The following is a 57,024-nucleotide window of genomic DNA, read 5'->3' on the forward strand; positions in this document are numbered from 1 at the left end:
AGGCCTCGGGATGACTGGCTACGACGATGCCCCAGACACCTCCGAATGGCTCGCGCAGCAGCAGCGCCCGGAGCGGCCAGGAGACTGGCTCACCCAGTGGCTCAACGCCCGGTCCGTCGCCGCCGTCGCCGCCCGCCAAGGCGACCGGGACCGCATGCGGCACTTCATCTCCACCACACTGGACGACGACGCAGGCGAGGCAGCCAACCTGAACTACTGGGCGTACTGGATCGGCGAGAACACACACCTCCAGCTCTCGGACGACTTCATCGCCACACCCAGCACCGGCGCCTGGCACGGACACAAGCTGCTCCAGCACCTCGTCAACGGCCTCGCACCCCACCAAGGCTTCTTCGACCTGAACATCCACACCCTCTGGGCCCTGTTTGCCGCGCGCCCCACTCTCCTGCGTGCGACTTCCACCACAGGGCGCGCACTGCGAGACCGGCTACCCGTGCTGTTGGATAGCACTGAGCCCTCGACCCGCGCGCGTCGAGAGCTGGAAGGCATCCGGTACGCGATCCGCCTCGCCGAGGCGTGAAGGAGAGACATAGTGGCTGACGACCTGTCCGCGGTGGCCCGCTTCCTCTTCGAAGCTGGCACGCTCAAAAACACGCGCCGCACGGGCTGGTGGATGGCTGGCGTCAACAACCCGGAGAGCGTTGCCGAACACTCCTGGCGAACGTCCCTGATTGCGTCGATCATTGCGAAGCTGGAAGGCGCCGACCCGGCAAGGGCGGCCTTCCTCGCCGTCTGGCACGACACCCAGGAGACCCGCACCGGGGACGTGAACCATCTCGGAAAGAAGTACGCGGACAGTGCGGATCCGGTGGCTGTGACAGCCGACCAGACAACAGGCATGCCCGAAGTGCTCGCGTCAGCGATCCGGGATCTGGTTGCCGAGTACGAGGCCAAAGACTCGCCCGAGGCGATCTGCGCGCGCGACGCTGACAAGCTGGAGTGCATGCTGCAAGGCATCGAGTACAAGGCTCAGGGCTACGAGAACGCCCAGCGGTGGATCGACAACAGCCGGGCGCGGCTCACGACAGAGACGGGGCAGCGTCTGGCGGACGAATTGCTGGGGCAAGGCCCACTTGACTGGCTGCGGGCTGCCCTTGGTGAGAAGGCCTGAGCCCGGACGCACGAAGGCGCCCCCCGCCCGTAGGCGAGAGGGGGCGCTGTCGCTCAGGAGCACGGTCTGGCGGGCGACCGGTGTCGCGCCGTGCAGGCAGAGCGTGTTGGCGGCCCCGTCGAGGGTGTGCCGTGTCGCGTACAGGGCGTCGATGAACTCGACATCACCTCGGCACTCACCACCGAGCCCACCCCTCGGCCGCCCCGGAAACCGAGACCCGCTACGACGACACCAGCAACCTCGCGTACGCCCGGATGCTGGCGCTCATCGCCAGGCGCACGCTCACAGCGATTCGCGAACACCGCACAGCGCGGGGCCTGCGGCAGCTGCCACAGGGAGCGGTCGTCGGCCGACCGGGCCTGCCGTCGCCGGCCCCCGCGCCTGGCCGGTGAAGCGGGCGGTCGGCGCGCGGAGCTCCCGGTCGATCCGGCGGTCGCGGACGACGCCCCACAGGGACGGGGCCAGCAGCAGGGCGGCGATGAGGAAGACGACGGTGAAGTCCAGGAACGTGTTCATGGGTCCACTCTCGGCGGAGCGAGGAAAACCGGACAGTGGCAGGACTGTCATGAAGAGACTAATTACTGCCACACTGACGTCATGCTGAAGAACGTGGCCGTGGCCCTCGTCGACGGAGTGGCGCCCTTCGAGTTCGGGATCTTCTGCGAGGTCTTCGGGCTCGACCGCAGCGCGCAGGGGCTGCCGGTGTACGACTTCGCCGTGTGCGCGGCCGAGGAAGGCACGCTGACCATGGCCGACGTCGGCTTCGCCATCGCACCCGCGCACGGCCTGGAGCGACTGGAGGAGGCGGACCTGATCTGCCTGCCCGCCGACCGGCAGGCGCCCGTACGGGAGTACCCTGAGCCGTTCCTCGACGCGCTGCGGCGGGCCGTGGACCGGGGCGCGCGGGTGCTCAGCGTGTGCAGCGGGGCCTTCGTGCTCGGGGCGGCCGGGCTGCTCGACGGCCGGCGCTGCACCACGCACTGGATGCACGCCCCGGCCCTGGCGCGCCGGTTCCCGCGGGCCGCCGTCGACCCCGACGTGCTCTACGTGGACGAAGGCCCGGTGATCACCTCCGCGGGCACGGCTTCGGGCATCGACGCCTGCCTGCACATCGTCCGCCAGGAACACGGCGCCGAGGTGGCCAACACCATCGCCCGGCGGATGGTCGTACCGCCCCACCGGGACGGCGGTCAGGCCCAGTTCATCCAGCGGCCGCTGCCGCGCACGGCGTGCGACACGGTGGGCGAGGTGATCGGGTGGATGGCCCGCCACCTGGAGGAGGAGATCAGCGTCGAGCAGCTCGCGGAGCGCGCGCACATGTCACCGCGCACCTTCGCCCGCCGCTTCCTCCAGGAGACCGGGACCACGCCGTACCAGTGGGTCCTGCGGCAACGGGTGCTCCTGGCGCAGGAGCTGCTGGAGGCCACGGACGATACGGTCGACGCGATCGCGGGCCGCACCGGCTTCGGCACCGCGGCGGTCCTGCGCCGCCACTTCCTGCGGACCCTGGGGACAACGCCGAACTCCTTCAGGCGTGCGTTCCGGGGCCCACAGGCCGCCGCCTAGTCACCACTCGCTCAGGCGTTCGGGACGGTCTCGTAGCGCGGGGTGCCCTCTTCCATCTGGCGCAGGGCGTCCTTGCGCTCGCGCTTGGAGAGGCGGTCGATGTACAGGTAGCCGTACAGGTGGTCCGTCTCGTGCTGGAGGCAGCGCGCGAAGAAACCGGTGCCCCGCACCTTGATCGGGTTGCCCTGCGCGTCCTGGCCGGTCACCTCGGCGTAGTCGGGGCGGGCCAGCGAGGCGTACGCCGTCGGGACCGACAGGCAGCCCTCGTTCGAGTCGTCGAGCACGCGCGAGTCGGCCGGCAGCTCCACCAGCTTCGGGTTGACGACGACACCGGTGTGGCGCACACCGTCGTCGTCCGGGCAGTCGTAGACGAAGACCTTGGCGTCCACGCCGATCTGGTTCGCGGCCAACCCCACGCCCTCGGCGGCCTTCTGGCTGGCGAACATGTCGTCGATCAGCTGTGCCAGCTCGTCACCGAACTCGGTGACGTCCTTGCACTCCCGGTGCAGCACCGGGTTGCCGACGACGGTGATCGGGCGGGCGGTGCCGCGCTCACGGTGGGCGAGCTCGCGCTCGGCACAGTCCTCCGTGTCCACGACGTACCCGTCGTTCACGATCTCGACAACCTCGTTCTCCTGCTGCGCCATGTCCGCCGTATGCCTTCCGTAAGTACCGGTCACCGGTGGTCACCAATGGCCACCGATGTGCCCGTACAGCCTACGGCCCCGGTTCAGCAGACTTCTTCGAGATCGCGCCACTCACGGCTGTCCGGGCTGTCCGCGACCCAGCCGTCCAGCAGCCCGCGCACCAGTCCTGCCGGGGCGGCGATCCCGCACTCCCGTTCGGGCACCCACAGGGATCCGGAACCGGTCGTACGGTGGCCCAGCGGCCCGGGATGCCCCGGTTCGCTGTGGTCGTGGGGGTCCAGGTGCTCCCCGTCGCCCTCGTCGCTCGGCATCGCGCTCTCCGAGCAGGTCCGGCACAGCAGCCGCACCGACGAGGACCAGTCCTCGGCGGCGAACCCGGCATCCGAAGCCAGCTGCTCCAGCGCGTTGCGGTCCGCCTCGGTGGCCGCCTCCAGGAGCACCACCCAGGTCGGCACCGGCGACGGCGCCCACAGCTCGATCTCGTCGAAGACGGGGTACGAGGGCCCGGCCGCGGTGACCCGCTCGCCGTGCGGGACCCCGTCGTGCAGGACGACCTCGCCCCAGCGCCGCCCGGACGAGGGCAGCGGGATCGACAGGACCTCCATACGGGCCGGGTCCAGCCGCCGGCCCCACACCACCTCGGCCTCGCCCTCGGGCGACAGCCGCACGGCGGCGCTGCCGAGCTCCATGCCGACCGGCTCGCCGTTTCCGCCGGCCCCGCTCTGGGGGTCTCCCGGCACCTTCAGCCCGTAGGCCTGCCAGGCGCGATGGGCCAGCGGCCAGTCCTGGAGCGCGGTCGCGGCGATCCCGACGTTCCACCAGTCCGGGGCGCCGGTCTCGCGGTCCAGCAGGGCCACCGCGCGCAGCCCGGCGGCCCGCGCCTGCTCCCAGTCGTGCCGGAACTTGTGGAGCAGGGCCAGGTTGAACCAGGACTCGGACAGCCAGGGCTCCAGGTCCGCCGCTCTGGTCAGGAGCGCGCCCGCGTCCTCGTACCGCCCGTCGCCGATCAGCGTGAACGCGCGGTCGGTGGCCTGCCGCCACGAGGCGGAGGGCCGATGCCGTACCTTCCCGAAGATCCTCACGATTCCCGCCTGCCGGTCCAACGGTGCAGCCTTGCGGACACCCTTACGGACACTCTGACACTCTCACTGGCATCCAACCATGCCCACTCGGACGGCCGCTCATTACCCATGGGTTACCCAGGTGGGGCCGGAACGACTCTGCCGTGTCCGCCCCTGGCCAGAACCCTCGCCAAAGACTCCACGACCGCCGGCTGGTAGTCGTGCCCGGTGCCCAGGCGGAGCTGTTCCAGGGCGGCCAGTGAGCCGCCCGGGTGACGGGTCCCGCCCACCAGGTCGTCGTACGCGTTGACCGCGCGCACGATGCGTGCGGCGACGGGCTGCTGCCGGTACGGGTCGGCCTGGCGCTCGACGACGACCGCGACCTCCGCCGGAACCCCGGTCTGCCGGGCCACCTCCCCGCCGAGCTCGGCGATCCGGCGGGCCTCGGCCTCGGGCAGCTCGGCGGTGGCTCCGGCCGGGACCGGGTCGATGAGGGAGAGCTGGCCGATGTCGTGCATCAGGGCGGCGTACTCCAGTACCGCGAGCTCCCGCTCCGACAGGCCCAGGTCCCGGCCGACGGCGCAGCTCAGGGCGGCTACCCGGCGGGAGTGGCCGGGCCGGGTGTATCCGGCGATCTCGGTGGCCCGGGCGAGCGAGGTGATGGTCTGGCGGTAGGTGGTGCGGATCGCGGCGATCCGGTGGAAGGACATCTGGGTGAGCAGCAGGGGCACGCTGAACACGGGCAGGGCCCAGAGTCCCGCGACGGCGACGCCGAGCGCCATGACCACGCCGGTGGCGCAGATCGCGAAGCCGATGCCGAGCTGGGCGCGCAGCTCGTCGCGCAGCAGGGGCCCGTACGGCCAGCCCGTGCGGGCTCCGGCCAGCGCGGCGGCGAGCACGGCGTCGCACAGGGCGGTGAGGCCGAGCAGGAGGAGCGGGAAGACGGCGAGGTACGGGCCCTGCCCGACCCAGCCCTCCAGCCGCCCGGAGTTGTAGAGCGGCTGGAAGCAGACGGCCGCGAAGCCGACGGTCAGCACCCGGCGCGCCACATGGTCGAGGGCGGGGCCGCGGCCGCGGGCGATGTGCGGGACGATCCCGACGAGGGCGGCCGCGACGACGACGGCCACGATCTGGAGGACCCCGTGGTGCGTGGGGTGCCCGGCGTTCGGGCCGAGCAGGGCGTACGCGAGGGCCCCGGCGGAGCCCAGCGGCGCCGGCCGGCGGTCGTGGAGGTCATTGAGGTCATCGCGCCGGGCCAGGCCCCCGATGGTGATCAGCATGCCGAAGGCCAGCGCGACACCCGCCTCGACGACCCCGTTCCACAGGGTGTGCCCCAGCCCCGCCAGGGCAAGCACCCCGGCGGCCCCCCGCACTCCCCATACGGCCGAGCGCCTCACGCGCTGTCCGCACCGCGACCGGCGCCACGGGGCCGCGCACCCATCCGCCCATCCGGCGGCCCCGCCCCGTCCCCTTCGCCCCCGGCCCGGCCCGAAGACCCCAGGCCACCCGCCGCGTCCCCGCCGTTACCCGGCGCCGCTGCCCCGCCCTGCCCGTCCTGGCTGGACGCCGAGGGCACCGGCCCGACCCCTCCGGCGTGCCCGGACGGCGGAGATACCGCTGCGGCCCGCCCGGCGTGCCCGGACGGCGCGGATACGGGTGCCGCCCGCCGGGCCGCGCCCGTCTCCCGGCCCTGGGACGGGAGGGCGGGCAGCGCCGGCCCGGGTGTCCCGCCCGGCAGGGCAACCGCACCGGCGGGGACCGCCCGGACCGTGTCCGCCCCTGCGCCGCCGGCAACGGCACCGGCGGGGATGACCTGGACGTCGTCGTCCGAGGTCACCACCGGGTGCCAGCCCTGCCGCCCGATGGCGTCCACCAGCGCGTGCACCATCACCGGGTCGAAGTGCGCCCCCGCACACCGTTCCAGCTCGGCCAGAGCGGTCGGCACCGGCCGGGCCCGGCTGTACGAGCGGGTCGAGGTCATCGCGTCGAACGCGTCCGCCACCGCCACCACCCGGGCCAGCACCGGAATCTGCTCCCCGGTCAGCCCGTACGGATAGCCGGTGCCGTCGACCCGCTCGTGGTGGTGCAGGATCGCGGACCGGGCCTCCCCGAGGAAGCCGATGCCGCGCACCATCTCGTGCCCGTACTCGGGGTGCAGTTCGATGATCCGCCGCTCCTCGGGGGTGAGCGGCCCGTCCTTGCGGAGCAGCCGGGTCGGGACGCCGAGCTTCCCGACGTCATGCAGGATCCCGGCGATGCGGACGACTTCCAGCCGGTCCTCCGGCATGCCCAGCTCGCGGGCGATCATCGCGGAGGCCTGGCCGACCCGCTCGCTGTGCCCGCGGGTGTAGCGGTCCTTGATGTCGACGGCCTGGACGAGGGCGCGGATGGTGGCCTGATGGGCGGCGCGCTCACGGTGGTACTGGGCGAAGACCCAGCAGGAGATGTACATCGGCAGCAGCACGAGCAGCGCGGCCGGCGGCCCGTACGGGCTGCGCCACATGACGGCCATCATCAGCCCGGCGAGGCCGTGCACGCAGTGCGGGACGAGGGACCGGGTCAGCAGTCCGCGCCAGGCGGTGCCGGCGGGCCGGCGTTCGGCGGTCACCAGGATGCCCCCGTCGAGCGCGGTGAGCACCAGGCAGAAGGCGACGGCGGCGACCGCCGCGGGGAACATCACGTACGGGAAGTCGGCGACCCAGGCCGAGGGATCCGGCGCCCCGGTCCCGGCCGGGGAACGGCCACCCAGCGCGGCCGGGCCGCGCAGCAGTCCGTACACCTGCCCCGCCGCCCAGGCGGCCATCGCCTGCTGCGCCGCGTGCCACACCCGCCGCACCCACGCGGGCCGCTGGACCACCGTCCCGGCGAGCCCCCCGGCCACCGCCACGAGCGCGGCGGCGGCGGGCGGCAGCAGGAAGACGGCGGCCAGCAGCACGGGGAAGAAGGAGCCGATGCCCTCGGGCACCCGGCTGCCCAGCAGCGGGCAGGCCTTGACCAGCTCGCAGCCGAGGTAGAGCACGGCGAGCAGAAAAACGACCAGCCAGGGGGTCCCGGGATGCGCGAGGGCGGGGGCGGTACACGCGCATGCGGCAATGACGGCGCACAGGATGTAGCCGCGCGCCCCCGGCGGAAGTTCCCGCATGGCGCTCTCCTCCCCCGGTGCCGTGCAAGCCAGGTACCGATTCAAACCAGTACCGAATGGGGAGAGTAATTGGGGGCCATGGAGAAGTGGGCCACATTTGCACATTGGCCCATGCAGACGCCCCCGGATTAGCACCTTCGAGTGAACGAAGTGCCCTTCCGGGGGCGGCTGTTCAGATCTGCCTGTTGATCAACTGGTGGCGGGACCCGCGGCGATATCCGTGATGTCGTGATCGGGCACGGCCTGTCCCGACCGGATCAGTTCGATCCGCCCCATCACCTTGGACCGCAGATCGGTCGGTACGTCGTCCGACCCGCAGCAGCGCTTCACCAGCTTCTTCACGGCCTGTTCCAGGCCGTACTTCTCAAGACAGGGATTGCACTCGCCGAAGTGCGTCTCGAACTTCGTGCAGTCGCTGTCCGGCATCTCGTGGTCGAGGAACTCATAAAGGTGGTCCAGGACCTCAGAGCACTCCGTCTCGTGCGGCTCTCCGCAGCTCATGAGCCCGAGCCTTTCCGGTCGTTCGACTCTCCCGCGCCGGCGGGGACGAGCCCGCGCTCACGGGCATAGTCCTCCAGCATTCCGCGGAGTTGACGGCGGCCACGGTGCAGTCGCGACATGACTGTACCGATGGGTGTACCCATGATGTCCGCGATCTCCTTGTACGCAAAGCCCTCTACGTCGGCAAGATAGACCGCGATGCGGAACTCCTCCGGAATGGCCTGAAGCGCTTCCTTCACATCCGAATCGGGCAGGTGGTCGAGCGCCTGCGATTCGGCGGAACGCAAACCGGTCGACATGTGCGATTCGGCGCGTGCCAGCTGCCAGTCCTCGATCTCCTCCGCGGCGCTGCGCTGCGGCTCGCGCTGCTTCTTGCGGTAGGAGTTGATGAAGGTATTGGTGAGGATGCGGTACAGCCACGCCTTCAGGTTGGTGCCCTCGCGGAACTGGTGGAAGGACGCGTATGCCTTCGCATACGTCTCCTGGACCAGGTCCTCGGCGTCGGCCGGATTGCGCGTCATGCGCAGCGCGGCCGAGTACATCTGGTCGAGGTAGCCGAGGGCGTCCCTCTCGAAGCGCGCGTTGCGCTCCGGGGTCGTCTCCTCCGCGTGGCCTTCGTCGGTCCCAGCGACAGGACCCACCTCCTCCGACTGCGTGGCGACTCCGAAAGCGGACCCGCTCGAATCGGAGAATAGTCGACCATCCCGGCCCCCCGCCGCCTGAAGCGGGCTGCGCTTGGGCGCGGGCAGAACCGTCCAGTCCAGGTCAGCGGCCTGCAGACGGTTCTGGCTGATGACCTGGGTCATGCGCTCCCTCTCCTCCGACGATTTCCCGTTCGTACCGACATCCGGGTCAACAGAAGCGCAGGGCGGCGCATTCCCGGGCGTGGCACGGGTTTTCACCATTCCCGGCGGGTCTGCCCGGCGGGGGTGAGGCGGATCACCCCGCACTATGTCAGGTCGCACCGGCGGCGAGGCGCCCGGGCGAGGCCCCGTACCGGACCGAGGCCGGACCCGGAGCGAGCCCGGACCGGGGCTCAAGCACTCCTGAAGCTCCCACGCCTCACCCTTACGCGGCACACCTCACGCCGCACATCTCACACCTCACACCTCAAGCCGCTCCAGCCACTCCCCCGCCGTATCCGTGATCACCGCGAGGGCCTCCTCCTGGGTCAGGCCGGCCTTCTTGGGCACCGCGAAGCCGTGGTCCCCGTAGGGCACCTCCACCAGCTCGTACGGATGCTCCGCGCCCGGCGGCGGGAACTCCTCGGGGCGTCCGAACGGATCCCGGCCGCCCTGCAGCACCAGGGCGGGCCGGCCGGCGCCCAGCAGTTCCTCGGCGCGGCTCTTCTCGGGCCTGCCCGGCGGGTGCAGCGGGAAGGACAGCGCCAGCACCCCGGCCGCGCCCAGCTCGGCGGCGGTCCGGCAGGCCACCCGGGCCCCGGCGCTGCGCCCGCCCGCCACCACGGGCAGCCCGGGCTTCGCCAGCGCCGGCCACAGTGCCCGCCAGCCCTCGTCCAGCACCTTCGGTGCGGCGGCGACCTTCTTGCCCGCCACCCGCCAGGGCTGTTCCACCAGCGCCACGGTGATCCCGCGGGCGGGCAGGGCGGCGGCCAGCGCCTGGAGGTCCCGGGCCTCGATCCCGCCCCCGGCTCCGTGGCTCAGGGCGAGAACGAGCCTGGCCTCGCGGGCGGTGTGCCAGGTGATGCGGGCCTCGCCCGCCGGGGTGTCGACGCTCTCGGTACGCGTGGGGCTCATGGCCTCCATCCTGCACGGGTCAGAAGAGCGTGCACTCTTCCGGCGCGGCCAGCTCGTCCAGCAGTTCCGGCCCGTTGTTGCGTACGTTGCTCACCGCGGTGGACACCGGGTAGGCGCGCATCAGGCCGCCCGGCGGGGCCGCCAGCAGGTCCCGCACCTCCTCGGCATCGGTCCGGGCGGGGTCCAGCCAGGCGTCCCACTTGTCCGGGGTCAGCATGAGCGGCATCCGCGGGTGGATGTCGGACAGCGAGCGCGGCCCCTCGGCGGGTGCCACGCCCAGCGGCGTGGTCTCGGCCTCGGTGGTGATCACCGAGCAGGTGACCCACCAGGCGAGCGGGTGCTCGTCGGGCAGGGTCCGGTCGCGCCAGAACTCGTAGATCCCGGCCATGGCGAAGACGGAGCCGTCGGCGGGGAGCACGAAGTAGGGCTGCTTGCGGGCCCGCTTCTTCTTGCCCTCGACCTCCAGCTGCCGTTCGTCGTGGGCGGTGACCCACTCGTAGTAGCCGTCGGCGGGGATGATGCAGCGGCGCTGCGCGAAGGGGCGGCGGAAGGACGGCTTCTCGGCGAGGGTCTCGGACCGGGCGTTGATCATCCGGGCGGCGCCCTCGGGGCTCTTGGCCCAGGACGGCACGAGTCCCCACTTCAGCAGGCGCAGCTGTCGAACCGGACGCCGGTCGGGCGCGTCTTTCACGGGACGGTCGAGGACGACGCGGACCTCTTTCGTCGGCGCCACGTTGAAGTCGGGGGCCAGGGTCTCCTCGGGCTCCCACTTCTCGACACCGAAGAGCCGGACCAGATCCTCGGGGCTCCGGCTCGCTGCATACCTTCCGCACATGACTGTCACACTGCCATGTCACCCGACTAGCACCGCAAGGAGTCCGCCACTCTATGGACAGCACCACGACGGCCGGCCTGTGGGACCGGCTCACCGGCATACAGACCCCGCCCGAGGTGTGGCTGGTGATCGTGACGGGTGTGGCCGCGCTGGCGGCCGTCGGGCCCCGCCCGCTGTGGCGGCTGTCCCGCAACGCGGTGACCATCGCGCACGAGGGCGGCCACGGGCTGCTGGCCCTGCTGACCGGACGGCGGCTCGACGGAATCCGGCTGCACTCGGACACCAGCGGGGTGACCGTCAGCAGCGGCAAGCCGACCGGACCGGGGATGATCCTGACCGCGGCCGCCGGGTACACGGCCCCCTCGCTGCTCGGGCTCGGCGGGGCCGCGCTGCTGTCGGCCCACCGGATCACACTGCTGCTCTGGGCTGCGACCGCCCTGCTGGTGGCGATGCTGGTGATGATCCGGAACGCGTACGGGCTGCTGACGGTCGTACTGACCGGCGGAACGTTTGTTCTGGTGTCGTGGACCACTCCGGCCGAGGTGCAGGCGGTGTTCGCGTACTCGGTGGTGTGGTTCCTGCTGCTGGGCGGCGTCCGGCCGGTCTTCGAACTCCAGGCCAAGCGGCGGCACGGCGGAGCACCGGATTCCGACGCGGACCAGCTGGGCCGGCTCACCCATGTGCACCCGATCGTCTGGCTGTTCCTCTTCCACGCCGTCGCGCTGTGCTCCCTGATCGGCGGCGGACGCTGGCTTCTCGGCCTCTGAGACGGGAACGCGATCAAGATCTGGGTCCAGGCGGAGCCACTAAAGTGGGGGCCATGACCGAGACCCCCGCGCTCCACACCCTCTGGCCCGCTCCAACCGCGGACGGGGCCGTCCACGCCACCGTCACCGTGCCCGGGTCCAAATCGGTCACCAACCGCGCCCTGGTGCTGGCCGCCCTGGCCGCCGAGCCGGGCTGGGTCCGCCGCCCGCTGCGCTCCCGCGACTCCCAGCTGATGTCGGACGCGCTGCGCGCGATCGGCGTCGGCATCGAGGAGACGGTCTCCTCCAGCTCGGCCGGCGACGGGGAGAGCGGCGAGGCCTGGCGGATCATCCCCGCCGCCCTGCACGGCCCGGCCACCGTCGACGTCGGCAACGCGGGCACGGTCATGCGCTTCCTGCCGCCCGTCGCGACCCTCGCCTCCGGCGACATCCGCTTCGACGGCGACCCGCGCTCCTACGAGCGCCCCCTCGGCCAGGTCATCAACGCCCTGCGCACCCTCGGCGCCCGGATCGACGACGACAGCCGGGGCGCGCTGCCCATGACCGTCCACGGCGGCGGGGCCCTGGAGGGCGGCACGGTCGAGATCGACGCCACCAACTCCTCGCAGTTCGTCTCCGCGCTGCTGCTCTCCGCCCCGCGCTTCAACCAGGGCGTCGAGGTCCGGCACGTGGGCACCAACCTGCCGTCGATGCCGCACATCCGGATGACGGTGGAGATGCTGCGCGCGGCGGGCGCCCAGGTCGACACCCCCGAGGCCGGCGGCGAGAAGAACGTGTGGCGGGTCGCGCCCGGCGCGCTCCTCGGCCGCGACATGGTCGTGGAGCCGGACCTGTCGAACGCCCAGCCCTTCCTGGCCGCGGCCCTGATCACCGGCGGCACGGTCACCATCCCGGACTGGCCGCGCCGCACCACGCAGCCCGGTGACGCGCTGCGCCGGATCTTCACCGAGATGGGCGGCTCCTGCGAGCTGACCGACGCCGGCCTGGTCTTCACCGGCACCGGGAAGATCCACGGCATCGACGTGGACCTCGGCGAGGTCGGCGAGCTGACCCCGGGCATCGCGGCGGTCGCGGCGCTGGCCGACTCGGAGTCGGTCCTGCGCGGCGTCCAGCACCTGCGGATGCACGAGACGGACCGGCTGGCCGCGCTGACCAAGGAGATCAACGAGCTCGGCGGCGACGTCACCGAGACCGCCGACGGCCTGCACATCCGCCCGCGCCCGCTGCACGGCGGCGTGTTCCACACGTACGACGACCACCGGATGGCCACCGCGGGCGCGGTGATCGGCCTGGCCGTGGAGGGCGTACGGATCGAGAACGTGGGGACCACCGCGAAGACCCTGCCGGACTTCCCCAAGATGTGGGCCGACATGCTCGGCCAAGCGTCACCGGGAGCGGGAGCGTAGGGGCCCCGGCATGCGCAGATACGGCAAGCACACCGACGAGGACGACATCCGCCAGCGGCCCAACCCCAAGGGCAACCGGCCGCGGACCAGCATCCGGCCCAAGCACGAGGACGCGGCCGAGGGCTTCGTCCTGACCGTCGACCGCGGCCGGCTGACCTGCCTGGTCGAGAACCGCACGGTGCACGCCATGAAGGCGCGCGAGCTGGGCCGCAAGGCGGCGGTGGTCGGCGACCGGGTCTGGATCGTGGGCGACCTGACCGGCAAGAAGGACACCCTCGCCCGGATCGTGCGGATCGAGGAGCGCAAGTCCGTGCTGCGCCGCACCGCCGACGACGACGACCCGTACGAGCGCGTGGTCGTCGCCAACGCCGACCAGCTGGCCATCGTGACGGCGCTCGCCGATCCGGAGCCGCGCCCCCGCATGATCGACCGCTGCCTGGTGGCCGCGTACGACGCCGGGCTGGAGCCGTTGCTGGTGCTCACCAAGTCCGATCTCACCTCCGCCGACAAGATCCTGGAGATCTACTCGACGCTGGGCGTGAACTACGTGGTCACCAACCGGGAGGAGCTGGCGACGGGCGACGCGGCCGAGCGGGTGCGCGAGCGCCTCAACGGCCGGATCACCGCCTTCGTCGGGCACTCCGGCGTCGGTAAGACCACTCTGGTGAACTCCCTGGTCGCCGAGGGCCGCCAGCGCGCCACCGGCCATGTCAACGCGGTGACCGGCCGCGGCCGGCACACCACCACCTCGGCGCTCGCCCTTCCACTGCCCTCGGGTGACGGCTGGGTCATCGACACCCCGGGCGTGCGCTCCTTCGGCCTGCACCACGTGGACCCCTCCCGGGTGATCCTCGCCTTCCCGGACCTCGTACCGGGTACGGAGGAGTGCCCGCGCGCGTGCAGCCACGACGAGCCGGACTGCGCGCTCGACAAGTGGGTGGAGGACGGCCACGCGGACCCGGCGCGGCTGTATTCGCTGCGGCGGCTGCTGGAGACGCGGGAGCGCCGCGAAGGCGACTGATCGCCCGGTGGGGTGTGGCAGGGTTTGCCAGCCGGCCCGTCTGGATAAATGGATAGGCGCACCACGTGGCGCGCAGGCTCAGGCCCAGACTCCGGCCGGAACCGTGTCACATGACACGGGGAGGCATTCGACATGGCGTGGCTGCTCGTCGTCGTCGCGGGAATCCTGGAGACCGGTTTCGCGGTGTGCCTCAAGCTGTCCCACGGGTTCACCCGGATGTGGCCGACGGTCGCCTTCGCCTGCTTCGCACTCGGCAGCTTCGGCCTGCTGACGCTGGCCCTCAAGAAGCTGGACGTGGGTCCGGCGTACGCGGTGTGGACGGGGATCGGGGCCGCCGGCACCGCCATCTACGGCATGATCTTCCTCGGCGATCTGGTGTCCACCCTCAAGCTCATCTCGATCTCGCTGGTGATCCTCGGGGTCATCGGCCTCCAGCTGTCCGGTTCGGCGCACTGAGCAGGCCGAGCAGCTCGCCGAGTCCGGGCTCTTCCCCGGGGACGATCACGTACGACAGGGCCAGCCGTACGACGAGTTCGCAGCCGTCCGCCGGGCCGTCGCCGGGGCCGAGCGCGGCCGCCGCCCGGTCGCGCACCGCGCGGGCCAGCTCACCGGGCCCGGAGAGGCCGCCCCCCGGGCCGGCCGTCCGACGCGGCGGGACGGGTAGGCGCACGTCCCAACACCCCGTCAGCAGCGCCCGTACGAGGGGACGCGCGCGGGCCGCCCGTACGGTCCACTCGGCGACCGCCGCCAGCCGGACCGTGCTCCCGGCCGGGGATCCGAGGGCCCGGTCGACCCCGGCGAGGTACCAGTCGGCCTCCCGCCGGATCAGGGCCCGGCCCAGGCCCGCCTTGCCGCCGAACTCGTTGTAGAGGGTCTGCCGGGACACTCCGGCGGCCGCGGCGACATCCACCATGCGCACCGCCGGCCACGGGCGGGCCGAGAGCGCCGCTCCTGCCGCCTCCAGCAAGGACTCCCGGGCTGCCGGCATCGTCGTCGCCTCCCCTTCGCCTCCCCGCGTGGCCCCCTCGCCAGAGTTGACGGGCCGACAGGTCCTGTCAAGGGCGCCTGCCCGGCCGCACTGTGGACCTCGTTCGCAGGGGTGCCCGAGTCTCGATACTGTTCGGCCATGCCCGAGTATGACGATGATCTCCGCCTCGCCCTTGAGCTCGCCGACGCGGCGGACGCCGCCACGATGCAGCGCTTCCGCGCCCTTGACCTGAAGGTCGAGACCAAGCCGGACATGACCCCGGTGAGCGAGGCCGACAAGGCGGCCGAGGAGATCATCCGGGCCGGGATCCAGGCCGCGCGGCCCGGGGACGCGATCCTGGGCGAGGAGTACGGACTCAAGGGCGACGGCCCGCGCCGTTGGGTCGTGGACCCGATCGACGGTACGAAGAACTACGTGCGCGGGGTCCCCGTCTGGGCGACGCTGATCTCCCTGATGGCGGAGGGCACGGACGGCGTGTTCCGTCCCGTGGTCGGGGTCGTCTCCGCGCCGGCGCTCGGCCGCCGCTGGTGGGCTGCGCAGGGCGGGGGCGCGTACGCGGGTGGCGCGCTCGGCGAAGCCACCCCGATCGGCGTGTCGAAGGTCGCGACCCTGGGTGACGCCTCCTTCGCGTACTCCTCGCTGAGCGGCTGGGAGGAGCAGGGCCGGCTCCCCGGGTTCCTGGATCTGACCCGGCAGTGCTGGCGTACTCGGGGCTATGGCGACTTCTGGCCGTACATGATGGTCGCGGAGGGCTCGCTGGACCTGTGCGCCGAGCCGGAGCTGAACCTGTGGGACATGGCGGCCATCGCGGTCGTGGTCCAGGAGGCGGGAGGCCGCTTCACCAGCCTGGACGGGGTGGACGGCGTGCACGGCGGGAACGCGGCGGCCTCGAACGGGCCGCTGCACGAGGAGATGCTGGGGTACCTGGCCCCGCGCTCCTAGGGGGTCTTCGCGTGCTTATGTGCCGAGCGCGCCCTCTTGTTGACCCTCCGTGTCCGTGGGAATCTGAGACTCCCCTGCTTGTGCGCTTGTGAAGTCCTTCTCTAAGTGCAGTCAGGGGACTCACCCCAGGAGGTGGCTCTCTTCATGCTCGTCCGCGACGCCATGAGCACCGTGATCCTCACCCTCGGACCCGCACACACCCTCCGTCAGGCCGCCTGCCTGATGTCCGGCCGGCGCGTCGGCGCGGCCGTCGTCCTCGACCCCGAACACAGCGGAATCGGCATCCTGACCGAGCGCGACATCCTGAACTCGATCGGCGCGGGACACGATCCCGACCGGGAGACCGTGGGTGCGCACACCACGAACAACGTGGTGTTCTGCACCCCTGACGCCACCGTGCAGGAAGCCGCCGAGGCCATGGCCCACGGCGGTTTCCGGCATCTGATCGTGCTGGAGCACGGCGGCCCGGTGGGCATCGTGTCCGTCCGCGACGTCATCCGCTGCTGGGCGCCCGCCCGGCGCAGCGCCGTACCGGCATGAGACGACGCCGGGCCGGCACCCCGAGGGGGTACCGGCCCGGCGTCTTCCTACGACAAGCGCTCCGGTCAGCCGCGAAGGGCCTGGACCGCGGCTTCCAGCCGCTTGCCGAAGTCGCCGTCCGCCTGGCGGAAGTTGTTGATCGCGCGCTCGGCGATGTCGTCACGGGAGACCTTGGCGATGAAGCCGGCCAGGTTCTCGATCAGACGGGACTTCTCGTCGTCCGACATGAGGCGGTAGAGGTTGCCCGCCTGGACGAAGTCGTTGTCCTCGCGGTGGATGGGCGCGGCGTGGTTGCCCGTGCCGCCGGTCACCGAGGTGGACTGCCACAGCGGACGGTCCGTCTGGTGCGGGCCGCCGAAGCTGTTCGGCTCGTAGTTCTTCGCACCCTTGTGGCGGCCGTCGTACAGGAAGCCGTCACGGGAGTTGGTGCGCGCCTCGGTGGCGTGCGGGCGGTTCACCGGCAGGTGGTCGGCGTTGATGCCGACGCGGTAGCGGTGGGCGTCGCCGTACGCGAAGAGACGGCCCTGGAGCATCTTGTCCGGGGACGGACCGATGCCGGGGACGAAGTGCGCCGGGGAGAAGATCGACTGCTCGACCTCGGCGAAGATGTTCTCCGGGTTGCGGTTGAGCTCCAGCTTGCCGATCTCGATCGGCGGGTAGTCCTCGTGCGGCCACACCTTGGTGAGGTCGAACGGGTTGAAGCGGTACTCCGCCGCCTCGGCCGCCGGCATGATCTGGACCTGCACGGTCCAGCTCGGGAACTCGCCGCGCTCGATGGACTCGCGCAGGTCGCGCTGGTGGGAGTCCGGGTCCTCACCGGCGAGGAGGTTGGCCTCGGCCTGGGTGAGGGTCTTGATGCCCTGGTCGGTCTTGAAGTGGTACTTGACCCAGAAGACCTCGCCGGCCTCGTTGTTCCACTGGAACGTGTGCGAGCCGTAGCCGTTCATGTGGCGGTAGGACGCCGGGATGCCGCGGTCACCGAAGAGCCAGGTCACCTGGTGGGTCGACTCGGGGCTCAGGCCCCAGAAGTCCCACACGTTGTCGGCTTCCTGCGAGCCCGAGTACGGGTCGCGCTTCTGGGTGTGGATGAAGTCCGGGAACTTGATGGCGTCCTTGATGAAGAACACCGGGGTGTTGTTGCCGACGAGGTCGTAGTTGCCCTCTTCGGTGTAGAACTTCAGCGCCCAGCCGCGGGGGTCGCGCACCGCGTCGGCCGCACCGAGGTTGCCCGCGACGGTGGAGAAGCGCAGGAACGTTTCGGTCTGCTTGCCGACCTCGGACAGGAACTTCGCCCGGGTCCACTGCGAGACGTCCCGGGTCAGCATGAAGGTGCCGTACGCACCGGCGCCGCGGGCGTGCACCACGCGCTCCGGGATGCGCTCGCGGTTGAAGTGCGCGAGCTTCTCCAGGAGGAGCTGGTCCTGGACGAGAACGGGCCCGCCAACGCCAGCGGTCTCGCTGTTCTGGTTGTCGGCGACCGGAGCTCCGGCCTCCGTGGTGAGCGGTCCCTGCGTCACGTGCGCCTCCTGCGTCATCCCTGCAAGTCCTGTCCTTGGCGTTTGCCGAGACCGATCCTACGATGGACTTTGTCTAAGTCAAGTAAGAATCCAAGTCAACACTGGTTCGGGATCTACACCGGATCGTCTCGCTGTTAGGCTGGCATCTATGAGTGACCTGCTGGAACGACTTCGCGGACGCGGATGGCGCATGACCGCACAGCGGCGTGTCGTGGCCGAGGTGCTCGACGGTGACCACGTGCACCTGACGGCCGACGAGGTGCATGCGCGTGCTGTGGCCAAGCTGCCGGAGATCTCCCGGGCGACGGTCTACAACACACTGGGCGAGCTCGTGACCCTCGGCGAAGTCCTTGAGGTGTCCACGGACCGCCGCGCCAAGCGCTACGACCCGAACGCGCACCGCCCGCACCAGCACCTGGTCTGCGCCCAGTGCGGCGCGATCCGCGACGTCCACCCGGCGGGCAACCCGCTGGCCGACCTCCCCGACTCGGAGCGCTTCGGCTTCACGGTCTCGGGGGTCGAGGTGACGTACCGCGGCGTCTGCCCGAACTGCGTCGGCGCCTAGCCGCCACATGTAAGGAGAGGGCCCCCGGAGCCAGCGGCTCCGGGGGCCCTCTCACGTGTGGCGGCTTTCGATCTCCCGGCGTCTTGGCAACCGGAAACGACTCAGGGCCCGGATCCATTGGATCCGGGCCCTGAGTCATTCAGTAGCGGGGACAGGATTTGAACCTGCGACCTCTGGGTTATGAGCCCAGCGAGCTACCGAGCTGCTCCACCCCGCGTCGGTAAACACGACTTTACGTGAGGCCACCCGGCAGATGCAAATCGGTTAACCGGCCAGTCCACGGTGCAGCAGCGCGGTGATGCCGTCGACCACCTCGGCGTCATCCAGCCCGGCCCCGCCGGTCATGGCCGCGTAGCCGCCCCGCCGACCAACCCCAGCCCCGCAGCACAACTCCAGCCCCGCCGGCCAACCCCAGCCCCGCCGGCGTTTGAGGCGCGGGGGTTCCGGGGGCTGGCCCCCGGCAGCGGCGCGGCACCCGCAGGCCCACCCGTCCACCCCCCGGCCAGGGATCAAGCCGAGAGTTCCTCCGCAAGCGCGTCCCGGAGCCGCGCCGCCCGCTCCGAAACCTCCGCCGGCCCCAACTCCATGGCCCGCACGCACCACTTCTGCCCCTCGGCCAGGTCCCCGTGACGAGCGGCCAGCAGGCCCAGCCGCAGCGCCGCCCGGCCGTGGCCGGCCACCGCCGCCCGGGTCCACCACAGCGCCGCCTCGGGCTCGTTCCCCTCCCTCGCCAGCAGCAGCCCCAGGTTGAAGGCGCCGTTGCGGGATCCGGCCTCCGCCGCCTCCCGGTACCACCGCGCCGCCACCGCCAGGTCACCCCGGGCCGCGGCCAGCATCCCGACCCGTACCTGCGCACGGCGGTGCCCCTGCTCCGCCGCCCGCTCGTACCACTCCTCGCTCTCGGTCCGCGCGGCGCCACCCACCGGCTCACCCAGCGCCACCGGCTCCGGCGGCGGGGCCAGCGACTCCAGCAGCGAGGCCAGCCGGAACGCCGCCTCCGCGCTGCCGCCGCCCGCCGCGCACCGCAGGTGCCGCTCGGCCGCCCGCTCCTCGCCGTCCCGCACCAGCGCGATGCCGACCTGGAGCGCCGCGTCCGTGTGCCCGGCCGACGCCGCCCGCTCGTACCACTTCAGTGCGGTGCGGTCCTCGTCCCGGCTGGCGAACAGGATCCCGAGGTTGAACGCGGCGTCCACGCTCCCCGCCTCGGCCGCCTTCGAGAACCACGGCTCCGCACCCGCCGCGTCCCCGACCTGGAGCAGCAGGATCGCCAGCGCGTTGGCCGCCTCGCGGTGTCCCGCGTACGCGGCCCGCCGGTACCACTGCTCGGCCTGCGCGGTCCGCTCCTGTGCTGCGCACAGCAGGGCGAGGTTGTACGCCCCGTTCTGGTCGCCCGCGTCCATCGCGGCCCGGTACCAGCGCTCCGCCGTCTGGGTCTCGCCCCGCGCGGCATGCAGCGCGCCCAGCGCGTTCGCGGCGTTGCCGTCGCCGTCCTGCGCCGCCCGGTGCCACCACGCGGCCGCGCTGTCCTCGTCCCCCGCGTCGCGCAGCAGGAAGCCGAGCGCGCACGCTGCCCGGGCCTCCCCCTGCTTGGCGGAGGTCAGGTACCAGCGCCCCGCCTCCTTCAGCTCCCCGCGCGCCTCCAGCAGGGCGCCCAGGTGCAGCGCCGCCCGCCGGTGGCCGCGCGCGGCGGCCTGCCGGTACCACTGCTCGGCCTCGGCCGGGTCACCCTTGCGCAGGTGTCGCGCCAGCCGGTACGCCGCCTCGCGGTGGCCCTGTTCCGCGGCAGCCCGGAACCACCGCTCCACTCCCTTGTCCCCGCGGTGCTCCAGCAGGTCGGCCAGCCCGTACGCGCCCAGCGCATGGCCGGATTCCGCCGCCTGGCGCAGCCAGTACTCGGCGGCGGGCTCGTCACCGCGCTCGCGGTAGTGGCGCCCCAGGGCGTGCGCGGCCGGCGCGGAACCGGCCACGGCGGCGACCCGCCACCAGCCGGCCGCCTCGTCGGGGTAGCCGCGCTGGTGCAGGAGTACGCCCAGGTTGTTCGCGGCGGCGCGGTCCCCTTCCCCTGTGGCCCCGCGCAGGTACGGCTCGGCCCCCGCCAGGTCGCCACGGCGCAGCAGCAGGGCGCCGAGCACGCTCATGGCGCCCGGGTCCCCCTTGTCGGCGGCCACCCGGTGCCGCGCCTCCAGCTCGGCGTCGCTCGCCGCGTCGGTCTCGACGAAGGCTTCATCCGCGAAATCCGCATCGGTCAGTGCGGTCTGCGCGTTCACGACCTGAGCCGCCTCATTGGCTTCCGTGCCCGATTCGGCCGTCGCCCTCACAAACCGCCCTGTCTCCAGCAGAGTTGACCTGTCCCCCATAAATCCCATCGTCGCATCACCTGCTACCCGCGTACACCTGGTATGTCGCAGCCAGTGAGGTCACTACAGCGTTTTGTCGACATGCCCACAGGGAGACAAGTCAAACACGCTCCCGCCTGAACTCACCCGTCCCAGCTACACGCGCCCGCCCCGGACATGACGAAGGCCCGGATCCCATGGATCCGGGCCTTCATCTTCAGTAGCGGGGACAGGATTTGAACCTGCGACCTCTGGGTTATGAGCCCAGCGAGCTACCGAGCTGCTCCACCCCGCGTCGGTGAAACCACAGTATCACGACGCGGGAGGGGGCCTTTACCGATTAACCGGCCGGCTTGGGAGCCGTCAGCTTCGCCTCCGCGTCGATCGCCCGCTTCAGCGCCGCCTTCATCTCGTCCTGGGCCTTGCCGAATGCCGCCCAGTCGCCGGCCTTCAGCGCCTTGTCGGCCTCCTCGACGGCCTTCGCGGCATCCGCGAGCGCCGCCTTGACCGTCGGGTCCTGACTGGTCGGCGGCGTGGTGGTGCCCTCGCCCGGCGGCTGGGTGGTCGGCGGCACGGGCGTGGTCGGCGCCTCGGCCCCGAACACCACGTTCAACGCCTTCTCCAGGGTGTCCTCGAAGGCCGTCTGGCCGCCATAGGTCACCAGCACCTTGCGCAGCAGCGGGTACTTCAGCCCGGAACTGCGCACGTACACCGGCTCCACATAGAGCATCCCGCCGTCGAGCGGCACCGCGAGCAGGTTTCCGTACTCGACCTCGGAGTCGCCGCCGCGCAGCAGGCGGATCGACTCAGCGATCTTCGGTTCGGACTGGAACTTGCTCTGCACCTGCCCCGGTCCGTCGACCGGCTTGCTGGTCGGGAGTTTCAGGATGCTGATCTTGCCGTAGTCCGGGGTGCCCGGATCGGCGTTGACCGCCATGAAGGCACTCAGGTTGGGCCGCTCGTTCGGCGTGAACGTCGTCGTGAGCGAGAAGACCTGGTCCTTCTCCTTCTGGTCCGGCATCTTCATCGACAGGTAGTACGGCGGAACCGCCGTGCCGGCCTTGGTCGTCGGGTCGTCCGGGACGGCCCAGGCCTCACTGCCGCTGAGGAAGGTCTGCGGGTCCGTGACGTGGTACCGGGTCAGCAGTTCGCGCTGGACCTTGAAGAGGTCCTGCGGGTAGCGCAGGTGCTCCATGAGCGCCTTGGGGATCTCACTCTTGGTCTTGACCGTGCCGGGGAACGCCTTCATCCAGGTCTTCAGGACGGGGTCCTTGGTGTCCCACTGGTACAGGTTGACCGTGCCGTCGTACGCGTCGACGGTCGCCTTCACCGAGTTGCGGATGTAGTTGACCTGGTTCTCCTGCGCCACCACCGCGCGCTGGCTGTTGGTCAGCGAGTCCGCGGTGCTCTGGCCCAGCGTGGTGCGCGAGGCGTACGGGTAGCCGTTCGTCGTCGTGTACGCGTCGACGATCCACTTGATCCGGCCTTCCACCACCGCCGGATACGGGGCCCCGTCGATGGTCAGCCACGGCGCGACGGCCTCGACGCGCTGCTTGGGCGTGCGGTTGTAGAGGATCCGCGAGCCGTCGCCGATGGCGCCCGAGTACAGGATCTGCGGCTCGCTGAAGGCGAGCGCGTAGGCGGCCCGGTTGATCGGGCTGTCGAGATTGACGCCGGAGTCGCCCTTGTAGCTCGTCTCCTTCTCGCCCTTGTCGTCGGAGTAGTCGAGCTCCTTCTGCGGCCCGCCGACGATCGAGTACTGCCTCGTCTTCTCGCCGTAGTAGACGCGCTGCTCGAAGTCAGTGCCGAACATCCCCTTGGAGGGCAGGTCGGACTGGGTGAAGTCCGGCGCCCCCTGGTCACCGACGGTGGTGCCCTTGGCAGCGACCACGCCATAGCCGTGCGTGTACTTGAAGTGGTCGTTGATCCAGTTGTTCTTCGGGATGCCGCCGATGTTCAGCTCGCGCAGGCCGATGACCGTGTCCTGGCCCTTGTACCGGTCCACGGCGAGCGTGGACGGGAAGGCGTAGTAGCCCTTGACCTGCTGGAGCTGCTGGAAGGCCGGGGAGACGATGTTCGGGTCGAGGAGGCGGACGCTGGCGGTGGTGTCGGCCACCTGCCTCAGCTTCGTCTTGTCCTGCGTCTGCGGAACGCCCGGGTAGTCCTTGACCTCGGATCCCGCGATCCCGTACGCGTCACGCGTCGCCTTGATGTTCTTCTCGACGTACGGGGATTCCTTGGCCTGCTCGTTCGGCTGGACCTGGAACTTCTGCACGATCGCCGGATACAGCCCGCCGATGAGGATCGCCGAGAGCACCATCAGGCCGAAGCCGATGACCGGCAGCTGCCAGGTACGGCGCCACAGCGTCGCGAAGAACAGCGCGGCGCAGATCGCGGCGATGGCGACGAGGATCGTCTTGGCCGGCAGGTACGCGTTGGCGTCGACGTACCGCAGGCCCGTCCAGTTGTCCGCGGCCTTGAAGTCGCTGGACTTCACTGCGAGGCCGTACCGGTCCAGCCAGTACGCGATGGCCTTGAAGGTGACGAAGAGGCCGAGCAGCACCGACAGGTGCCCGGTCGCCGCGGCGGTGGCACGGGCGCCGGGGCTGGTCACGCGCAGCCCGCCGTACAGGTAGTGCACGACGACCGCGGCGATCACGGACAGCACGGCCGCGGCGAAGCCGAAGCCGAGCAGGAAGCGGTACCAGGGCAGGTCGAAGGTGTAGAAGGACACATCCATGTTGAACTGGGGATCCTTCGTGCCGAAGGACACCCCGTTCACATACATCAGCCAGGTCTTCCACTGGCCGGCCGCCGAGGCGCCCGCGATCAGGCCCACGAGCGAGGCGATCCCCAGGAGCAGCCACTTCTTGTACGGGGCGACGCTCATCCGGTAGCGGTCGAGGCTCTGCTGCTCCATCGACATCGCGCTGAGCGGCGGCCGCAGTCGGTACGCCAGCCAGATGTTGAACCCGACGGCACCCGCCATCAGCAGGCCGAAGATGGCGAAGAGGCCGATCTTGGTCCACAGGGTGGTGGTGAAGACGACGGAGTATTTGACCGACCGGAACCAGAGCCAGTCCGTCCAGAAGCCGGCGAACATGACGAACGCCATGGCCAGGACGGCCAGGACCCCCAAGGTCATCAGAAGAGTGCGGGCTCGCCGGGACGGGCGGCCGACTCTCATCCGTGGCCCCGAAGGGCCTCCGCCGCGGTCCGGCATCTGGAAAGCCAAGGTGCGCACCTCGAAAGTCGCTGTGTCTGGTGATACTGGAAATTTTCAAAAGCTGGGCCCCGATCGTAGAGCCCACTCATGCAACTTACTGAGGCTTTAGTCAGTTCCCGGTATCCGGTGGAAAGGAGGCAGGATGTTGTCCATGTCCAACCTTTCGCCTTCCCCCGGCGGCACCCCCATGGCGGCCAGCCCGCTGACGCGTGCCTGCCTCGAAATCGACGAGTACGCGGCCGGCCTCGGCTGGGACCAGCCCGCGCGGCTGTTCGCGCTCGTCGACACCGCCAAGCTCCGCAAGCAGGAGCCGCGCCTCGCCGGCCAGCTCGGCCTCGACCAGGACGACGCCGGCAAGTCCTCCCTCACCCCGATCGAGCAGGACGAGCTGCCTGCCGGTACCGCCCTCGACAAGTTCCTGGGCACCGTCGCCTGGCCCGACGCGGTCGTCGGCTGCGCGCTGACGGTGGAGCGGCTGATGCTGCCGCCATCCGCGGAGGCCTCCGTACCGGAGGGGCTCAGCGACAAGCAGCTGGCGAAGTGGGTCGCCGGGCACCCGGAGCGGCAGGAGGTACGGCTGACCGTGGCCGTCCTGCGCGACGGGTCGCGCGAGTCGGCCGTAAGGCTTCGCGAGAAGGACTCCTCGACCGAGGTCCTCACCGGCGGGGGCCTGGTGCCCGGGCTGGCGGAGGCGCTGGCCGCGACCTTCTCGTAGCAGGCTGGCGGGCGGGACCGGTCAGGGCTTGTCGCAGCGCGGCAGCCCGGCCGTGTCCCCCTTGCTGATCTTCTGCAGCGCCTTCGTGGCGTCGTCGATGGTGGAGACCTTCACCAGGGTCAGGCCGTCGGGCACGTGGGAGGCGGCGGAGCCGCAGTTCTCGGCCGGGGTCAGGAAGTACCGGGCGCCGGCCTGGCGGGCGCCGATGGTCTTCATCTGGATCCCGCCGATCGGGCCGACCTTGCCCGCGTCGTCGATGGTGCCGGTGCCCGCGACGAACTTCCCGCCGGTCAGGTCCTCCGGGGTGAGCTTGTCGACGATGCCGAGGGCGAACATCAGGCCCGCGCTCGGGCCGCCGACGTCGGCGAGCTTGATGTCGATCGTGAACGGGAAGGTGTGGTCGGTGCCGGCCCGGATGCCGACGATGGCGTGACCGTCGCCCTCCGCCTTGCCCGCGGTGATCGTGACCTTCTCAGGGTTGCCCGGCTCCCGGTGCGCGCGCTCGGCCGCGGCCGCCTCGGCGGCGGGCACCACGGTGAACTCGACCGGCTCGCCGGGCTTGTGCTTGGTGACCAGCTTCGCGACGTCGCCGGGCTCCTTCACCGCAGTGCCGTCCACGGCCTGGATCACGTCCCCGGCGTGCAGCTTGCCCTCGGCGGGGCTGGCCTTGACGACGGAGGAGACCACGACGCGGGCGGTGACCGGGATGCCGAGCTGCTGGAGGGCCGCCACCTTGGCGCTCTCCTGCGACTGGCTGAACTCCTCGGCGTTCTCCTGCGTGGATTCCTTGTCCGTCTTGCCGTTCGGGTACAGGTTCTCGTGCGGCACGACGATGTTGTCGTCGGCCAGCCAGCCGTACGCCGCCTCCAGCAGGTTCATGTCGTAGTCGGCGCCCGTGACGCGGACCGTCGTCATGTTGAGGTGACCGCTGGTGGGGTACGTCTTGTGCCCCGAGATGCTGAGGACGGGCTCGCCGCGCGAGTCCCCGAGCGTGTTCACCGTCGGGCCGGGACTCATCTCGGAGTACGGGACCTTGATGAACACCCCTGCGCAGAGCAGCGCGAACAGCGTGAGGGTGGAGGCGAGCATCGTCGCAGTGCGGCGTGGCATGGATCGACAGTACGGGACGGCTCTGACGGGCGGCCGCTGGGGCCGGTCCGTACGGGGTCCGTCCTGGTCGCGGGGCTGGTGCTCGCGGGGCGGGTGTCGCGGAAGTACTCGCCGGAGGGGGCTCGCGGGACGCCTCAGACGGCGTCGGAACCGGAGTGCGCCTCCGCCTTTGCCCTGGTCCGGTCGGCGTTGTCCATGGCCTCGCGGAATCTCGCGTAGCCGGCCAGCTCGGATATGTCACCGGAGGTACGGTCGCGCGCTGCCCAGCTGCCCCATATCGCCGCTCCGATGGCGGCGAAGAGCGGAATCAGCAACCACGCCAGAGACGCCATGGGCGTGCCTCCCTACCCCGAAGTACGTGTCGTTGGTGGCTTCAACGCTCCTGCCCGGGAGGGGGTTACGCAAATCGGGGGCGTGTTGCGCGGCCGAACGGGTGTGACGTTACCCCGTGTGATCCGCCGGGGTTTCAGCAGGCCCCGACCCACTCCTCGCTGCCGTCCGAGAACGTCTGGTGCTTCCAAATCGGGACCTCGTGCTTGAGGTCGTCGATCAGCATCCGGCAGGCCTCGAAGGCCTCGCCCCGGTGCGGGCAGGAGACGGCGACGACGACCGCGAGGTCCCCTACGGCCAGGTCGCCGACGCGGTGCACGGCGGCCAGGGCGCGGACGGGGTACTTCGCCACGACGCGCTCGGCGACGCGGCGCATCTCGTCCTGCGCGGTGGGATGACAGGAGTAGCCGAGCGAATCGACGTCCGCCCCGCTGTCGTGGTTGCGCACCGTGCCGACGAAGAGCGTCGTACCGCCCGTCGCGTCGTCGCCGACGGCCTGGAAGACCTCGTCGATCGAGAGCGGGGTTTCACGGATCTCGAGGAGCCGGATCGGGTCCGAAGCGGCCTGCTCGCCGGGGTGGTCGAAGTGCGGTGCCATGCTGCCATCGTGCACCACCACTCCGACATCGCGGAATAGCCGATTCGACCGGCTGTGCGACCCCGGAGTATGGAGCCTCCTACAGGAATCGCAGGCCGGACCGCCTCCACCGCCTCCATCCGGAGCCCGAAGCCCTCGGCGGAGGCGGTGGCGGTGGCGGTGGCGGTGGCGGTGGCTGCCGTCAGATGCCGCGGCGCCTGCGGGCCCGGCGGACCGCGGCGGCGGCGCCGAGCAGGGCGACCGTCGCGCCCGCGGCGCCGGCGGCCGTGGCGGCGTCCTTGCGGCCCAGGCGGCGGCCCGCGACCGTGTGGCGGCCCGCGACCTCCTGGAGGAGCTCCGCCAGCACCTCCTCGTTGGTCCAGCGGGGCCGCCAGCCCGCCGCGTGCAGCCCGCTGACGCTGACCACCCACGGGTGCATCGTGTACGCGAGGTCCCCGGCGGGGGACGGGGTCAGGCCGATCCGGTGCAGCCGCGCCGCGGCCCCCAGGGCGACGGCCGACGGGAGCTCCATGCGGCGGATGCCGCTCAGCTCCTCGACCTCCTCCTGCTCCAGCCAGCCCTCGCAGCCCACCGCGAGCTCGCCCTCGACCTTCTCCAGGGCCGCGTACTCCAGGGCGCTGACCAGGTCCTCCACGTGGCAGAACTGCCACTTGGGCCGGGATCCGGCCACCACCAGCAGGCGCGGGGACTCGAAGTACCGGGTCAGCGCGGTGTCCGTGCCGCCGACCAGGACCGCCGGGCGGATCACCGTGACGTTCAGGCCCGGGTGCGCCCGCGGCGCCCGGCGTCCCAGCCGCTCGATCTCCAGGAGGTCGGCCAGCCCGGTCGCCTCGGCGGTCGCGCGGAGCTCGGAGTCCTCCGACAGCGGGATGTCGTTGTCGGGCAGGGCCCCGTAGACCATCGCCGAGGTGCAGAGAACGACCCGGTGTACCCCGGCCGCCGCGGCGGCGGTGAGCACGGTCTGGGTGCCGCGCACGTTGTACGCCGTACGGGCCGCCGGGTCCGTCTCCAGGTCGAGGTCCAGCGCGAGGTGGACCACGACGTCCGCGCCGCGCAGCTTCTCGGCGATCGCGGGGTCCCGTACGTCGAGGACGTGCCACTGGGCGTCCGCGCAGTCGCCCCGCCGCTCGTCGATCGCGATGACCGCCTTGACCTCGTCGGAGGCGGCCAGACGGCTCACCAGGGCGGCGCCTACGCCCGCCGCGGCGCCGGTCACGGCGATCACGGGGCCTCGCACGGCCGGGTTTCGCGGCTGGCGAACGCCGTCGGCACTGTGGGCGCTGTCACCGTGCTCAGGGCGGTTTTCCGAGCTGTGCTTGTCCAAAGCGTGCGGATCTGGGGAACTCACCAGGCGTCTCCAGCGGTTGTCTTCAGTAGGGACGCGCCGTGACGCGTACCTACCAGGTGATGTCCATCCTGCCGCAGCCCCGGAGTCGGCGGAGCACCGAGCCCGGAAGCGGGTGTGGTGTCTACGCTGGGTGGTGTTGTCGGACCATTGCCCGTCGGCTCCCGCCGGCGGCCCTACGAGCCGAGGAAACCCGTGAGCGACACCCCATTCGGATTCGGCCTTCCGCCGGAGGAGCCGGAGAACGGCGACGAGGGCAAGAAGAAGGGCAATCAGGGCGGTCAGGGCGGCCCGAATCCGTTCGGGTTCCCGGGCATGGGCCTGCCGGGCGGCGCCGGGGGCCCCGGCGGCGCGGACAATCCCTTCGCAGCGATGTTCGGTTCGATGAACCCCAATGACCTCGGTGCGGCCTTCCAGCAGCTCGGCCAGATGCTCAGCTACGAGGGCGGTCCCGTGAACTGGGACATGGCCAAGGACATCGCCCGCCAGACCGTCGCCCAGGGCACGGCGGACGGCGTTAAGGACGCCAGCGTCGGCCTCGCCGAGAAGTCCGCCGTCGAAGAGGCCGTGCGCCTCGCCGACCACTGGCTGGACGGAGTCACCTCGCTGCCCTCGGGCGCCGCGACGGCCGTGGCGTGGAGCCGCGCCGAGTGGGTCGAGGCCACCCTCCCGGTGTGGAAGGAGCTCGTGGACCCGGTCGCGGAGCGGGTCGGCGCGGCGATGGGCAGCGTGCTGCCCGAGGAGATGCAGGCCATGGCGGGCCCGCTGCTCGGCATGATGCGTTCCATGGGCGGGGCCATGTTCGGCCAGCAGATCGGCCAGGCCGTGGGCGTGCTCGCGGGCGAGGTCGTGGGCTCGACCGACATCGGGCTGCCGCTGGGCCCGGCCGGCAAGGCCGCGCTGCTTCCGCTGAACATCGAGAGCTTCGGCAAGGACCTGGGCGTCTCCTCGGACGAGGTGCGGCTGTACCTGGCGTTGCGCGAGGCGGCCCACGCCCGGCTGTTCGCGCATGTGCCGTGGCTGCGCTCGCATCTGTTCGGCGCCGTCGAGGGCTACGCCCGCGGCATCAAGGTCGACACCTCGAAGCTGGAGGACGTGGTCGGCCAGCTCGATCCGTCGAACCCGGAGCAGCTCCAGGAAGCCCTTCAGGGCGGCATGTTCCAGCCGCAGGACACCCCGGAGCAGAAGGCCGCCCTGGCCCGCCTGGAGACGGCGCTCGCGCTGGTCGAGGGCTGGGTCGACGCGGTCGTGCACGAGGCGGCCAAGCCCCGGCTGACCTCTGCGGACGCCATGCGCGAGACCATGCGGCGGCGCCGTGCCTCGGGCGGCCCGGCGGAGCAGACCTTCGCGACCCTGATCGGGCTGGAGCTGCGCCCGCGCAGGCTGCGCGATGCCTCGCGGCTGTGGGCCTCGCTGACCGACGCACGCGGAGTGGACGGCCGGGACGGGCTCTGGGAGCACCCGGACATGCTGCCGACGGCCTCCGACCTGGACGACCCGGACGGGTTCGTGCACCGCGAGCAGCTGGACTTCTCCGAGATCGACAAGATGCTCGGCGAGGCCGCCGAGAAGCGTGACCAGCGCGAGCGGGGCGGCGACCAGGGCGAGGGCGAAGAGAAGAAGTGAGTCTGCACGAAGACGCCGTCCTCGTTCTGAAGGGGTACGAGGGGCAGGACGCGCAGCAGAGCGAGCTGCGGGACGTTTACCTGGAGCACCTGGCCGCGCATCCGGACGGGGTCTACAAGCCCTGCCAAGCCGGGCACATCACCGGCAGCGCGCTGGTGGTCGACCCGGCGCGGGGCCGCGTACTGCTGACCCTGCACAAGAAGCTGGGCATGTGGCTTCAGATGGGCGGGCACTGCGAGCCCGGTGACGCCACGCTCGCCGAGGCCGCGCTGCGCGAGGCCGTGGAGGAGTCGGGGATCCCGTCCGGTCTGACCCTGCTGCCGGGAGGGCCGGTACGGCTGGACCGGCATCCGATCCCGGCGCCGTGCAACTGGCACCTGGACGTCCAGTACGCGGCGCTGGCTCCGGCCGGCGCGGTGGCGGAGATCAGCGAGGAGTCGCTGGACCTGCGCTGGTTCCCGTACGAGGAGGTGGCGGCGGTGGCCGACACGTCGGTCGTGCGGCTGATGGAGGCGACCCGGGCGCGGCTCTGACGCACGGGAAATGACGGAAGGGGCGGTCCCGCGGGGCCGCCCCTTCCGGTTACCTCGTTCCCGGCTGGTTCCGGGATTCCCGGCTAGAGCTAGACCAGGATTCCCGGCTGGTTCCGGGATTCCCTGCTAGTTCCAGGCGTTGTTCTGGTTCTGGGCGTGGGAGCCGTGCTGGCCCATGCCGTACTGCGCGGCCATGCCCTGCCCCAGCTGGGCGTTCTGCGGCGGCAGCACCTCACTGGGCTGCACCAGCGCGAAGCCGGTGCCGAGGAAGCTGAGCTCCCAGCCCTCGCCGGTGTTCCCGCGCCGCCGCCAGACGCCGGTGGAGTGCGTCTGGGCCTGCATCTGCACCCGCAGCGAGGTGGACCAGGCGACGATGGCGTCCGCGTCGGCGTTGACGTACTTGTCGGGCGTGACCTGCATCATCAGCGGCTGCCCGGAGGTCATCAGCGCGACCTTGCCGCGGCCGCTGATGTTGAGCTGGTACTTGCCGGTCCCGGAGACTCCGTACTGGCTGTCCACCGCGATGGCCTCGGTGTGCAGGGTGGAGTCCAGGGCCAGGACGTAGCTGCTGTCGACGGTGAGACCGTCCTGGTCCACGTCCACGACGTGCACGTACTGGGCGAGGTTGGCCAGGTAGACCGTGCCCTGCCCGGAGCAGCGCATCAGGTCGAGGCCCTCGCCGGTGCGGGCGCGGGCGGTGCGCTGGGTGGTGCTCTGGTACTCGCCGTCGAAGTCGATGATCCCCTGGTAGGCGACCATGGCGCCCTTGCGGGCGAGTACGTCGTCGGAGCCGCTCAGCGAGACCCGCAGCAGCTGCGGGTTCTGGACGGCGTACCGCTCCTGGGACTGCGCCTCGGCGTGGGCGAAAAGTGCGCTCTGCATGATGTGTCCGCTCCCCCTCAGCCCCGGGCCCGAAGGCGGTCGGTGCTGTCCTCGCTGGGCTGTACGACGACGATGCCCTGACCGGAGAAGGCCATCTGGTAGGCCTCCCCGCTGCCCCGGCCGATCATCGACGAGGCCTTGAAGCTGCGCTTCCCCTTGACCTTGAGGTTCGGGGACCACGCGACGAGCGCGTCCGGGTCGACGTACGTCTCGTCCTCGCCGCGGCCGCAGTCGACCACGATCGGGGTGCCGCGGGAGGTGATCGCGACCCAGCCGGTGCCGGCGACCTGGACGTTGAACAGTCCCTGGCCGGCGAACTTGGCCATGCCCTTGACCCGTTCGACGCCCCACTGGAGGTGGGCGTCGAAGGCGAGCAGGTTGGTTCCGTTGACGGAGAGGGCGTCGTTGTTGAGGTTGACCACAACGACGTCCGCGCCGTAGTCGGCGAGGTAGAGCAGGCCGTCGCCGGTGCACTTCATCAGCGGGGCGCCCTCGCCGGTGAGCCACTGCGAGGCCATCTGGCGGACGGCGGGCGGGTTGGGCTCGTACTGGACGAAGCCCTCGTACGCGACCATCGAGCCGGTGCGCGCGAAGAGGTCCTGGCCGCTCTGCATGGCGACCTTGAGCATCGCCCGGCCGTGGTTCTCCATGCGGGCCGTGACGGGGGTCGGGGCGTAGCCCGCGAGCTGCTGGTTCATTGCGTTCATGGCATTCATGTGGGGCTCCCTCAGACCTCGTACGGCTGGACGACGATGAAGTTGCCGGGAGCGCCGCGGAACTGGAGGTTCACGGTCTCCCCGCTGTGGCCGGGGTAGGCGTTGCGCCGCAGCCGGACCTGGCTGGAGATGATCACCTGCGAGGCGGACGACCACGCGACGATGGCGTTGCTGTCGGCGAAGGTGGTCGGGGTGACGGGCAGGACGACGGGGACGCCGTGCGTCTTGACGATGACCGTGCCCGAGCCCTGGAACTGCATGGTGAACAGGGCGCCGCCGGGGATGCCGTGGCCCTCGATGCGGCGGACCTCGTGCTGGAGGGACTCGTCGAAGGCGAGCACGCTCTCGGCGGAGACGCAGATTCCGTCGCCCTGGAGCTCGATGGCGTGCAGGTGGGCGCCGTTCTCCGCGAGGAAGACCTGGCCGCGGCCGGTGCAGCGCATGAGCTGCATCTCCTGGCCGGTGGCGTTGCCGACGATGCGGCCGGCGAAGCCCGCGCCCTTGTAGCTGAAGTCGACCTTGCCCTGGTACAGGACCATGCTGCCCTGGCGGGCGAGGACGGGCTGGCCGCCCATCGACAGGTCGACGCGCATGAGCTGCTGGTTCTGCGGGGTCCAGCGGGCCCCAGTGGGGGCTTCCTTGTACGGCTGGAGCGCGGCGGCGAGGCCTGCGCCCTGGGCCGGCTGCGGGTACCCGGGCTGCTGGGTCTGGGGGTATCCGGGCTGCGGGGCCTGGGGGTACCCGGGCTGCTGGCCGTAGCCGGCGGGCGGCTGCTGGCCGGGGACCTGGCCGTACGAGGGCTGCTGGCCGTACGGGGCCGGGGCCGGCGGGGGGACCTGGCCGGGGTACTGACCGGGTGCCTGGCCCGGGTGCTGGCCGGGGACCTGGCCGTACGAGGGCTGTGGCGGCTGGCCGTACGGGGCGGGGGCCGGGGCGGGCGGGGCCAGGGGGGCGCCGAGGGGCGCCGCCATGGTGGGAGCGGCGTGGACCGGCTGCTGGGGCGCGGCGGGCTGCTGGTACGGGGCCGGGGCGGGTGCCGGGGCCGGGGCCTGCGCCGGTGCGCCGAAGGACGGCGCGGGGGCCGGGGCGGCGGCCTGGGGCGGCGGGGCGAACCCGGGCGAGGCGGCGGCCTGGGCCTGGGCCTGCGGCTGCGGCGCCTCCTCCTCGGCGACCTCGCCGCCGAAGTTCTTCAGCAGCGCGGCGAGCCCGCCGTCGAAGCCCTGGCCGACGGCGGCGAAGCGCCATACGTCCTTGAGGTAGAAGTCGCCGATCATCAGCGCGCGCTCGGTGCTGAACTCCGAGCCCGTGAAGGCGTAGCGGACGACTTCTTCGCCGCCGGCCACGATCCGGATGTAGCCCGGGCCGATCTGCGACATCTGTCCGGCGCCGTCGATGCTCGCGGTGAAGGACAGCTTGTGGATGCCCGCCGGAATCCGGTCGAGAGTCACCCGGAAGGATTCGCTGTCACCGGCCTGCGCGCCGAGCTGCTGAATGGACTCTTCCGGCGACTTCGGCTGGTTGTAGAAGACGAAGTAGCGGTCGTCCGACAGCTGCTCATTCGCGTCGAGCCCGAAGCAGCTGATATCGAAGGCGAGTCCGGGCCCGGCGATCGAGACGCCCACGTACAGATCGGTGCCTGCCGTCAGATCGCTGATCTTGGCCTTGTGACCTCGTTGGAATTCCCTGGCCATACGTAACGACCGTCCCCCGTCCCGACAGTGAATGCGTGCCGCCCAGGCTAACGGCTTCGGCCGACATCCGGCCAAGTCGGTACCGACCCGGTACATATCACGCTGCGTTACATGAGGTCATTCGTCCCGGGCAGCAGGCACCTTCGGGAGGCGTTCGGCCGCGACCACGCCCTCAAGGTAGCCACGGGCCCGTTCGGTGCGCGGGTACGCCTCCAGCAACTGCCAGAAGCGCGGGCCGTGCCCCGGCACCAGGAGATGGGCCAGCTCGTGCAGCAGCACGTAGTCGACCACGTACTCCGGCATTCCCTGGAGGCGGTGCGACAGCCGGATGCTGCCTTCCGCGGGGGTGCAGGAGCCCCAGCGGGTGTTCTGATTGGTGACCCAGCGCACCGAGCGGGGGCGGGCACGGCTGCTGAAGTACTGCTCCGACAAACGCTCCGCGCGCTCGGTGAGTTCCGCATCCCCGAGGGTGCGCTTGCTCTCCTGGGCGGCCAGTTTGTCGAGCATGACGCCCACCCAGCGCTGCTCTTCCGCCTCGGACATCCGGGCAGGGATCAGGACGACCGTCCGGTCACCCTCACGGTAGGCGGATACGGTCCTGCGGCGGCGCGCGCTCCGGCGGACTTCGACGGCACGCTGCGATGGGTCGGCGGACACGCCACGACGGTACCCGCTCGCCGCTGCGGAAGTCCTTCCCGTCCGGGGTTCGAACATGATCGATTCGCCGCGGGCACACGGAACACCCATTTCCTTCATCTCATATGCCTAATAGGGGTTGCCTGTGGACAAATTTCCACGCCGGGTGCGAAGGGAGGGCATGGTGCGAGGGAGGCAAAAGGAGCGGTACGCGATTCGAGGGGGAAATGGCGATGTATCCGAAGGTGAAGCCGGCACTGGCGCGGGCATGGCGTGATCTGCAGACGGTGCAATTCGGGGTGACGCCCGCCCACGCGGTGGTGCTCGGCCCGGTGGACACGGCGACGGGTTCGCTGATCGACCGGATCGACGGGACACGGGGCATGGAGTTGCTGCGGGCGGAGGCAGCGGGGATGGGCCTGCCGGAGGGCCAGTTGGACGAGCTGGTCCGCCGGCTGGCGGGGGCCGGGCTGCTCGACGACGCCACCGCGGGCGGTCCGCGGGCCCAGGCGGTGCGGCGCCGGCCGGAGACCCTGGAGCGGCTCGGGCCCGATCTGGGCTCGCTCTCGCTGGTGCACCGGGAGCCCGGCGGAGACTTGCGGGGCATCGCCGCCCGGCGGGCGATACGGGTCCAGGTGCGCGGGAGCGGCCGGGTGGGCGCGGTGATCGCCACCGTCCTGGCGGGAGCCGGGGTGGGCCGGGTCGAGGTGCTGGACGGCGGCCGGGTGCAGCCGGCGGATGTGGCGCCGGGCGGGCTCGGGCCCGGGAGCATGGGCCGGCTGCGGGCCGAGGCAGCGGGGGCGCTGGTGCGGGAGGCGGCCCCGGGACGGGCTCCGCGGGCCGGGGAGAGCCAGGGGCCGGAGCCCGGGCTGGCCCTCGTGGTGGTCGCGCCGAGGGACGGGTTACAGGCGTGGGCCCCGGATCCGGACACCGCGGCCGACTGGGTCGCCACCGGCACCCCGCACCTGTACGCGGGGGTGCTGGAGGGCACCGGGCTGGTGGGGCCGCTGGTGCTGCCGGGCGCCACGGCGTGCGCGGGGTGCATGGAGCGCGACCGGGTGGACCGGGATCCGGCCTGGCCGAGACTGCTCGTCCAGTGGCGCTCGGCCCACCGCCGGCGCACCGGCGCGGCCTGCGACCTGGGCCTGTCCACCGCGGTGGCCGGCCTGGCGGCGGCCCACGCCCTGTCCTTCCTCGACGGGGAGTTGCCCGCCTCGACCGCCGCCCGCTGGGAGGCCGCACTCCCGAGCCTGCACTGGCAGCGCTCCGGGGTCCCACCCCACCCGGACTGCCCCTGCGGCGCGGCCGTCCCGACGGAGCAGGCGGTGCGGTCATGAGGAGGTGGCTACGGAAACCCTGCGCGCCTGTCTTCGACGGTGCGGCAGAACTGCACGATCCGGGACTCGGCCGACGGGACCAGCGGAATCAGGCTGCGCAGGGCCAGGAGCAGTTCGTGCACCTGCCCGCGGGGCGGGTTGGCCCTCAGGAACCGGATGAGGTCCTGCTCGGCCTCCTCCCACCGGCCCCACAAGCAGTGCGCGAGGAGGAGATTGCCCATGTCCGCCGGGTCCGGGGTTTCCTCAGTTTCCTCAGGCGCTGCGGGCGTGAGGAGTTCGACCACCCGGGCCAGGTGGCCGTCACGATCGGGGTGCCGCACCGCATGGAGCACCACCGCAGTTTCATAGAGCGCCCACGCGTCGTCGGGTTCGAGATCGGTTGCGCGGGTGAGATCGGTCAACGCAGCGTCGTAGTGGCCCAGCAACCGATGCACAAGACCGCGGCTGGTGAGGGACCAGACGGCGTCGGATCTGAGTTCGACGCTTCGGGTGAAGTCGGCCAGAGCCGCTTCGTACCGACCCGACATCCGGTGGGACATTCCCCGACGGCTGACGGCCCAGTAGTCGTCGGGATCAAGCTCGACGGCCAGGTCATAGTCGGCCAGAGCCTCCTCGTGCCGATCCAGCATCGTCCGCGTCAGGCCGCGTTGCGTGAGCGCCCAGCCGTAGTCCGGCTTGAGCTCGATCGCCCGAGTGAAATCGGGTTCGGCTTCCTCGTACCGGCCCAGGGAGTGGTACACGTCACCTCGGCGGGCGAAGGCCCAGTGGTAAGCCGGGTCGAGTTCGACCGCGCGGGTCAGGTCGGCCACGGCCTCCTCATGACGGCCCAGCCATCGGTACGCGTCACCCCGGCCGGCGAGGGCCCAGTCGTAGCCCGCGTCGAGCTCGATGGCCCGCGTGAACGCGGCCACCGCCTCCTCGTACCGGCCCAGGGAGGTGTAGGCGTAACCGCAGCCGGCCATGGCCCACTGGTAGTCCGGGCTGAGCTCGACGGCCCGCGTGAACGCGGCCACCGCCTCCTCGTACCGGCCCAGGGAGCGGTACACGTCACCCTGGCAGGCGAAAGCCCAGGCAGAGTCGGCCTTGAGCTCGATCGCACGGGTGAAGTCGGCCAGCGCCTCCTCATGCCGCTCCATCACGCCGAACGTGACACCTCGGTTGGTAAGAGCCCAGGCGCTGTCCGGTGCGATGTCGATGGCGCGGTTGGAGGCGGAGAGCGCCTCCTCGTACCGCTTCATCGATCGGAGGGTGTGGCCCCGGCTCGTGAGCGCCCAGTCGTAGTCCGGCTTGAGCTCCAGGCTCCGGTCGAAGTCGGCAAGCGCCTCCTCGTACCGCTCCGCTTGTTGATAGGCGAGGCCGCGGTAGGAGACGTTCAAGACATCCTCCGGGTTGACTTCGACGGCACGGGAGTAGTCCGCTATCGCCTCGTCCAGCATGCCCATCAGCTGATAGGTCCGGCCCCGGCCGAAGAAGGCACGGTCGCCCTCCAGGTCGAGGGCAAGGGCTTGCGTGTAGTCGGCCAGGGCCTGCGGATAGGTGTCGGCGTTGCGATGGTCCCTGCCACGCAGCGTCAGTGCGAGGGCCTGACCCCCGCGGTCGAGATCTCCGCGGGTCAGGAGAACGGTCAGCACGGCGATTCCGTTGCGCGGTTCCTCCCCCAGGGCCGTCAGGATCCGCTCACCCCAACCGGTGACCGCGGGTTCGTCGCAATCACGACCGGCCGTGATCATGGCCTGGGCCCAGCGGCTCAGACTGATCGTGTCGTGGTCGTAGGCGTCGAGGAGTTCCCGCAGGACGCCCGGGAGGGCAGAGCGCGGGTCGGCGCAGAGGCGGTGATAGGTCTCCTGGAGCCGGTAGGCGCGCCAGCGCTCGTCCTCCCACCAGCCGTCGGCCGGGGCGGCGGCCTCCTCCAGCCTCGCGCGGCGCTGCCGGAATGCGTCGGCCAGCCGGGTGTGCAGCTGCTCCCACCGCGCCGGGGACTGCCTGCGCTGCAGGCGGAGCATCGCGCTGCGGACGACCTCGTGGTAGCGGCAGTGGCCCGAACGGTCGGTGACGAAGGGCATCGACCGCAGCCAGCCGAACAGCTCGGCCGCTTCTTCCTCGACGGCCGTCCGGAACACGTCCTCGTCCAGCTCCTGGGGAAACGCGCAGGCCAGGGCGGCGGCCCGGCGGGCGGGATCAGCCTCCCACTTCAGGAACCGCTCGACGGCGGTGCCGCTGGGATCCCCGATCTCCTCCACACTGCCGGGCTGGCTCTCGGCAAGCGTGGAGACCAGGACCGGAAGCCGCCCTGACAGGCGCAGGATCACCTCGACGACCCGTTCGTCCGTCACTCCCTTTCCAGCGAGGAGCTGGCGGGCCTCGGCGTCGGTGAACACCTCCAGCGGCCAGTCGGTGACCAGGTCGTGCCAGTCCTCCCAGCACCGCGCGGCCAGCCGTGACTGTCCGGCAAGGGTCACCAGCACATTCGCCGGCAGCTCCCCGTAGCGGTCGCTGACCAGCACGTCCCGGAGCCACGTGTCCAGCATCGGTCCCGTGCGCTCGTAGGTGTCGAAGAAGAGCACGACCCACGGATTCCGCCGGGCCACCTCGGCGAGCTCCTCCAGGAACACCGGGGTCAGGGCGTCCAGCGGGGACAGCACGAGATCGACATCGCCGTGGGTGCGCAGCCGGGTGCTGAGGAGCGCCTTGACGCGGTCGGCGCCGGCCGCGACCTGGTTCGGGTCGACCGCGCCCGTGAAGGCGCCGACGCCCGGGATCATGCCCAGGCCCACCAGGCCCAGCTGGGAGGCGATCACGCTGGACGGCGATGGGGGGTGAGCCCCGCCGGCTGCCGGGTCGGTGCCCGCCCCGGCCATGCCGACTCCGGCGTCCGCCTCGTGCCGACGCTGCCGGTAGGTGCTCAACAGCTTGTCGAAGCCCTTGAGCGCCGTGCCCTGTTGGGCGAGCTGTGCGCTGATGACCTCCATCGCCTCGACGGCGTCCGCGACCGCTTCGTCCACGTAGGCGGTGACCGCTTGCCCTTCACGGGCGATGGTCTCCAGCTGACGCACCAGAGTGGACTTGCCCACGCCGGCCGGGCCCCGCACGTGGAAGAGGAACTGCGCCGCCTCGTCCAAGGGCTGCTTGAGGGCGTCCCGGAAGCCCGCGACCTCCCCCTGCCGCCCGATGAAGCCGTTGGAGCGGCGCCGTCGGATCAGTTCCTGCCTCGAAGGTCCCCGCCCCGCCATCCACAGCCCCCTTGCGCCCTGCACCGGCTCATCGGACAACCATGCTGTCCCATCGGAGTGAGCACTGTCCGGCGACGACCGGATCCCGCCACGTTCGGGGCGGGCGCCTGGGCCCGGGCGGCCGGGAGGGCCATGACAGGATGCCTGTGTCTGAAGCCTTGGGGGGCATCCCCTGAAATGCCGCTTGCGGCACAGCTGTCTGGGAACTGGAGGGGCGTTATGTCTGATCTTCCCCGGAAAGCCGTCACCCGTACCGTCAAGCTGGCCGCGCTGCCGCTCAGCTTCGCGGGCCGGGCCACATGGGGTCTGGGCAAGCGCATCGGGGGCAAGTCGGCCGAGATAGTGGCGCGCGAGCTGCAACAGCGCACCGCCGAGCAGCTGTTCCGCACCCTGGGTGAGCTCAAGGGCGGTGCGATGAAGTTCGGACAGGCCCTGTCCGTCTTCGAGTCGGCACTGCCCGAGGAGGTCGCCGGGCCCTACCGGGCGGCGCTGACCAAACTTCAGGAGGCGGCCCCGCCACTGCCCGCGGCGACGGTGCACCAGGTGCTGGCCGAGCGGCTCGGCGAGGACTGGCGCGAGCTGTTCGAGGAGTTCGAGGACAAGCCGGCCGCCGCCGCCTCGATCGGGCAGGTGCACCGGGCGGTGTGGCACGACGGCCGCCAGGTGGCCGTCAAGGTCCAGTACCCGGGGGCCGGCGAGGCACTGCTGTCGGACCTCAAGCAGCTGAGCCGGTTCGCCGGGCTGCTGGGGCCGCTGATCCCGGGCATGGAGATCAAGCCCCTGATCACCGAGCTGCGCGCCCGGGTCTCGGAGGAGCTGGACTACGAGCTGGAGGCCGAGGCCCAGCGCAGCCACGCGGACGCGTTCGAGGGCGACGAGGATGTCGTCGTGCCGGATGTCGTGCACCAGGGCGACCAGGTGCTGGTGACCGAGTGGATGGAGGGGACCCCGCTGTCGGAGGTGATAGCCGACGGCACACAGGAGGAACGCGACCGCGCCGGACAGCTGCTGGCCCGGTTCCTCTTCTCCGGGCCCGCGCGCACCGGGCTGCTCCACGCCGATCCCCACCCGGGCAACTTCCGGCTGATATCCGGTCCGGACGGCCGGATGCGGCTGGGCGTGCTGGACTTCGGCACGGTGGACCGGCTGCCGGGAGGCTGGCCCAAGCCCATCGGCAGGTCGCTGCGGATGACCCTGGACGGGGACGCCGAGGGGGTCTACGGGCACCTGCGCGCCGAGGGGTTCGTGAAGGAGAGCATCGAACTCGAGCCCGACGCGCTACTGGACTACCTGAAGCCGATCATCGAGCCCGCCGAGGCCGACGAGTTCACGTTCACCCGGCCGTGGCTGCGCGGCCAGGCGGCGCGGATCGCCGATCCCCGCTCCCCCGCACACCAGTTGGGCCGGCAGATCAACCTTCCGCCCTCGTACCTGCTGATCCACCGGGTGACGCTGAGCACCATCGGGGTGCTGTGCCAGCTGGGTTCGACCGTGCGGCTGCGGGATGAACTGGAGTCCTGGCTGCCGGGGTTCCGGCCCGAGGACTGAGCGGCCGGGGGCTGACCGGGCCGGGACTGAGCGGCCGGGGGCCGTCACCACCAGGAGGAGTCGAGACGGCCCTCGATTGCCCGGAGGTTGGCGCGCGCGCAGTCCACGCAGAAGTACTGTCGGGTCCCGTTCTCCACCGAACAAGTCCAGGTGGGCGGGGCGCCGTCGGGGGAGATCTTGCCGCAGCGCGCGCAGACGACGGGCTGGGCCTCGGTTCCCGGGGCGGGGTGGGGAGTCGGCTGGTCCACCTACAGACGATATCCCCGTGGGGGCTGGACAGCGGTCCGCAACGCACCGGGGGGACCGGTCCGTTCGGACCGGTCCCCCCGTGCGCTGTTTTCAGCTCTTAGTGCATGACGGCCATGGCCAGCGCGCGCCGGGCGCGCAGCGAGACTCGCTCGGCTCGCCGCTGCATGCGGCGGGCGGCGACCAGGCGCACGGCGTGACGCTCGGCGTCGGCCTCACGCATGCGGTCGTCCATATGGGCACGAGCCAGGGCTTCTGGGATGAGTTGCATTTCGCGGGTCCTGTTCTGACGCGAGGTGATCGCGCCTGCGGTGATGAAGTCTGCGGTGGCGGAGCCGTGCGGCTGCTCGCTCGTGGTGGCGTAGGGGGACATGAGGGCCTGCTTCAAGGGGTCGCGCGTGAGGGGGCGGTCGATGGTTCCGGCGGCGGTCATGCCGCTGCAACCGGGTTCTTGCGCGGACGGCCACGGGGGCGCTTCCGGGCGACGACGACACCCTGGACGAAGAGCTCGCCACCCCAGACACCCCAGGGCTCGCGGCGCTCGGTCGCCCCGGCGAGGCAGGCCTCGACCAGCGGGCAGGTGCGGCAGAGCGACTTGGCGTACTCGACGTCGGCCGGGGACTCGGCGAAGAAGACCTCGGGGTCGAAGGTGCGGCAGGGAACCGGGACGCCGAGGTTCTCGATGGCGTCGTCGAGCGCGGTCAGCGCGGTGAGCGGAGTCAAGGTGGAGTCCTCCGGGACTGCGGGCGGGGAGAGAGTCTGGGTCTGCGGTACGGACGGGGCGTGCGCTTCGAGTTGCACGGTGGTTTCTTCCTCGTCTTTGTCGTCTAGTCGTTCCGGCCGGGGTCGACCGGGGTCGGCTGGTACCTGGTCTTGCCAGTCCCGAGGCCCCTTCGGTCGTCGTCCCCGTTCGGGGACAAACAGAAGGGCCGCGGATCCCGGTTGGGTTCCGCGGCCCTGAAGGCGCCGGCCTGATCGTGAGATCAGACTGGATCACTCCAGGGTTCGAGCCCGCGGAAGGCCCACATCAGGTGGTGCTGCTGCTTCGTCTGCTTCGTCTGGGATCCGGCACCGGCTGCGGCCGCGAAACCATAGGCGCCATGCGCCTGGGCTTCCGCTGCTACTGCCACCGGTGCCTGGGTCGGTCGCTCATTGCGCTCGCTGATGGGAAGGGTCGCCAGGATGGCGGGGCTGTCGGCGGAGATCACAGACAGACCGGTACCCCGGAGCGAGGGCAGGAGAGACGAGGAGCCGAGCGGGCAGGAGGCGGCAACCGAGCGATCGGTCATTTTGGTGAAGGTCATGAAGCTGGCCACTGGTCTCGCCTCCTCTCGGCGTCTCGGGGACTCGGCCCGAGGGCCTGTCCCATGCGTATTCGGATAAGTACAGCACGGATCCAGGGCTTTGGAGAAGCCACCGTTTCCGTTGCTAAGAACCTATGGGGATTCGCTGGGCATGTGCAAACTATTTTTCCGACGAGTTTCTACGCGTCGTCAGCATCCGCGCCCCCAGGCTCCCCACCTGCGCAGATGGCCAGGACGTCGGCACCGTACCGCTCAAGCTTGCGACCACCCACACCCGAGATCATCGCGAGCTCTCCCTCCTCGGAGGGCGCGGCCTCCGCGATCGCCATCAGCGTCTTGTCCGTGAAGACGCAGTAGCCCGGCAGACCCTGCTCCTTGGAGCGTGCCGCGCGCCACTCGCGCAGCCGCTCGTACAGCCCCTCGTCCATGTCGGACGGGCAGTCCTCACAGCGCATCAGCTTGAGCTCGCCGGCATCGGTCAGCGTCTTGCCGCAGACCCGGCACAGCGCCGGGCCGCGGCGGCCGCGCTTGCGGGCCCCGCGCTCGGCCGTGCCGCCGGTCCGGCCTGCAGGGGCCGCGGAGCCCGGCCGCAGGCCGTTCAGGAAGCGGCTGGGGCGTCGGGAGGCCCGGCCGCCGGGGGAGCGGGAGAGCGCCCAGGAGAGCGTCAGGTGCAGCCGCGCCCGGGTGACGCCGACGTAGAGCAGCCGGCGCTCCTCCTCAACCTGCTCGTCGGTCTTGGCGTAGGTGATCGGCATCATGCCGTCGGTGAGGCCGACGAGGAACACGGCGTCCCACTCCAGGCCCTTCGCCGCGTGCAGCGAGGCGAGGGTGACGCCCTGGACGGTCGGCGCGTGCTGGGCGGCCTTGCGCTCTTCCAGCTCGATCGTCAGGTCGGCCAGGTTGGCCCCGGGCCGGGTCCGGGCGAAGTCCTCGGCGAGCCTGACGAGCGCGGCGAGGGATTCCCACTGGTCGCGCACGGCGCCGGAGCCGGCCGGCGGCTCGGCGGTCCAGCCGGTGGAGCTGAGCACGGCCCGGACCTGGGAGCCGAGCTCCACGACATCGTCGAGCAGCGGGTCGTTCCCGCCGGAGCGGGCGGCTCCGCGCAGCGCGAGGATCGCCTTCTGCACCTCGGCGCGCTCGAAGAACCGCTCGGCCCCGCGCAGCTGGTACGGGACTCCGGCGTCGGCGAGCGCCTGCTCGTAGACCTCGGACTGGGCGTTGATGCGGTAGAGCACGGCGATCTCGCCCGCGGGGACGCCCGCCGCGATCAGGTCCCGGATCCGGCCGGCGACGCCCTCGGCCTCGGCGGGCTCGTCCGGGTACTCCGCGTAGACCGGGTCGGGGCCGGGCTCGCGCTGGGAGATCAGCTCCAGCCGGTGCTCGGCGGCCCACCCCGCCAACCGCACCGCCTGGTTCAGCAGCCCGTTGGCGAGGTGGACCACCTGGGGGGTGGAGCGGTAGTCGCGGACCAGCTTGACCACGGTGGCCTGCGGGTAGCGGGTGCGGAAGTTCAGCAGGTGGTCGGGGGTGGCGCCGGTGAAGGAGTAGATGGTCTGGCTGGCGTCGCCGACCACGCAGAGGCTGTCGCGGTCGCCGAGCCACAGCTCCAGCAGGCGCTGCTGGAGCGGGCTGACGTCCTGGTACTCATCCACCACGAAGTGCTGGTACTGGGCGCGGATCTGCTCGGCGATGTCGTGCCGGTCTTGCAGGATGCCGACGGTGAGGAGCAGCACGTCCTCGAAGTCGATCATGCCGCGGTCGCGCTTGAGCTGCTCGTACGTCCCGTAGATCTGGGCGATCTCGGCCATGTCGCGGGGGGCCTCGCGGCCCGATTTGAGGGCGGCCGCCGGGTAGTCGGCGGGCACGGTCTGGGTGACCTTGGCCCACTCGATCTCGCCGGTGACATCGCGCAGCTCGTTCCGGTCGAGGCGGATGCGGCAGCGCGCGCCGGCCTCGGCGACGAACTGGATCTTGCGCTCCAGCAGCCGGGGCACCTCCCCGCCGACCGCCTTGGGCCAGAAGTACTGGAGCTGGCGCAGGGCGGCGGAGTGGAAGGTCCGGGCCTGGACCCCGCCCGCGCCGAGGGTGCGCAGCCGGCCGCGCATCTCGCCGGCGGCGCGGTTGGTGAACGTGACGGCAAGCACACTGGCGGGCATGAGCTGGCCGGACCGGACGCCGTAGGCGATGCGGTGGGTGATCGCCCGGGTCTTGCCCGTGCCCGCGCCTGCCAGCACGCACACCGGCCCGCGCAGGGTCGTCGCGACCTCGCGCTGCTCCGGGTCCAGGCCCAGGAGCACCGCGTCGGCCGAGTCGGCGCCGGCCGTGAAGGATGAGGAGTGCGTTGCTGCTGTCACCCCGCCATGCTGCCAGGTCTCGTGGGCCGGGCGTGAAACTTGTCCACAGGGCGTATGTATTCGTCGCATTTATCGCCCCGGCCATTCGCTCTCGTCCGAGTACTCGAACGTACGGGAATGGCGGCGCACTCCCGTACGTTCGAGTACTCGGACCACCGAGACCCCACAGAGGAGAGCGCCAGCATGCAGGACACGGGTTCCGTCACGATGTACAGCACGACCTGGTGTGGCTACTGCCGTCGGCTGAAGAGCCAGCTGGACCGGGAGGGCATCGCCTACAACGAGATCAACATCGAGCTGGACCCGGCGTCCGCGGCGTTCGTCGAGAAGGCGAACGGCGGCAACCAGACGGTTCCGACCGTGCTCGTCGTCTCCCCCGCCGGCAGCGAGTCGGTCATGACGAACCCGAGCCTGGCCCAGGTCAAGCAGGCCCTCGCCGTCTGATCCGCGCCGCGCACAGAAAGGTCCCCGCCGCGGCGGGGACCTTCTGCTGTGAACTGTGACACTGATGACGCGAGTGACGCGAGTGACGTGAGTCGCGAGTGACGCGGGTGACGCCGGTGACGCCGCTTACGCAAGCGGCCGCGGCAGGGGCTCCCCGTACCAGTGCTCGACCAGGCGGGCCGCGATCGAGATCCCCGACGGCGGCACCACTGCGCCCGTCTCGAACGCCTCCCGCAGCTCCTCGCGGGAGAACCAGCGGGCCTCCTCGATCTCCTCGCCATCGACCGTGATCTCGGAGCTGACGGCGCGGGCCGTGAAGCCCAGCATCAGGCTGTACGGGAACGGCCAGGGCTGGCTGGCGACGTACTCGACCTCGCCGACCTTGACGCCCGCCTCCTCCCACACCTCGCGGATCACCGACTGCTCGATGGATTCGCCCGGCTCCACGAACCCGGCGAGCGTGGAGAAGCGGCCCTCCGGCCAGTGCACCTGGCGGCCCAGCAGGGCGCGGTCGTGCTCGTCCGTGACCAGCATGATCACGGCCGGGTCGGTGCGCGGGTAGTGCTCGGCTCCGCAGCCGGGGCAGCGGCGGATGTGCCCGGCGGCCGCGACCACCGTGCGCTCGCCGCAGCGGGAGCAGAAGCGGTGCATCCGCTGCCAGTTCTCCAGGGCCACCGCGTGCACCATCAGCCCGGCGTCACGCGGGGACAGCAGCAGCCCGGCCTCGCGCAGGCCGGCCGGGCGGGCCGACTGGTCCATCCGGCCCGGCAGGGAGTCCTTCTGCAGCGCGAAGTACCGTACGCCGTCCTCGTCGGTGCCCAGGAAGTAGCGGTGGGTCTCGGTGACCGGCGCCTCGAAGGCCGGCGTCATCACGATGCCGGTGCCGCCGTCCGGGGTGTCGTCGATCAGCACCTGGCCACCGGAGACGACGAACACGCGGGTCGTCGGGTGGCTCCAGGCGGCGGCGAGCCAGGCCTCGTCGAGGCGGTGGTGCGCGGCCCGGTCTATGTCGCTGGGCGCGGCGAGCGTGATGGGGCGCTCGGTATAGGTGCTCACAGGTACTTCCAACTCCCCCGGTGGTGGGACAGGCAGGCTCAGTGGCTCGTGACTTGTGATTCGTGACTCGTGACTCGGTACGACGGGTGTGTCAGGCGGGCTTCCAGTGGGCCGCCAGGTCGCCCCAGAGGTAGGCGGTCGTCTCGACGCCCTTGAGGAGCAGGTCCAGCTCGACCTTCTCGTTCGGCGCGTGCCAGCCGTCGGACGGCACGGAGATGCCGAGGAAGAGCACGGGGGCGGCCAGGACGTCCTGGAGGTCCGCCGCGGGTCCCGAGCCGCCCTCGCGGGTGAAGCGGATCTTCTGGCCGAAGGCGCGGCCCATGGCCCGTACGACGGACTGCAGCGCCGGGTGGTCCAGCGGGGTCAGGCAGGGCCGGGTGGGGGCGCCGAAGGTGATGGAGTGCCGGATTCCGGACGGGATCCGCCCGGCCACCCAGTCCCTGACGGCCGCCTCGACCTTGTACGGGTCCTGCCCGGAGACCAGGCGGAAGGACAGCTTCAGGTGTGCGGAGGCAGGCACGATGGTCTTGCCGCCGGGGCCCTGGTAGCCGCCGCCGATGCCGTTGACCTCGGCGGTCGGGCGGGCCCAGACGCGTTCCAGGGTGGAGTAGCCCCGCTCGCCCGACGCGACGTGGGACTTGGCGGTACGGAGCCACTCGGACTCGTCGAAGGGGAGCTCCGCGATCAGCGCGCGCTCGGTGTCCGTGAGCTCGGCGATGTTGTCGTAGAAGCCGGGGATCGTGACGCGCTCGTCGGCGTCGTGCAGGGCGGCGACGAGGCGGGCGGCGACGGTGGCCGGGTTGGGCACGGCCCCGCCGAAGGCGCCGGAGTGGATGTCCTGGTCGGGGCCGTGGAGGTCGATCTCGCAGTCGGCCACGCCGCGCATGCCGGTGCAGACAGTGGGGGTGGTCTCGGACCACATGCCGGTGTCGGAGACGATCACGATGTCGGTGGCGAGGCGCGCGGCCTCGCGCTCGACCAGGGCGCGGAAGTGCGGGGAGCCGGACTCCTCCTCGCCCTCGATGAGGAGCTTGAGATTCACGGCGGGGGCGTCGGCGCCGGTCGCGGCGAGGTGGGCCCGTACGCCGAGGGTGTGGAAGAACACCTGGCCCTTGTCGTCGGCGGCGCCGCGCCCGTACATCCGGCCGTCCTTGACGATGGGCTCGAACGGGTCGGTGTGCCAGCCGTCGGCGAGGGCGGCGGGCTGGACGTCGTGGTGCCCGTAGACGAGGACGGTGGGGGCGGCCGGGTCCTCGCTCGGCCAGTGCGCGAAGACGGCGGGGGCGCCGTCGGTCTCCCAGACCTCGGCGACGGGGAAGCCGGTCTCCTTGAGCTTCGCGGCGAGCCATTCGGCGCTGCGGCGTACGTCGCCCGCGTGCTCGGGCTGGGCCGAGACGGAGGGGATGCGCAGCCAGTCGGCGAGGTCGCCGAGGAAGGCCGCGCGGTGGGTGTCGATGTACGTGCGGACGCCGGTGTCCGCCGAGGGGTGGCTCATGCCTACGAGCCTAACTGTCCGCCTGATGGTCACTATCCGTGTCCGATTTGCCTTGGAGGATCCGCTCAAGGCGGGCCCGGTCGGGGAGGTCGCGGGGGCGGATGACGCGGCCGCTGCGGACGTGGACGAAGGCGGCGGTGACCTGGTCGAGGGGGGTGCCGGTGGTTTCGGCCCAGGCCAGGCGGTAGACGGCGAGCTGGAGGGGGTCGGCCTCGGTGGAGCGGCCGGTCTTCCAGTCGACGATCTCGTAGCTGTCGGCGGACGTTTCGGCTGCGGATGTCTTGTACACGGCGTCGATCCGGCCGCGGATGACGCGGCCGGCGAGGGTGAGCTGGACCGGGACCTCCATGCGGTGAGGGGTCCGCTCGGCGTATTCGCTCCGCTCGAAGGCCGCCTTGAGGGAGTCGAGGTCGGCCTCGTCGGCGATCTCCTGGTCGGAGCCGGAGCCGGAGCTGGAGCCGGAGCCGGAGCCGACGTCGGCGCCGGGGAGGTCGGTGGCGGGGTCGAGGACGTCGAGGAAGGGCAGCGGGAGCTCGTCGAAACGGGACTCGACCCAGGCGTGGAACCGGGTGCCCTGGCGGGCGGCGGGCTGGGGCGGCTTGGGCATGGGGCGGGCGAGGTCGCGGGCGAAGCCGTGCTCGTCCGCGGCCAGGCGGAGGAGCTGGCTGGCGGAGAGGGCGGCGGGCAGCTCGACGTCCCGCACGGCGGCGCGGGCCCGTCGGAGCTCGCCCTCCAGGGCGTCGAGGTCACGGTCCCAGGAGGCGATGGCTCGCGCCTCTTCGGGAGTGAGCGGGGTTCCGCCGCCTGCGGCGGGGCGGGTCCCGCGCCGCGGCGCGGCGGGGCCGGGCTCTGCCGAGGTCTCATCGGCCGGCCACAACTCGCCGCGGGGCGGTCCGGCCTCGGCGCGGGGCGCGGGTACGGCTGCGCCGGGCTCGGCCCAGGGGTCGTCGGCCGGCCACGGGTCGTCCCCGTGCGGGGCAGCTGCCGCGGCGGGTGCGGGTACGGCGGAGCCGGGCTCGGCCCAGGGGTCGTCGGCCGGCCAGGGGTCGTCCCCGTGCGGGGCAGCTGCCGCGGCGGGTGCGGGTACGGCGGAGCCGGGCTCGGCCCAGGGGTCGTCGGCCGGCCACAGGTCGTCCCCCTGCGGGGAGGGTTCATCCCCCACCCCGCCCCTTCCCGAAACCGGGGCTCCGCCCCGGACCCCGCCAGGGGTCCGGCCCCCGGGCGCGGGTACGGCGACGCCGGGCGCGGCCCAGGGGTCGGGCTCGGCCCAGGGGTCGTCGGACGGCCACACGTCGTCGTACGACGGGTCTTCGCAGTCCGGGGGCCAGAGGTAGGGGTCGGTCGGGGGGCTGGCGAGGTGGGATTCGACCAGGGCTGCCGCGCGGCGGCGGAGGGTGAGGGAGTGGGGGTCCAGGGGGAGGGGCCAGGACTGGTCCGGGGTGTCGGCGGTGGCGAGGGCGGGGTTTTCGGCGTCCGCGTCGGGTTCGGCCGCCCAGGCCTCGATCTCGCCGTGGCCCGATGCGCAGTGGTCGTAGAGGGCCGTGAGGAACGCGGACGGGCCGCGCCGCTTCTTTTGCGTCGGCCCCCACCAGTGGCCGGAGGCCAGCAGCAGGGAGCGCGGGCGGGTGAAGGTCACATAGCCGAGGCGGAGTTCCTCCGTCTCCTTGTGGGACTTCAGGGCCGCCTTGAAGGACTTGAGGCCGGCCGAGGTCCAGGCCGGGTCGCCCGGCAGCGTGGACGCGTCGCCGCGCAGGGCGTACGGGAGCACCTTCGCGTACGAGGTCCAGGCCTCCGGCGCCTTCTCCTTCGGGAAGGAGCCCGCGCACAGGTCGGGGACGACGACCACGTCCCACTCCAGACCTTTGGACTTGTGGGCGGTCAGGACCTTGACCGTGTTCTCCCCGCCGGGCAGGGCGTGGTCCAGGCCCTTCTCGTACTGGGCGGCGGTACGCAGGAAGCCCAGGAAGGCCAGGAGGGACGCCTCGCCGTCCAGGGACGCGAAGCCGGCCGCCACGTCCATGAAGCCGGACAGCGTTTCCCGGCGGCGGGCCGCCAGCGCGTGCGGGGAGGCCGACAGCTCCACGTCCAGGCCGGTGGCGGCCAGCACCCGGTGCAGTACGTCCATCAGCGGGTCCGCGAGCGAACGCCGCAGGTCACGCAGCTCCTGGGCGAGGTGGGCGAAGCGGACCCGGGCTTCCGGGGAGAAGGGGAGGTCGTCCAGGGAAGTGGAGGCGGAGCCGGAGGTGGAGGTGGAGGCGGAGCCGGAGCCGGAGGTGGAGGCGGAGGTGGTCAGGAAGGTTTCCAGGGCGTCGGCCAGGGATACGACCTCCGCCGGGTCCACACCTTCGACCGCCGCGGCGAGGCGTTCGTCCGGGTCGTCCCCGGAGGCCGGCGCACGGCCCGCCAGCTGCCGCGCCCGGCGCCCCAGCAGGGCGAGGTCGCGGGCGCCGATCCGCCAGCGCGGTCCGATCAGCAGCCGGACGAGCGAGGCGTTGGCGCCCGGGTCCTGGAGGACTTCGCAGACCGCGACCAGGTCCGCGACCTCGGGGAGGTGCAGCAGCCCCGAGAGGCCCACCACCTCGACCGGGACGTCCCGCGCCACCAGGACCGCCTGGATCTTGGCGAAGTCACCGCCCGACCGGCACAGCACCGCGATCTCGCGGGGCTCCGTCCCGGTGCGGACCAGGTGGGCCACCGAGTCCGCGAGCCACTCCAGCTCCTCGGCGTGCGTGGACAGCAGCGCGCAGCGCACGGAGCCGGCCCGCTCCTCCCCGGGGGCCGGACGGAGGGCCTCCACGCCCTCGTGCATCTCCCGCAGCGGCGCGGCAAGCCCATTGGCCAGGTCCAGCAGGCGGCCGCCGCTGCGCCGGTTCTCACTCAGCGAGAACCGGGTGGCGGGGCTGGAATCCGCGTGCGGGAAGTGCTCGGGGAAGTCGTCGAGGTTGGCCACCGAGGCCCCGCGCCAGCCGTAGATCGCCTGGCAGGGGTCGCCGACGGCGGTCACCGGATGCCCGGTTCCCCCGCCGAACAGCCCGGACAGCAGCAGCCGCTGGGCGACGGAGGTGTCCTGGTACTCGTCGAGCAGGACCACCCGGAACTCCTCACGCAGCAGCGCCCCCACCTCGGGGCGGGTGGTCGCGAGCTGCGCGGAGAGGGCTATCTGGTCGCTGAAGTCGAGCAGGTCGCGGGAGCGCTTGGCGGCGCGGTACCGGGCGACGAGTTCGAGCAGTTCCAGGCGCCCGCGCACCGCCTCCGGGACCTTGCGCAGGTCCTCGTTGGTGAGCTTGGTCTCCGCGAGGGTCCCCAGCAGCTCGGTGTCGTAGGCGCGCAGCCGCTCCGGTGTGACCAGGTGCTCGGAGAGTTCCGCGTCGAGCGCGAGGAGGTCGCTGACCAGGTCGGGGATCGACTTGGTCAGGGCCGGGTACGGCCCGGGGGCCTCGCGCAGCACCCGGGCGGCGAGCTGGAAGCGGGTGGCGTCGGCGAGCAGCCGCGCGCTGGGCTCCAGCCCGATGCGCAGGCCGTGGTCCTTGAGGAGCTGGCCGGCGAAGGCGTGGTACGTGGAGATGCGGGGCTCCCCGCCGGCGCCGTCGGCCCCGCCCCCGGCCTCGGCCGGGAAGGGGGCCGGGTCGGTGATGCCGGCCCGCGCGAGGGCCTTGCGTACGCGCTCGGCGAGCTCACCGGCGGCCTTGTTGGTGAAGGTCAGGCCGAGGACCTGCTCGGGCGCGACGGCTCCGGTGCCGACCAGCCAGACCACGCGGGCGGCCATGACGGTGGTCTTGCCGGAGCCGGCCCCGGCGACGATCACCTGCGGGGCCGACGGGGCGGTGACGCAGGCCATCTGTTCGGGCGTGAAAGGGATACCGAGGAGCTCCTTGAGCTGCTCGGGGTCGGTGAGGACAGACGGACGCGCGGACACGTAAAGAGGCTAGCCGCCCCCACCGACAGTCCCGGACCGCCCCGGACGGCCGGCCTTCCGTGGATCACTCCACGGTCTGGCGGCCCTCGGGGCGCGCGCTGCACGCGCTGCGGAAGGAGCAGTGGTCGCAGTGCTTGCCCGCGGCCGGGGCGAACCGCTCGTCGAGGACCCGGCCGGCGGCGGTGGCCAGCAGGTCGCCGACCCATTCGCCGTTCAGCGGCTGCTGCGCCTGGATCTTGGGGACCTCGTCGCCTCCGTCGCGCTTCGCGGCTCCCTGGCGGAGCTGGACGAGTTCGGCGCCGCCCGACTCCGGGCGCAGCCCGTCGAAGACCTCGTCGACGGCGCCTTCGCGGACCGCGAGCTGGTAGACGGCGAGCTGCGGGTGCCGCGCGACCTCGTCCTTCGTCGGCGCGGCCTTGCCGGTCTTGAAGTCGACGACGTACGCGCGCCCGTGCGGGTCCGCCTCGACCCGGTCCATGGAGCCCCGGATGCGGACGGCGTACTCGCCCGCCTCGAGCGTGACGTCGAAGTCGTGCTCGGTGGCCACGGCCGCCCGGCCGCCGCGGTCGGTGGTGTGCCAGCGCAGGAAGCGCTCCAGGGCCGCGCGGGCGTTCTCCTTCTCCTGGCGGGATTTCCAGGGGGCGTCGAAGGCGAGGGCGTCCCAGACGGAGTCGAGGCGCTCCATGAGGACGGCGAGGTCGGCGGGGGTGCGCCCGGAGGCCACCTCGTCGGCGAGGACGTGGACGACGTTGCCGAAGCCCTGCGCGGCGGTGGAAGGGGCGTCGGCCTTGACCTCGCGGCCCAGGAACCACTGCAGCGAACAGGTGTTGGCGAGCTGGTCCAGGGCGCTGCCGGAGAGGGCGACGGGCCGGTCCCGGTCGCGCAGCGGGACGCTGCTGCGGGTGGGCTCGTACAGGCCCCACCAGCGCTGCGGGTGCGCGGCGGGGACGAGCGGGCGGTCCTCGTCGTCGGTGAGCGCGGCGAGGCGGGCGAGGCGGCGGGCGGCGGCGTCGCGCAGCGCGGGCGACGCGTCCGGGTCGACGGTGGTGGCGCGCAGTTCGGCGACGAGCGCCGGGACGGCGAGGGGGCGGCGGGGCCGGCCGGTGACGTCCTTGGGTGTGACTCCGAGCTCGGTGAGGAAGCGGGAGGGCTGGTCTCCGTCGTCGGCGGAGGCCTTGACGGCGGTGACGACGAGGCGCTCGCGCGCGCGGGTGGCGGCGACGTAGAAGAGGCGGCGCTCCTCGGCCAGGAGCGCGCCGGGGGTGAGGGGTTCGGCGAGGCCGTCGCGGCCGATGCGGTCGGCTTCGAGGAGGGAGCCGCGGCGGCGCAGGTCGGGCCACAGCCCCTCCTGCACACCGGCGACCACGACGAGGGACCACTCCAGCCCCTTGGAGCGGTGGGCGGTCATGAGCCGTACGGCGTCGGACCGCGCGGCTTTGCCGGTCAGCGTGTCGGCGGCGATGTCCTCGGCTTCGAGCTGTTCGAGGAAGTTCAGGGCGCCGCGGCCGCCGGTACGTTCTTCCGCGCGGGCGGCGGTGTCGAACAGCGCGCAGACGGCGTCGAGGTCGCGGTCGGCGTTGCGGCCGGCCGCGCCGCCGCGGCGCGCGTTGCGCTCCAGCCGCTGTGGCCAGGGGGTGCCGTCCCAGAGGACCCAGAGGGCCTCCTCGGCGGTGCCGCCGCCCTGGAGCAGCTCGCGGGCCTTGCGCAGCAGCAGGCCGAGCCGCTGCGCTCCGCGGGCGTACGAGGGGTCGTGCGCGACGAGCCGCTCCGGCTCGGCGAGCGCCCGTGCGAGCAGTACGTCCGACGGCGCGGGCACCTTGACCCCGGCGGCACGCTCCTCGTCCCGCAACGCCCTGCCGAGCCGCCGCAGATCGCTGGCGTCCATCCCCCCGAGCGGCGACGCCAGCATCCCGAGCGCGGCCTCAACCCCGATCCACCCATCGCCTCCGCCGCCCGGGACGTCGTCGCCCCCGGCCCCATCGGCGTCGGCGGGGTCGGCCGGGGCCGTACCCACGAAGCCGCCCGCCAGGGTGTCGGGGGCGGCAAGGGGTGTGTCCCCCGGCTCGTCCGGCGAGGTGGTGGGGGTCGGGTCAGGGCCCGGCAGGGCAGCCGCGGCTGTGGCTGTGGTGCGGAGGGCTGCCAGGAGAGGGGCTACGGCCGGTTCGTGGCGTAGGGGGGTGTCCGTGCCGTCGGTTTCGGCCGGGACGCCCGCCGAGATCAGGGCGCGGCGCATCGCCGGGAGGGTGCGGCCGCCGGAGCGGACCAGGACGGCCATGTCCTGCCACGGAACGCCGTCCTCCAGGTGGGCCCGCCGCAGGATGTCGGCGATGTTGTCCAGCTCGGTGCCGGCCGTGGGGTACGTGAATACCTCGACCCGGCCGCCCTCCCGCGTGGCACGCAGGTCGCGGTGGGCCCGTACCGCCGCCCCGGGCAGCCGTGGGACGGGCATCCGCGTGGTGAGCAGCCGCGTGGCCGTCAGCAACGCGGCTCCCGAGCGGCGGCCCACCGTCAGCGCGCGCACCGCCGCGCCCGGGAAGGCGGTCTCGAAGTCCAGGATGTTGTTGATGTCCGCGCCCCGGAAGGCGTAGATCGACTGGTCCGGGTCGCCGAAGGCGACGAGCGTGCCGGCCGGGCCGGCCAGTGCCCGCAGCAGGCGCAGTTGCGAGGCGTCCGTGTCCTGGAACTCGTCCACGAAGATCGCGTCGTAGGCGAGGGCAAGGGAAGGGGTGCGCTCCGCCAGCAGGACCGCGCGGTGGAGGAGCTCGGCGTAGTCCAGCGTGCCCTGCATGTCCAGGACGTCCAGGTACTCGGAGAGGAACGCCGCCGCCGCCTTCCAGTCGGGACGGCCGATGCGCCCGGCGAAGTCGGACAGGGCCGCCGGGCCCAGGCCCAGCTCGCGGGCGCGGGCGAGCACCGCCCGTACCTCGTCGGCGAAGCCGCGCGTGGTCAGCGCGGCCCGCAGGTCGTCCGGCCAGCGGATGGAACGGAGCTGACGCTGCCCCTCCAGGAGGGTGCGGACCATCACGTCCTGCTCCGGCCCGGACAGCAGCCGCAGCGGGTCCGCGAACAGGTCGGTGTCCTGGTGGGCGCGGACCAGGCCGTAGCAGAAGGAGTGGAAGGTGGTGGCCTGCGGAGCCCGTGCCCCGCCCAGCCGCAGGGCGGCCCGGTCGCGGAGTTCCACCGCCGCCTTGCGGCTGAAGGTGAGGATCAGGATCCTGGCGGGGTCCGTCCCGGCTTCGACCCGGGCGGCGGCCGCCTCCACCAGCGTGGTCGTCTTACCTGTACCCGGTCCGGCCAGGACCAGCAGCGGTCCGGCCGTGTGATCAACCACCGCGCGCTGCGCTGCGTCCAGCACAGGGGGATCCACCCGTTCCGGCCCGGTGCGCACCAGGCGGTACGCGTCAGGGGTCCGCGTACGCCGCGCGGAGCGGTCGGAAGGAGAGCTGATCACGTGAGGTGCCGGTCCTGGTGGGTCTGCTGGGTCTGCGGCGGCCGCTGCGTCGGCCGAAGAGGCAACGCTACGCCAACGGGCGCACCGCGCGCAGTGTCCGCGCGTCCGTCGTGCACTCGCCCGTACGGGCCTTCGACCGCCCGCGCGGGCGCCGCATGGCGGAAGCTGTCAGATGTGACCCTCGTCCCGTCCGCCCGGCCCGGAACCGTCGTCCCGGCCGTCCCAGCGGGCCTGCCGCATGTTCAGCCGCGGCTCGCCGGCGGCGGTCTCGCGCAGCGGTGTGGACTCGGTCCGGTAGTGCTCCAGGGCGCGCCGCTCGCTGCCGGGGAGGGGTCGCCCGTCTGCCCGCACCACGCGCCACCAGGGCACGGCTCCCCCGTACAGGGCCATGACGCGCCCGACTTGGCGCGGTCCGCCCTCGCCGAGCCACTCCGCGACGTCGCCGTATGTCATCACCCGGCCGGGCGGAATCCGCTCGGCCGCATCCAGCACCCGCTCCGCGTACGCGGGCAGCTCTTCGCTCATTCGGGACATGGTGCCGCACGTCGCCGACATCCTCGCGGAAGGTTTCCTTCCGCGATGGCGCGCACCCTGATGCCTCCCTTGCCTGCCGGTCCGTGCCACCATCTTCCGGGCGGTGACTGGTGATACGTGATCAAGAAGAGACGGATGTGACGGCGAAGGAGCAGGGTGTGAGCCCTCCGGACGGCGCGACGGCCGACGACGGCGCGCGCCCAGACGACGGCCCCGCCGCGCAGTCGAACGGCCCCTCCGCACGCCCTGACGGTCCCCCGCAGCAGGCCGGCGGCCCCTCCGCACGCCCCGGCGGCGCCGCCCAGCAGCCCGGGGGCCGTGCCGAACAGTCCGACGACGCCTCGGCGCAGCCCGACGACAGCTCGGCTCAGCCCGGCGGCCCCGCCCAGCAGCCCGGCGGCCGTGGCGCACAGCCCGAAGGCACCTCGGCTCAGCCCGAAGGCACCTCGGCTCAGCCCGACGGTCCGTCCGCTCAGCCCGACGGTCCGTCCGCTCAGCCCGACCACGGCCCCACCGCCCGCCCCGACGACGCCGACAGCCCCGAGCGGCCCCACGGTCACACCCCGACGGCGGCCGACCAGGTCGAGGTGGACGAGCCGCTGCTCGCCGCCCGCGTCCACCGGCCGTCCGACCTCGTACGCCTCCTCGTCGGCATCCTCGGCATCGCCGTCGTGCTCGCCATCGCCGCCTTCGCCCACGGCACCACCGTGGGCCTGCAGGAAGACATCAGCAAGGGCACCGGCCAGGCGCCGGACGTGCTGATCAAGGTCGCCGGGCTGGTCTCCAGCATCGCCGTGCTCCTCGTGCCCGTCGCCTTCGCCATCGAGCGGCTGATCAAACGCGACGGGCTGCGCATCGCCGACGGCGTGCTCGCCGCCGTCCTCGCGCACGGGGTGACTCTGGCCACCGACCTGTGGGTCTCCCAGGCGGCTCCCGAGACGATCCAGGCCGCCCTCACCCGTCCCACCGGGGCCGGTGGTGCCCTCACCGACCCGGTGCACGGATACCTCGCGCCCGTGATCGCGTACATGACCGCCGTCGGGATGACCCGCAGACCGCGCTGGCGCGTGGCGCTGTGGGTGGTGCTGCTGCTCGACGCGTTCGCAATGCTGGTCAGCGGGTACACCACCCCGTTCTCGATCATCCTGACCGTGCTGATCGGCTGGAGCGTCGCGTACGGAACGCTGTACGCGGTCGGCTCGCCGAATGTCCGGCCCACCGGGCAGAACCTCCTCGCCGGCCTGCGCCGGGTCGGCTTCCAGCCGGTCAGCGCGATGCGCGCCGAGTCACCCGACGGACCGGATTCCGAGCAGACCGACCGGGGCCGCCGCTACCACGTCACCCTGGAGGACGGGCCTCCGCTCGACGTCACCGTGGTGGACCGCGAGCAGCAGGCGCACGGCTTCTTCTACCGGGTCTGGCGCCGGCTCACCCTGCGCGGCATCACCACGCGGCGCAGCCTCCAGTCGCTGCGCCAGGCGCTGGAGCAGGAGGCGCTGCTCTCGTACGCGGCCATCGCGGCCGGCGCCAACGCGCCGAAGCTGATCGCGACGTCCGAGCTGGGCCCGGACGCCGTGATGCTGGTGTACGAGCACCTGGGCGGCCGGACCCTGGACTCCCTCGCCGACGAGGAGATCACCGACGATCTGATCCGCAACGCGTGGGAGCAGGTACGGGCCCTGCAATCGCGGCGGATCGCGCACCGCAGGCTCACCGGGGACGCCCTGGTGGTGGATCGTTCCGCCAATGTCATCCTCACCGACCTGCGGGGCGGCGAGATCGCGGCCGGCGACCTGGTCCTGCGGATGGACATCGCGCAGCTGCTGACCACGCTGGGCCTGCGGGTCGGCGCGGAGCGGGCGGTGGCCTCGGCGGTGTCGGTCCTCGGGCCGGACGCGGTCGCGGACTGCCTGCCGCTGCTCCAGCCGATCGCGCTGAGCCGTTCCACCCGGGCGACGCTGCGCAAGCTCGCCCGGGA

The 57,024-nt window shown here is 71.9% G+C and carries 47 protein-coding genes, 2 tRNA genes and 2 pseudogenes (1 of these 51 only partly in view); 17 read left to right on the forward strand and 34 right to left on the reverse strand.

The window, feature by feature from the left end; translation table 11 throughout:
• Window positions 1–541: pseudogene (locus J7I97_RS15155) on the forward strand (transcriptional regulator); the annotation flags it as partial.
• 12 nt (window positions 542–553) lie between these two features.
• On the forward strand, window positions 554–1,132 hold the full coding sequence (locus J7I97_RS15160) for an HD domain-containing protein (protein ID WP_214935073.1): 579 nt from the start codon (window positions 554–556) through the stop codon (window positions 1,130–1,132).
• Between the two features lie 282 nt (window positions 1,133–1,414).
• Here the strand turns inward: J7I97_RS15160 and J7I97_RS15165 are convergent, their stop codons facing one another.
• The gene (locus J7I97_RS15165; protein ID WP_214935075.1) at window positions 1,415–1,648 is read right to left on the reverse strand and encodes a hypothetical protein; all 234 of its coding nucleotides are present in this window, start codon (window positions 1,646–1,648) and stop codon (window positions 1,415–1,417) included.
• An 81-nt stretch (window positions 1,649–1,729) separates the two neighbouring features.
• Here J7I97_RS15165 and J7I97_RS15170 point away from each other — a divergent pair, with 81 nt between their 5' ends.
• Window positions 1,730–2,698 (forward strand): helix-turn-helix domain-containing protein, encoded by a 969-nt coding sequence (locus J7I97_RS15170; protein WP_214935078.1) that lies wholly within the window; start codon window positions 1,730–1,732, stop codon window positions 2,696–2,698.
• An 11-nt stretch (window positions 2,699–2,709) separates the two neighbouring features.
• Here the strand turns inward: J7I97_RS15170 and def are convergent, their stop codons facing one another.
• The 8 genes and pseudogenes from def to J7I97_RS15210 form a co-directional block, all read right to left on the reverse strand.
• Window positions 2,710–3,345: a peptide deformylase gene (def, locus tag J7I97_RS15175; protein WP_214935080.1), complete on the reverse strand. Its 636-nt coding sequence runs from the start codon at window positions 3,343–3,345 to the stop codon at window positions 2,710–2,712.
• Window positions 3,346–3,428: 83 nt separating this feature from the next.
• Entirely contained in the window at window positions 3,429–4,427 is a 999-nt protein-coding gene (locus tag J7I97_RS15180) for a hypothetical protein (RefSeq protein WP_214935082.1), read from the reverse strand.
• Window positions 4,428–4,540: 113 nt separating this feature from the next.
• Window positions 4,541–5,761, reverse strand: a complete 1,221-nt coding sequence (locus tag J7I97_RS15185; protein ID WP_308369165.1) for an HD domain-containing protein — start codon at window positions 5,759–5,761, stop codon at window positions 4,541–4,543.
• 347 nt (window positions 5,762–6,108) lie between these two features.
• A pseudogene (locus tag J7I97_RS15190) lies at window positions 6,109–7,548 on the reverse strand (HD-GYP domain-containing protein); the annotation flags it as partial.
• A 189-nt stretch (window positions 7,549–7,737) separates the two neighbouring features.
• A complete protein-coding gene (gene rsrA / locus J7I97_RS15195; RefSeq protein ID WP_214935084.1) occupies window positions 7,738–8,049 on the reverse strand; it encodes a mycothiol system anti-sigma-R factor in 312 nt (103 codons plus the stop codon).
• A complete protein-coding gene (locus J7I97_RS15200; protein ID WP_030709911.1) occupies window positions 8,046–8,690 on the reverse strand; it encodes a sigma-70 family RNA polymerase sigma factor in 645 nt (214 codons plus the stop codon). The genes rsrA and J7I97_RS15200 overlap by 4 nt, the downstream gene beginning before the upstream one ends.
• Window positions 8,691–9,152: 462 nt before the next feature.
• Window positions 9,153–9,806: an alpha/beta family hydrolase gene (locus tag J7I97_RS15205; protein ID WP_214935086.1), complete on the reverse strand. Its 654-nt coding sequence runs from the start codon at window positions 9,804–9,806 to the stop codon at window positions 9,153–9,155.
• A 19-nt stretch (window positions 9,807–9,825) separates the two neighbouring features.
• Window positions 9,826–10,641 carry an SOS response-associated peptidase gene (locus J7I97_RS15210; RefSeq protein WP_214935088.1) on the reverse strand — a complete coding sequence of 272 codons (816 nt, stop codon included), beginning with the start codon at window positions 10,639–10,641 and terminating at the stop codon, window positions 9,826–9,828.
• 53 nt (window positions 10,642–10,694) lie between these two features.
• Here J7I97_RS15210 and J7I97_RS15215 point away from each other — a divergent pair, with 53 nt between their 5' ends.
• The 4 genes from J7I97_RS15215 to J7I97_RS15230 all read left to right on the forward strand — a co-directional run bounded on the left by J7I97_RS15215 (window position 10,695) and on the right by J7I97_RS15230 (window position 14,291).
• A complete protein-coding gene (locus J7I97_RS15215) occupies window positions 10,695–11,408 on the forward strand; it encodes a M50 family metallopeptidase (protein WP_214935090.1) in 714 nt (237 codons plus the stop codon).
• Window positions 11,409–11,461: 53 nt separating this feature from the next.
• The gene (aroA, locus tag J7I97_RS15220) at window positions 11,462–12,814 is read left to right on the forward strand and encodes a 3-phosphoshikimate 1-carboxyvinyltransferase (RefSeq protein WP_214935092.1); all 1,353 of its coding nucleotides are present in this window, start codon (window positions 11,462–11,464) and stop codon (window positions 12,812–12,814) included.
• A gap of 10 nt (window positions 12,815–12,824) precedes the next feature.
• The gene (gene rsgA / locus J7I97_RS15225) at window positions 12,825–13,835 is read left to right on the forward strand and encodes a ribosome small subunit-dependent GTPase A (RefSeq protein WP_214935095.1); all 1,011 of its coding nucleotides are present in this window, start codon (window positions 12,825–12,827) and stop codon (window positions 13,833–13,835) included.
• A gap of 132 nt (window positions 13,836–13,967) precedes the next feature.
• Window positions 13,968–14,291 carry a multidrug efflux SMR transporter gene (locus J7I97_RS15230; RefSeq protein ID WP_214935097.1) on the forward strand — a complete coding sequence of 108 codons (324 nt, stop codon included), beginning with the start codon at window positions 13,968–13,970 and terminating at the stop codon, window positions 14,289–14,291.
• Here J7I97_RS15230 and J7I97_RS15235 read toward each other — a convergent pair.
• Window positions 14,257–14,823 (reverse strand): TetR/AcrR family transcriptional regulator, encoded by a 567-nt coding sequence (locus J7I97_RS15235; protein WP_214935099.1) that lies wholly within the window; start codon window positions 14,821–14,823, stop codon window positions 14,257–14,259. The two genes, J7I97_RS15230 and J7I97_RS15235, sit on opposite strands and share 35 nt — an antisense overlap.
• Window positions 14,824–14,961: 138 nt before the next feature.
• Between J7I97_RS15235 and hisN the strand changes: the two genes are divergently transcribed.
• A complete protein-coding gene (gene hisN / locus J7I97_RS15240) occupies window positions 14,962–15,765 on the forward strand; it encodes a histidinol-phosphatase (RefSeq protein ID WP_214935101.1) in 804 nt (267 codons plus the stop codon).
• Between the two features lie 144 nt (window positions 15,766–15,909).
• On the forward strand, window positions 15,910–16,305 hold the full coding sequence (locus J7I97_RS15245; RefSeq protein ID WP_214935103.1) for a cyclic nucleotide-binding/CBS domain-containing protein: 396 nt from the start codon (window positions 15,910–15,912) through the stop codon (window positions 16,303–16,305).
• 65 nt (window positions 16,306–16,370) lie between these two features.
• On the opposite strand, the gene J7I97_RS15250 is transcribed toward J7I97_RS15245, so the two are convergent.
• Window positions 16,371–17,840, reverse strand: coding sequence for a catalase (locus J7I97_RS15250; protein WP_214935106.1), 1,470 nt, complete (start codon window positions 17,838–17,840; stop codon window positions 16,371–16,373).
• A gap of 130 nt (window positions 17,841–17,970) precedes the next feature.
• On the opposite strand from J7I97_RS15250, the gene J7I97_RS15255 reads away from it, so the two are divergent.
• Entirely contained in the window at window positions 17,971–18,387 is a 417-nt protein-coding gene (locus J7I97_RS15255) for a Fur family transcriptional regulator (RefSeq protein ID WP_214935108.1), read from the forward strand.
• Window positions 18,388–18,530: 143 nt separating this feature from the next.
• Here the strand turns inward: J7I97_RS15255 and J7I97_RS15260 are convergent.
• The 4 genes from J7I97_RS15260 to J7I97_RS15275 form a co-directional block, all read right to left on the reverse strand.
• A tRNA-Met gene (locus J7I97_RS15260) sits at window positions 18,531–18,604 on the reverse strand.
• 292 nt (window positions 18,605–18,896) lie between these two features.
• Window positions 18,897–20,753, reverse strand: a complete 1,857-nt coding sequence (locus J7I97_RS15265) for a tetratricopeptide repeat protein (protein WP_214935109.1) — start codon at window positions 20,751–20,753, stop codon at window positions 18,897–18,899.
• Window positions 20,754–20,944: 191 nt separating this feature from the next.
• Window positions 20,945–21,018: transfer RNA gene (locus J7I97_RS15270), tRNA-Met, on the reverse strand.
• Window positions 21,019–21,063: 45 nt separating this feature from the next.
• Window positions 21,064–23,946, reverse strand: a complete 2,883-nt coding sequence (locus J7I97_RS15275; RefSeq protein WP_251049326.1) for a UPF0182 family protein — start codon at window positions 23,944–23,946, stop codon at window positions 21,064–21,066.
• Between the two features lie 145 nt (window positions 23,947–24,091).
• Between J7I97_RS15275 and J7I97_RS15280 the strand changes: the two genes are divergently transcribed.
• Window positions 24,092–24,664 carry a PPA1309 family protein gene (locus J7I97_RS15280; protein ID WP_214935113.1) on the forward strand — a complete coding sequence of 191 codons (573 nt, stop codon included), beginning with the start codon at window positions 24,092–24,094 and terminating at the stop codon, window positions 24,662–24,664.
• Between the two features lie 21 nt (window positions 24,665–24,685).
• Here J7I97_RS15280 and J7I97_RS15285 read toward each other — a convergent pair whose 3' ends face one another.
• From J7I97_RS15285 to J7I97_RS15300, 4 genes are all read right to left on the reverse strand, one after another.
• Window positions 24,686–25,774, reverse strand: coding sequence for a PDZ domain-containing protein (locus tag J7I97_RS15285; RefSeq protein ID WP_214935115.1), 1,089 nt, complete (start codon window positions 25,772–25,774; stop codon window positions 24,686–24,688).
• 134 nt (window positions 25,775–25,908) lie between these two features.
• A complete protein-coding gene (locus J7I97_RS15290; protein WP_214935117.1) occupies window positions 25,909–26,106 on the reverse strand; it encodes a hypothetical protein in 198 nt (65 codons plus the stop codon).
• Between the two features lie 134 nt (window positions 26,107–26,240).
• Window positions 26,241–26,702 carry a molybdenum cofactor biosynthesis protein MoaE gene (locus tag J7I97_RS15295; RefSeq protein WP_214935119.1) on the reverse strand — a complete coding sequence of 154 codons (462 nt, stop codon included), beginning with the start codon at window positions 26,700–26,702 and terminating at the stop codon, window positions 26,241–26,243.
• Between the two features lie 181 nt (window positions 26,703–26,883).
• Window positions 26,884–28,050: an SDR family oxidoreductase gene (locus J7I97_RS15300; protein ID WP_374103538.1), complete on the reverse strand. Its 1,167-nt coding sequence runs from the start codon at window positions 28,048–28,050 to the stop codon at window positions 26,884–26,886.
• A gap of 192 nt (window positions 28,051–28,242) precedes the next feature.
• Here J7I97_RS15300 and J7I97_RS15305 point away from each other — a divergent pair, with 192 nt between their 5' ends.
• The gene (locus J7I97_RS15305; RefSeq protein ID WP_214935123.1) at window positions 28,243–29,673 is read left to right on the forward strand and encodes a zinc-dependent metalloprotease; all 1,431 of its coding nucleotides are present in this window, start codon (window positions 28,243–28,245) and stop codon (window positions 29,671–29,673) included.
• Window positions 29,670–30,206, forward strand: a complete 537-nt coding sequence (locus J7I97_RS15310) for an NUDIX hydrolase (RefSeq protein WP_214935125.1) — start codon at window positions 29,670–29,672, stop codon at window positions 30,204–30,206. Before J7I97_RS15305 ends, J7I97_RS15310 begins: the two co-directional genes overlap by 4 nt.
• Before the next feature lie 126 nt (window positions 30,207–30,332).
• Here J7I97_RS15310 and J7I97_RS15315 read toward each other — a convergent pair whose 3' ends face one another.
• The 4 genes from J7I97_RS15315 to J7I97_RS15330 form a co-directional block, all read right to left on the reverse strand.
• Window positions 30,333–31,088, reverse strand: a complete 756-nt coding sequence (locus tag J7I97_RS15315; protein WP_214935127.1) for an AIM24 family protein — start codon at window positions 31,086–31,088, stop codon at window positions 30,333–30,335.
• Between the two features lie 17 nt (window positions 31,089–31,105).
• Window positions 31,106–31,786 carry an AIM24 family protein gene (locus J7I97_RS15320; RefSeq protein WP_214935289.1) on the reverse strand — a complete coding sequence of 227 codons (681 nt, stop codon included), beginning with the start codon at window positions 31,784–31,786 and terminating at the stop codon, window positions 31,106–31,108.
• Between the two features lie 29 nt (window positions 31,787–31,815).
• Complete coding sequence (locus tag J7I97_RS15325) at window positions 31,816–33,495, reverse strand: TerD family protein (RefSeq protein ID WP_214935129.1); 1,680 nt, start codon at window positions 33,493–33,495, stop codon at window positions 31,816–31,818.
• A gap of 117 nt (window positions 33,496–33,612) precedes the next feature.
• Window positions 33,613–34,209 carry a M48 family metallopeptidase gene (locus J7I97_RS15330; RefSeq protein ID WP_214935131.1) on the reverse strand — a complete coding sequence of 199 codons (597 nt, stop codon included), beginning with the start codon at window positions 34,207–34,209 and terminating at the stop codon, window positions 33,613–33,615.
• A 155-nt stretch (window positions 34,210–34,364) separates the two neighbouring features.
• Between J7I97_RS15330 and J7I97_RS15335 the strand changes: the two genes are divergently transcribed.
• Complete coding sequence (locus tag J7I97_RS15335; protein WP_214935134.1) at window positions 34,365–35,468, forward strand: ThiF family adenylyltransferase; 1,104 nt, start codon at window positions 34,365–34,367, stop codon at window positions 35,466–35,468.
• Window positions 35,469–35,476: 8 nt separating this feature from the next.
• On the opposite strand, the gene J7I97_RS15340 is transcribed toward J7I97_RS15335, so the two are convergent.
• Complete coding sequence (locus tag J7I97_RS15340; RefSeq protein ID WP_214935136.1) at window positions 35,477–38,698, reverse strand: tetratricopeptide repeat protein; 3,222 nt, start codon at window positions 38,696–38,698, stop codon at window positions 35,477–35,479.
• 219 nt (window positions 38,699–38,917) lie between these two features.
• Here J7I97_RS15340 and J7I97_RS15345 point away from each other — a divergent pair, with 219 nt between their 5' ends.
• A complete protein-coding gene (locus J7I97_RS15345) occupies window positions 38,918–40,246 on the forward strand; it encodes an AarF/ABC1/UbiB kinase family protein (RefSeq protein WP_214935138.1) in 1,329 nt (442 codons plus the stop codon).
• A gap of 44 nt (window positions 40,247–40,290) precedes the next feature.
• Here J7I97_RS15345 and J7I97_RS15350 read toward each other — a convergent pair whose 3' ends face one another.
• The 5 genes from J7I97_RS15350 to J7I97_RS15370 all read right to left on the reverse strand — a co-directional run bounded on the left by J7I97_RS15350 (window position 40,291) and on the right by J7I97_RS15370 (window position 44,219).
• Entirely contained in the window at window positions 40,291–40,494 is a 204-nt protein-coding gene (locus J7I97_RS15350) for a hypothetical protein (protein ID WP_214935140.1), read from the reverse strand.
• Between the two features lie 98 nt (window positions 40,495–40,592).
• Window positions 40,593–40,925: a hypothetical protein gene (locus J7I97_RS15355; RefSeq protein ID WP_214935142.1), complete on the reverse strand. Its 333-nt coding sequence runs from the start codon at window positions 40,923–40,925 to the stop codon at window positions 40,593–40,595.
• Window positions 40,922–41,293, reverse strand: coding sequence for a WhiB family transcriptional regulator (locus J7I97_RS15360; RefSeq protein ID WP_214935144.1), 372 nt, complete (start codon window positions 41,291–41,293; stop codon window positions 40,922–40,924). Before J7I97_RS15360 ends, J7I97_RS15355 begins: the two co-directional genes overlap by 4 nt.
• A 182-nt stretch (window positions 41,294–41,475) precedes the next feature.
• The gene (locus J7I97_RS15365; RefSeq protein ID WP_374103784.1) at window positions 41,476–41,808 is read right to left on the reverse strand and encodes a hypothetical protein; all 333 of its coding nucleotides are present in this window, start codon (window positions 41,806–41,808) and stop codon (window positions 41,476–41,478) included.
• Between the two features lie 167 nt (window positions 41,809–41,975).
• Window positions 41,976–44,219, reverse strand: a complete 2,244-nt coding sequence (locus J7I97_RS15370) for an ATP-dependent DNA helicase UvrD2 (RefSeq protein ID WP_251058830.1) — start codon at window positions 44,217–44,219, stop codon at window positions 41,976–41,978.
• 114 nt (window positions 44,220–44,333) lie between these two features.
• On the opposite strand from J7I97_RS15370, the gene J7I97_RS15375 reads away from it, so the two are divergent.
• Window positions 44,334–44,594 (forward strand): mycoredoxin, encoded by a 261-nt coding sequence (locus tag J7I97_RS15375; RefSeq protein WP_214935147.1) that lies wholly within the window; start codon window positions 44,334–44,336, stop codon window positions 44,592–44,594.
• Between the two features lie 126 nt (window positions 44,595–44,720).
• Here the strand turns inward: J7I97_RS15375 and nudC are convergent, their stop codons facing one another.
• The 5 genes from nudC to J7I97_RS15400 form a co-directional block, all read right to left on the reverse strand.
• A complete protein-coding gene (gene nudC / locus J7I97_RS15380; RefSeq protein WP_214935148.1) occupies window positions 44,721–45,662 on the reverse strand; it encodes an NAD(+) diphosphatase in 942 nt (313 codons plus the stop codon).
• A gap of 79 nt (window positions 45,663–45,741) precedes the next feature.
• The gene (locus J7I97_RS15385; RefSeq protein ID WP_214935149.1) at window positions 45,742–47,145 is read right to left on the reverse strand and encodes a dipeptidase; all 1,404 of its coding nucleotides are present in this window, start codon (window positions 47,143–47,145) and stop codon (window positions 45,742–45,744) included.
• A gap of 10 nt (window positions 47,146–47,155) precedes the next feature.
• The gene (locus J7I97_RS15390) at window positions 47,156–51,061 is read right to left on the reverse strand and encodes a UvrD-helicase domain-containing protein (protein WP_214935151.1); all 3,906 of its coding nucleotides are present in this window, start codon (window positions 51,059–51,061) and stop codon (window positions 47,156–47,158) included.
• Between the two features lie 64 nt (window positions 51,062–51,125).
• Window positions 51,126–54,509 (reverse strand): ATP-dependent helicase, encoded by a 3,384-nt coding sequence (locus J7I97_RS15395; protein WP_374195474.1) that lies wholly within the window; start codon window positions 54,507–54,509, stop codon window positions 51,126–51,128.
• Window positions 54,510–54,680: 171 nt separating this feature from the next.
• Complete coding sequence (locus J7I97_RS15400; protein WP_285441019.1) at window positions 54,681–55,037, reverse strand: MGMT family protein; 357 nt, start codon at window positions 55,035–55,037, stop codon at window positions 54,681–54,683.
• 167 nt (window positions 55,038–55,204) lie between these two features.
• On the opposite strand from J7I97_RS15400, the gene J7I97_RS15405 reads away from it, so the two are divergent.
• A protein-coding gene (locus J7I97_RS15405; RefSeq protein WP_214935155.1) for a lysylphosphatidylglycerol synthase transmembrane domain-containing protein crosses the window boundary here: on the forward strand, window positions 55,205–57,024 show its 5' portion. Its footprint extends 1,150 nt past the window's final position; the window shows 1,820 of its 2,970 coding nt (coding positions 1–1,820); its start codon is at window positions 55,205–55,207; its stop codon lies off the right edge, out of view.

This window comes from Streptomyces sp. ISL-87 (genome assembly GCF_018614095.1).
GTDB lineage: Bacteria > Actinomycetota > Actinomycetes > Streptomycetales > Streptomycetaceae > Streptomyces.

Bases quoted from the DNA above. Each gene is read 5' to 3' on its own strand.
- J7I97_RS15165 (WP_214935075.1), bottom strand. From the start codon at position 1,648: ATGAACACGTTCCTGGACTTCACCGTCGTCTTCCTCATCGCCGCCCTG.
- J7I97_RS15170 (WP_214935078.1), top strand. From the start codon at position 1,730: ATGCTGAAGAACGTGGCCGTGGCCCTCGTCGACGGAGTGGCGCCCTTC.
- def (WP_214935080.1), bottom strand. From the start codon at position 3,345: ATGGCGCAGCAGGAGAACGAGGTTGTCGAGATCGTGAACGACGGGTAC.
- rsrA (WP_214935084.1), bottom strand. From the start codon at position 8,049: ATGAGCTGCGGAGAGCCGCACGAGACGGAGTGCTCTGAGGTCCTGGAC.
- J7I97_RS15205 (WP_214935086.1), bottom strand. From the start codon at position 9,806: ATGAGCCCCACGCGTACCGAGAGCGTCGACACCCCGGCGGGCGAGGCC.
- J7I97_RS15210 (WP_214935088.1), bottom strand. From the start codon at position 10,641: ATGTGCGGAAGGTATGCAGCGAGCCGGAGCCCCGAGGATCTGGTCCGG.
- J7I97_RS15215 (WP_214935090.1), top strand. From the start codon at position 10,695: ATGGACAGCACCACGACGGCCGGCCTGTGGGACCGGCTCACCGGCATA.
- aroA (WP_214935092.1), top strand. From the start codon at position 11,462: ATGACCGAGACCCCCGCGCTCCACACCCTCTGGCCCGCTCCAACCGCG.
- rsgA (WP_214935095.1), top strand. From the start codon at position 12,825: ATGCGCAGATACGGCAAGCACACCGACGAGGACGACATCCGCCAGCGG.
- J7I97_RS15230 (WP_214935097.1), top strand. From the start codon at position 13,968: ATGGCGTGGCTGCTCGTCGTCGTCGCGGGAATCCTGGAGACCGGTTTC.
- J7I97_RS15235 (WP_214935099.1), bottom strand. From the start codon at position 14,823: ATGCCGGCAGCCCGGGAGTCCTTGCTGGAGGCGGCAGGAGCGGCGCTC.
- hisN (WP_214935101.1), top strand. From the start codon at position 14,962: ATGCCCGAGTATGACGATGATCTCCGCCTCGCCCTTGAGCTCGCCGAC.
- J7I97_RS15245 (WP_214935103.1), top strand. From the start codon at position 15,910: ATGCTCGTCCGCGACGCCATGAGCACCGTGATCCTCACCCTCGGACCC.
- J7I97_RS15250 (WP_214935106.1), bottom strand. From the start codon at position 17,840: ATGACGCAGGAGGCGCACGTGACGCAGGGACCGCTCACCACGGAGGCC.
- J7I97_RS15255 (WP_214935108.1), top strand. From the start codon at position 17,971: ATGAGTGACCTGCTGGAACGACTTCGCGGACGCGGATGGCGCATGACC.
- J7I97_RS15265 (WP_214935109.1), bottom strand. From the start codon at position 20,753: ATGGGATTTATGGGGGACAGGTCAACTCTGCTGGAGACAGGGCGGTTT.
- J7I97_RS15275 (WP_251049326.1), bottom strand. From the start codon at position 23,946: ATGCCGGACCGCGGCGGAGGCCCTTCGGGGCCACGGATGAGAGTCGGC.
- J7I97_RS15280 (WP_214935113.1), top strand. From the start codon at position 24,092: ATGTTGTCCATGTCCAACCTTTCGCCTTCCCCCGGCGGCACCCCCATG.
- J7I97_RS15285 (WP_214935115.1), bottom strand. From the start codon at position 25,774: ATGCCACGCCGCACTGCGACGATGCTCGCCTCCACCCTCACGCTGTTC.
- J7I97_RS15290 (WP_214935117.1), bottom strand. From the start codon at position 26,106: ATGGCGTCTCTGGCGTGGTTGCTGATTCCGCTCTTCGCCGCCATCGGA.
- J7I97_RS15295 (WP_214935119.1), bottom strand. From the start codon at position 26,702: ATGGCACCGCACTTCGACCACCCCGGCGAGCAGGCCGCTTCGGACCCG.
- J7I97_RS15315 (WP_214935127.1), bottom strand. From the start codon at position 31,088: ATGCAGAGCGCACTTTTCGCCCACGCCGAGGCGCAGTCCCAGGAGCGG.
- J7I97_RS15320 (WP_214935289.1), bottom strand. From the start codon at position 31,786: ATGAACCAGCAGCTCGCGGGCTACGCCCCGACCCCCGTCACGGCCCGC.
- J7I97_RS15325 (WP_214935129.1), bottom strand. From the start codon at position 33,495: ATGGCCAGGGAATTCCAACGAGGTCACAAGGCCAAGATCAGCGATCTG.
- J7I97_RS15330 (WP_214935131.1), bottom strand. From the start codon at position 34,209: ATGTTCGAACCCCGGACGGGAAGGACTTCCGCAGCGGCGAGCGGGTAC.
- J7I97_RS15335 (WP_214935134.1), top strand. From the start codon at position 34,365: ATGTATCCGAAGGTGAAGCCGGCACTGGCGCGGGCATGGCGTGATCTG.
- J7I97_RS15340 (WP_214935136.1), bottom strand. From the start codon at position 38,698: ATGGCGGGGCGGGGACCTTCGAGGCAGGAACTGATCCGACGGCGCCGC.
- J7I97_RS15345 (WP_214935138.1), top strand. From the start codon at position 38,918: ATGTCTGATCTTCCCCGGAAAGCCGTCACCCGTACCGTCAAGCTGGCC.
- J7I97_RS15355 (WP_214935142.1), bottom strand. From the start codon at position 40,925: ATGACCGCCGCCGGAACCATCGACCGCCCCCTCACGCGCGACCCCTTG.
- J7I97_RS15370 (WP_251058830.1), bottom strand. From the start codon at position 44,219: ATGCGACGAATACATACGCCCTGTGGACAAGTTTCACGCCCGGCCCAC.
- J7I97_RS15375 (WP_214935147.1), top strand. From the start codon at position 44,334: ATGCAGGACACGGGTTCCGTCACGATGTACAGCACGACCTGGTGTGGC.
- J7I97_RS15385 (WP_214935149.1), bottom strand. From the start codon at position 47,145: ATGAGCCACCCCTCGGCGGACACCGGCGTCCGCACGTACATCGACACC.
- J7I97_RS15400 (WP_285441019.1), bottom strand. From the start codon at position 55,037: ATGAGCGAAGAGCTGCCCGCGTACGCGGAGCGGGTGCTGGATGCGGCC.